Raw genomic sequence first — 57,671 nt, forward strand, 5'->3', positions numbered from 1 at the left:
TTTAATAAGGACGGAAGTTTTATTGAAGAAATCAAACTAGATGTCGCTATAGTTTTGACAGGCAAATTTATTTTTTCAGATAATTTAATCACGTTAACTTATGATGACGAAAAGAACGAAACTTCTATTTTAAAAATCATCAAGATTTCTGATAAGAAAATCGTTTTTAAATATTTATCAATAAACAGAAGTAGTAAAAGAATTATACTTTACAAATCTATCCCATAAAAACTACTTCTTCCCACCCAAAAACTCATACACCACTTTCATTGAAGAATTAAAATATTCTCTAATGACTTCCTCTGGTTTTGGTGGCGGATTAAAATTTCCTTTTTCGTCAAAGTTTTTCATAAAAGGATCGAGTTCTGGATTGAAATCAGGTTTTTCCCATTCGTAGAAAATCGGTTTTGAAAATTGAGGTGTTTTTAAGACTAAAGCTAAAGCTAATCCAACTAAAAATCCTGCTAAATGGCCTTCCCAAGAAATGCCTTCTTTTACATTGGGAAACATGTACCAAACACTTCCGCCATATAAAATTACGATGGTGAATGATAAAGCTACTAATCGGTAATATTTGGTAAAAATACCTTTAAAGAATATAAAACTTACTAAAGCATAGATTAATCCACTGGCACCAATGTGATAACTTGGTCTTCCTAACAACCATGTTCCTAATCCTGAAAAGAGAATTCCTAAAAACAAAACGACAAACGATTGCTCTTTGTAGAAATACCTCAATATTGGCAACAAAACTAATAAAGCAACTGAATTGTTTGCCAAATGCTCAATATCGCCATGTAAAAATGGACTAAATAAAATTCCTTTTAATCCAAAAAATTCTCTTGGATAAATTCCAAAATGTGATAGACTGTTATGAAAATGCATTTCGTACCAAAATACCGACCATAAAGTCAATACAAAAAACAATGGCAATAAAATGACCGTTTTTGTAAATTGAAAAGGATTATCTTGCTGTTTTTCCATAGTGATTTGAATTCAAAGATAAAGCCAAAAAGATAATTATGAAATTATGGCAGACTTATTTGAAACACATAGACACATAAGTTTGACTTTGGGTTAAAAAGGCGTTACACTTGACATAGTTCACAAAGCAAAATCTATATAATTTTAAATTAATGAAATGCCTTTAATTAATAATTTTAGAACCTATGTTTCTATGTGGTAAAAATCTAAAAAAGAATCGCATATTTTTGTAATTTTACGTCATGAATCAACCATTAGCCGAACGCATTCGCCCGCAACAATTATCGGATTATATCAGCCAATTGCATCTAGTTGGACCTGAAGGCTCGTTAACACAACAAATTGCCAAAGGTTTAATTCCAAGTTTGATTTTATGGGGACCACCGGGAACTGGAAAAACTACCTTGGCGCAAATCATGGCGCAAGAAAGCAAGCGTCCATTTTACCAACTGAGTGCGATACATTCAGGGGTTAAAGACATTCGTGAAGTAATTGAAAAAGCGAAACAAAGTAGTGGTTTATTCACCGCAAAAAATCCGATTTTATTTATTGATGAGATTCATCGTTTTTCAAAATCGCAACAAGATTCTTTGTTGGCTGCTGTGGAAAAAGGTTGGGTTACTTTGATTGGTGCTACTACCGAAAACCCGAGTTTTGAAGTCATTCCCGCTTTATTGTCAAGATGTCAGGTATATGTATTAAATGCATTTACTAAAGATGATTTGGAAGCCTTATTACATCGTGCGATGAAAACTGATCTTCAGCTTCAAAATAAAGATATTCAATTAAAAGAAACCGAAGCATTATTAAGACTTTCAGGTGGTGATGGACGAAAATTATTGAATATTTTCGAATTGGTAATTAATGCCACAGAAAGTGATTCTATCGAAATTACGAACGAGAAAGTAATGCAATTGGTGCAAAAAAACACCGTCTTGTATGACAAAACAGGCGAACAACATTATGATATTGTTTCCGCTTTCATCAAATCGATTCGTGGTAGTGACCCAAATGGCGCAGTGTATTGGTTAGCTCGAATGATTGAAGGTGGCGAAGATGTAAAATTTATCGCCAGAAGAATGTTGATTTTAGCTAGTGAAGATATCGGAAATGCAAATCCAACCGCTTTAATTATGGCAAATAATACGTTTCAAGCGGTAACAACCATTGGTTATCCAGAAAGCCGTATTATTTTGAGTCAATGTGCGATATATTTGGCAACTTCAGCGAAAAGCAATGCCAGTTATATGGCTATTGGAAAAGCGCAACAAATGGTAAAACAAACTGGAGACTTACCCGTTCCAATTCATTTGCGAAATGCGCCAACCAAATTAATGAAAGAATTGGGTTACGGAGAAGAATACAAATATTCACACGATTTCCCTAACAACTTTGCTGAACAAGAGTTTTTACCAACTGAAATTTCGGAAACTAAATTCTTTGAACCAGGAGAAAATGCTCGTGAAAAAGAATTACGCCAGTTTTTAAAAAATCGTTGGAAGGATAAGTATGGGTACTAAGAATTAAAACTTAACCTCTATTTTTTCTGAATACACTTTATTTTCAAAATCATATTCAAAAAACCAACCCGTATTTTTTTTAATTAAAACTCCTTTAAAAATATCTTTAGAAGCTATAAAAACGTTTTCTAAGGAAGTACTATGTAAGATTACAACTATATTATTTGTATGATTCACTAAATTATAACCTGTTTCTGTGGCAACGGCACGAAGTTGAGAGACATCAATTATCGTATTTGGTTTTGAAGTTGGAGTTGTAGCAACAATATCATTTATCATAACGGCAGGCTGAGCCGAAGTTCTTTTAATATTTAATTGCCCTTTTAAAGCAGTTAGTGCATTTCTAAACGCTTCGGTATATGCTTTTTGATATTCTTTTTCTCTACTTGTTCCAATATCACTTAATACAACTGATTTGTTATAACAATCTTTAACTTCGATATTTATCTTAGTAACAAAAATAGTATTGTTTTCAATTGCATTTACGTATAATGCTAAACAACGATTTTCAGCTAATTCTTTAGGGAATGAATCGGTATCAAAATACACTTCAAAACCATTACTTTCAAAGAACGCTTTTGTAATCGTATTCAAATTATATTTATTCTCTTCCTTAAAAAAACTAAATTTTTTAGGCAAAATAACATACTTGTAATTTTCTTGAGCAAATGAAAATGAAAACACAAGAAGTAACACTAACAAAACTGATTTCTTCATAACTATAATATATTTTTTAATTCTAATAAATGTTTGACCTGAAAAACAGGATTATCCACTTCAATATTTTGCTCATTGAAAAAGATAGCGTCTATTCCTGCTTCTTGTGCTCCAATGATGTCGGCTTCATAACTATCACCTATCATCAGGCTTTCTTCTTTTGAAGCGTTTGCCAAAGATAAGGCAAAATCGAATATGTTTTTATGTGGTTTTTTAACTCCAGCCATTTCGGAATTGGTAATCGTTTCAAAATAATGATCAATATTGGAATTTTTCATTTTTTTGGTTTGAACCGAGGCAAATCCGTTAGTGATAATATGCAATTGATATTTTGGCTTTAGATAATCTAGTAATTCAATTGCTCCATCAAAAAGATGATTGTATTCAGGTAAATATTTGATGTATTGTTCGGATAAATGATGAATCATTTCATCGGAAACTTCAAATTGTAATGCATCGAAAACGTCTTTTAAACGATAATAACGCAAATCATCATGAGTGATTTGATTTACTTGATACAACTTCCAATAATGTTGGTTTCTTGGAATGTAAATATTTAAAAAATCAGACAAGGCAATATCAAAACCTTGTTGTTTGAAAATGGTATCAAACGCAAATCCTGAATTTTTATCGAAATCCCAAAGGGTATGATCTAAATCGAAAAAGAGATGTTTTTTATATTGGAATGATTTCATTTTTTATTTTTAAAACACTTAGACACAATAGTTTGAGATTGTGCTGGTTTTAATCCGAAATATCGCATCGAAGCTTCGGACGTTTTACTTGAAATAGCTAATATAGAAAATTATCTTTTAGCTACTGATTTCTTAGACTTAGATTGTTTTAGCCCCGATGGGAGCGACACCTTGTATAGCGCACAGCGGTCCTTAGACAAAGCTCAGGATGACGAATCATTAAAAAAGCCCAAACGATTGGGCTTCTAATTATTTACTTTGCGCTACAATTTCGGCGTTTTCGATATGATAAATCCAATCTTCAACATCGGTTTCGTTATATCTAAACGTTCCTTTTAAGGTTACGTAAGTATCGGTTTTTAATTTTGGGGTTGCTCCTTTAAATTTAATACCTGCAATAGTTTCTGGACCTGATTTTCCACAGAAGAAACAAGCAGCAAAAACGTTTTTACTCAAAGCATAACTCTTATTGTCGATTGGCACAATGAATCCACTCATATAAACGGTTTTCTTTTGCATCATTTTTAATTGCATGTTTACTTGAGGAAACTCCACTTCTCCATAAGTAGCGTGTTTTTTGCGAACATATTTTATGTCGCCTAACATTTTCCAAGTTATAGTATCAGATGCTATTGTTGTTTTATTGGTGGTTTTTACAACTGAAGTTGAACGATTTGAAAAACTCATCATCGAAATAAAAACAACTAAAGCCAAACTTAATTTAATATAATTACGCATTTGCTAATGTTTTTGAAATATTTAAATTATATGCTTTCACGGCAGGAATCAATGCTGCAATAAAGCCCACAAATATAGTTAGTAAAAATAAGGTTCCTTCTTTTTCCCAAATAAATTCGTATGGATTGAAACTCATTTTGAAATCTTCTTCGGCTGAGTTGGACAACATACTTAATCCTACTCTTCCCAAAATCGTACCAAAGATAAATCCCACAATACATAAAAGCAAACTTTCAATCATTACGACTTTTAAAAGCTGTAATCTTTTGGCACCGTTGACACGCATTAAGGCAAACTCATTTTCACGTTCTTTCAAGGTATTGTATAACGCTATGAAGATTGAAATTCCTGAAATCAACATGATTCCGTATGCCAAATATTGCAATGCTGAAATTCCAATTCCGAATAAAGAAAACAAACGATTTACTTCGATAGCTGGTGAAGCGACTTGCATTTTGGTATTTTGAGCGATGATTCTAGGCCAAGTTACGATTCCCATTTTATTTCGGAATTTTAGTAAAACCGCTGTTATTTCCATTCCGGGCTCATCTAAAGTCAAATCAGCTTCCTCGTGATGTTCTTCGCCTTCTACATGAACGTGACCTTCTTCGCCATGTGCAGGATTTTCGGCTTCTTCATGTCCACCATGCATTTGCCAAACACTTGGAATCGTACATAGAATTAAATTGTCTACAACTTTTCCTGTTGGTTTTGCAATTCCGACAACTTTATAGGCATAATGTTCATGAACTTCGCCTTCAGCTGCATCACCGTGTGAACCGAAGAACTCATCTCCTATTTTTAAATTTAATTTTTGAGCGATATCACTTCCGATTACGACTTCGAAATTCTTTTCGAAAAGTTTTCCTTCTGAAATCTCAGCTCCATATTTATCTAAATAATCGGGCGTTGTTCCTAAGATTTTATAACCGCGATAATTATCTCCAAACGCTAACGGAATCGCTTTTTGAACAAACGGATGTTGCATCCAAACTTTTGCCGAATCATAACTAATATTTCCTGTTGGAGCATCCACTTGGTAAACCGCTGATAAAATCAATTGTAACGGACTTCCTTGAGCGCCCATTACCAAATCAACTCCATCAATATTGTTTGAAAATTTTTCTTCAAATTGTTTTTCGACCAAAACCAAAGTGGTAATAATTGCGACACTTGAGGTTAGCAAAATAACGCTCAAGATGGTATTTAATGGCTTGAACCATATATTTTTCCATGCTAATTTTGCTATCATATCAAGGTAATTTTATTGATAAATCTTTCTTTAATTCGGTTATCATGCGTAACGATTAGCAAAGCAGCTTTGTATTCTTTTGACAAAGAAGTTAACAATTCAATTACTTTCTCCGCATTTTTGTCATCTAAACTTGATGTGGGTTCGTCTGCCAATAACACTTTTGGTTCGTTCATTAACGCTCGTGCAATCGAAACGCGTTGTTGTTGACCAATACTTAACTGCGAAGGCAATTTAGACGCTTGGTTTTCAATTCCCAATTGCTCTAAAAGTTTCTTTGCTCGTTTGGTATGCTTTTTACCTGTTGCTAACCAACTTGCCATTTCCAAATTTTCCAAAACTGTCAGTGCGCCAATAAAGTGCGATTTTTGGAAAACCACACCAATATGCTTTCCACGAAATTTATCGGTTGCTTTTTCAGAAAGTGAAACAATATTGGTTTTATCGATTTCGATTTCACCTGTTTTTGGTTTTAACAAACCTGCTAAAATATGTAAATACGTAGTTTTTCCTTTTCCAGAATCACCTGTAATCAATAGAGTACTTCCCGCTTCACAATACAAATCGGGCATGTGAAAGAGTTGGTCTTTTGAGTAGGAAAAAGTGATGTTTTTGGTGTTAATCATAGTTCAACGAACATTAATTTTAGTGTTGCAAGATAAGAAATTGGATAGAAAAATTTCTTAAATAAATTTTAATAAAAAACCTTGTGATGAATTATAATCACAAGGCATTTATATTTTAATCTTAAATATTATTCTTCATCATGCGTACACAATCCCACAATCGTATGAAAAGTATCGTGTAAACCGTTTAAAGCTTTAGTAATTTTTTCATCAGAAGCTTTTGATTTTACTAATTTATCCAACGCTTTACTGTCTTTTGCTAATTTATTAACGGCAGCCACAATTTCTTTCTTATTGAATTGAGCTGGAATTTTAGCCATTTTTAAAGCATTTGCTTTTTCAGCCATTTCAGCACTTCTTTCTTTTATAGGCTGTAAATTTCCTTCTTCACTTGGATGGAAAGTTTGCGACATCACTTTGTGAAAGGTTTTGATTTCTGGCCAAGAAGCAAATGTATCTGGTTTTGGCATCGCTGCTTTGTATCTTTTGCTTACTTCTGTCCAGTTAACTACATTCCATAAAGCAGATAAATAATCGCCTCTTTTGTTTTGATATTTTAAATAATAAGCGTGTTCCCAAACGTCGATTCCGAAGATTGGAGTTCCTTTTACTTCTGCAATATCCATTAATGGATTGTCTTGATTTGGAGTTGAAGTTACTACTAATTTTCCTTCTTTAGTAACCACCAACCAAGCCCAACCTGAACCAAAACGACTTGCTCCAGCAGCATTTAATTTTTCTTTTAAAACATCTAAACTTCCAAAAGTTTCATTAATAGCTTTTTCTAAATCAGCCGACATTTTAGTGTTTTTCTCTGGTGTTAAAACCGACCAAAATAATTCGTGATTATAATGTCCGCCACCGTTATTACGAACTGCTGCTGGCATTATAGAAATCTTAGCAAAAATTTCGTTTAAGCTTAATTTTTCATCAGCTGTTCCTGCTAAAGCAGTATTTAAATTTTTAACATAAGCCGCATGATGTTTGCTGTAATGAATTTCCATAGTTTGTGCATCTACAAATGGCTCCAAAGCATTATATGCATAAGGCAATGCTTTTTGTGTAAACTGAGCGGAAGCAGTTATTGTTACTAAAAGTGTTGCAACTAAAAGTTTTATGTTTTTCATGATATTTTAATTTTTGATAAAAATAAGGCTTATCGATTAGATAAAAAATTAAGAATTCTTAAAATTTACATAATTATTGGTTTTAAACGCAAAAAGCGCTGAGATTTTTTGCAAAGTTCACAATGAAATTAATTTTTAGAATTTCTTCAATCTGTGTTCCAAAAAAGCAAAGCGTCTCTGTGGATCTCTTTCAACATAAAGTTATTCAAAAAAACTCAGTGAATCTCTGTGTAAACACTATTCAATGAAAAACTATGTGCCTATGTGTTTTAAAAAATCAAAAAATCCCTTCATCTTGAAAACTCAAATAGCCGTTTTCGGTTATAATAAGATGATCTAAGACTTGGATTTCTAATGTTTGTCCTGCTTCTTTGATTCGTTTGGTGATTTTTAAATCGGCTTCACTGGCAATTAATTTTCCTGAAGGATGATTGTGCGAAAGAATTAAACCTGTTGCATTTTGTTCGAATGCCATTTTGAAGATAATTCGAATATCTACAACTGTTCCTGTGATTCCTCCTTTGGAAAGTTGAGCTTTGTAGATGACTTTATTCGAATTATTGAGATACAACACCCAAAATTCCTCGTGAGGCAACTCACCAATAATGGGTTGCATGATATCGAAAACGGCTTTACTGGATGTGATTTTTTTGAGTTCAATGGCTTCTTCTGCTCTGCGTCTTCTTCCTAATTCTAATGCAGCGGCGATTGAAATGGCTTTAGCTTCTCCAATTCCTTTGAATTGCATGAGTTGGGAAACCGACATTTTTCCTAACGTATTCAGATTATTTTCGGAAGAAGCTAAGATGCGTTGGCACAATTGTACCGCACTCTCATTTCGAGAACCGGAACCAATTAAAATAGCAAGTAATTCGGAATCAGATAAGGTAGATTTACCTTTAAGAAGAAATTTTTCACGTGGGCGATCGTCTTCAGCCCATTGATTGATTGGCGTGTACATGAGTATTTATTTTGGCGTTTATAAGAACAAAAATAATTGAAAAAATCTAAAAAATGAAAAAAATCTAAAGTTTTACCACATAGAAACATAGGTTTACTTTTCATTTAATTAGGCATTTTATTTTAGATAGGTCACAAAGAAGCTACGTGAATCAATTTATTGACTATGAAATTCTTATTTTTCTATGTTTCTATGTGGTTTCAAAAACCTTCAAAATAAATGACTCAAAAATTGCGTTTGAAATAATAAAACACAAAACATGAAACTAATTATTCCCTTACTTCTAATCTGCTTCTCATTTGGATGTAGGAAATCTGAAACTATTGCAGAAAACGTATCTGAATCAAAACCAACAACTCAACCCATAGAAAATCCAACTGATTTTTACGAAAAACTATCTAACGCAGCGCTTTCGATAATTGATCCCGAAGTGGTTTATACACCGGCTTATGTTGCGATAAAATATCCTAATGGTGATGTTCCTGCGAAAACGGGCGTTTGTACGGATGTGGTGATTCGTGCGTATCGAAAATTAGGAATTGATTTGCAAAAAGAAGTTCATGAAGATATGAAAGTGAACTTTTCTTTGTATCCTAATTTAGAAAAATGGGGTTTGAAAACTACAGATAAAAACATCGACCACAGAAGAGTTCCAAATTTAGAAGTTTTCTTTGCTCGAAAAGGAACAACTTTACCGATTACACAAAATCCTAAAGATTACAAAACAGGCGATTTAGTAACTTGGCTTTTAGCGGGCGATGCTATTCCACACATTGGTATTGTAACGCATATCAAATCAAAAAATGGCAACCCAATGATTGTGCATAACGTAGGAAGCGGACAAGTTTTAGAAGATTGTTTATTGAGTTGGAAAATTGTGGGGCATTATAAATATGGCAATTAGACAATTTTCAATGTGCCAATTAAATCTGTAGTAAAATTGACACATTGACCAATTGGCATATTGACTAATTGATTAAATCTTTCACTTCATCAAAATTCAATCCACCGTAATTTCCTGAGCTCATTAGTAATAAAGCAGAATTATCTAAATTTTGGCTGAATAAAAAGTCTTTGAATTCGGCTGGATTGGTATAAATAATCAAATCTTCTCTTTGGAACGATTGTGCGATTTGGTCATAAGTTACTTCTTCCAAACGTTTGATTTTTACGGCATCGGGCGAATAGAAAACAACAGCAACATCGGCTGCGTCTAAAGCGCCTTGGTATTCTTTTAAGAATTCGGCATTTAAACTGCTGTAAGTGTGCAATTCTAAACAAGCGATTAATTTTCTATCTGGATATTGTGCTTTAACGGCTTTAGTAGTAGCTGAAACTTTACTTGGGGAATGCGCAAAATCTTTGTAAGCTACTTTATTAGCACTTTCAGCAATTTTTTCTAATCGTTTTGAAGCACCTTTGAAACTAGCGATGGCTTCGTAAAATTCAGCTTCGTCAACGCCCATACATTGGCAAATCCATTTCGCACCAGCTAAATTACTTAAATTATGCGCTCCAAAAACTTCAATTGGCATTGGACCTTCTGGCGTATCTAATAAAGTTGTTCCATTTTCAACTGAATAGCTTGGTGTTTGATACGCAATTTTTCGGATTGGATTTTCGGTTCCTTCGGCTACTGCTTTTACAGCTTCGTCTTCTTCGTTATAGACTAAAATGCCACCACGCGTAATTTGGTTAGCAAAAATTCTAAATTGTTCTACATAATTATCAAACGTTGGAAATACGTTGATATGATCCCAAGCAATTCCTGATAACAACGCAATATTGGGTTGGTACAAATGGAATTTTGGTCGCAAATCGATTGGAGAAGTCAAATATTCATCGCCTTCTAACACAATAAAATCGTTATCTTCGGTTAAATGCACCATCGTATCGAAACCTTCTAATTGAGCTCCCACCATATAATCCACTTCGATATTGTGATAATGCATTACGTGTAAAATCATCGAAGTAATTGTGGTTTTTCCGTGCGAACCTCCGATTACTACTCGGGTTTTATTTTTTGATTGTTCGTATAAAAATTCGGGATACGAATAAATTTTCAAGCCTAACTCTTGTGCTTTCAACAATTCTGGATTATCCGCTTTTGCGTGCATTCCTAAAATAATCGCTTCGATATCGGTTGTTATTTTTTCTGGAAACCAACCTTCCTCAGCTGGCAACAAACCTTTTCTCTCTAAACGTGATTTGGATGGTTCGAAAATAGCGTCATCGCTACCTGTTACGTGATATCCTTTGTTGTGCAAGGCTAATGCTAAATTGTGCATGGCTGCGCCACCGATGGCTATGAAATGTGTTCTCATTTTTTATGTTGAATTGTTAAACTGTTAATTTGTTAAATCGATTAAACGATTCAACATTTTAACAATTACACTATTTGTTTTCAAATTGTTCTTTTAACTTATTGGCTTTCGCTTTATCTTTTAACTTATTCAAATATAAGTCATATAATTTTTCGAAAGTAGTTTTTGAATTGCCAATTTCGTGTGCTTTTTTATAATGGATTTCGGCTTTTGCATAGCGACTGAAATATACATCGATATACCCTTTTGCCAAATAACCATCTACCTTTGACAGAGCCATCAATTCATCGGCATATTTTTGGGCTTTTTTTTCGCTTCCACCAATGATTCCTGGCAATTCGATATATAACATCACTAATGCCCAACGTGTATCGATATGTTTTACATCTAATTTTGCTGCAGTTAAAAAAGATTCTTCCACTTCATCAATCATTCCTAAAGCCTTGAATTTGTTCGATTCTTTAGCTTTCATTCCCAGTGCACCACCATATTTATACCAATAATTAGCATTTTTAGGATGACTAATTTTTAGTCTTTTATAGTTGGTAATCGCCACATCCCAATCTTTTTGATGTCCAGCAATATCGCCAAGATATTCAATGGTTTTGGTGTGATTCGGTTGTGATTTTAAAAACTCTGAAAATAGTTTTTCTGCCTCGTTGTATTTTTTTTGCGCATACAAATTCTCAGCCTTTTCATAAGTGGATTGCGAAAAGACTGAAAACGAAAAAAATAGGAAAAACAATTGGATAATTTTCATTTTTCAAAAATAGTGAAATGATTTTAGTTAATTTTACTTACAAAATGATTTATATTCGATTTTTTAATAAATGATGAAATATTTTTTACTATTGTTATTTTCTTTACCCTGCTTCTCTCAAGTACTATTTGAAGGCGTCATAAAAGATGCTGCCACTAAAGAAGTTTTGCAAGGAGCATCTATCTATGTCCCAAATTCAACTCGTGGAACTTACAGCGATTTGGAAGGAAAGTTTAGTTTAGTACTTCCAATAACTTCAAAAGAAATTGTAGTAAGTTTTATCGGTTATACCACTATTAAAACTAACATTGATTTATCTGATGGAAAAAATCTCAATAAAACAATCTATTTAAGAGAGATAAAAAATGAGCTAAATGAAGTGATTGTTATCAAACAAAAACGGGATAAGAATTGGGAAAAAATGTTTCAAGTTTTCAAAACTAATTTTATTGGAAACAGTGAAATAGCCATTAATGCTGAAATTTTAAATCCCGAAGATCTAATTCTAAATGAAGAAGAAACACCCGGAAAATACAAACTTACTGCTAATGCAAATAAACCATTACAAATTAAAAATAAAACTACTGGTTACATTATTAGCTATGAATTAATTCAATTCAATCATATTGTAATTGGTCATAGTCAAATTTACACTTTCTACTTAGGATACCCTTTTTTTAAAGACATCACAAAAGAAGAAAAATTAAATCAAAAAAAGATTCAGAAAAAAAGATTGGAAGCTTATTTAGGTTCACCTATGCATTTTATTAGAGCTTTATATAACCAAAATCTAACGGAAGAAGGTTTTAATGTAAGACAATTAATAAAAACACCAAATCCTGATTATCCCAGTGATACTGAATTAGAAAAAATATTAACCGAAGTAAAACAAACGAATGATTATTCACTAATTCGAAAATTACCTCAAAAAGAAATCAATAAATTAGAAACTACTCTTTTGCCAATTTCAAAATTCACAATTGAAGAAAATGAAAAGAAATTAATAAAATTTGACAATTACCTTTATGTTACTTATATTAAAGCAGCTCCAGATGAAAAATATTTAATATATAGCCCAAAAAGCGAAAGCACTTTTCAAGTATCTCAATTAAAAAATGAAGATGAACCGGTTGAATATTTTGCTGATGGAAATTATTACAACCCAGCTAACTTATTCTTTTATGGTTATATGGGTTGGAAAAAAGTAGGCGACATGCTACCTTTTGACTATCAACCATAAAAAAACGACTTGATTTCTCAAGTCGTTTTAATTTTATTGTATTTAGAAATTACTTCACAATTGTCATTTCGTCAACAATGTGTTTAGCTCCTGAGAAATTCTCAATTACCCATAACACGTAACGAATATCTACGTTGATTGTTCTTTGTAATTTTTTGTCAAAGATTACGTCACCAGCCATAGCTTCGATGTTTCCGTCGAATGCTAAACCGATTAATTCACCTTTTCCGTTTAATACTGGAGAACCAGAATTTCCTCCTGTAATATCGTTGTCAGTTAAGAAGTTTACATGTAAAGAACCGTCTTTATCTGCATAACGACCAAAATCTTTTACAGCGTTCATTTGTAATACTCTTTCTGGTAAATCGAATTCTAAATCACCTTTTTTGTATTTTTTAACTTGACCAGCTAATGTAGTATAGTTATTGATTGAAGCATCATTACGTTTGTCTGCTGGTAAAGAACGAACTTTTCCATATGTTAAACGTAAAGTTGAATTAGCATCTGGGTATTGAATTGAAGCAATTTTAGATTCTCTCAAACCTTCCACTAATAAACGGAAAGATGCACCAAAATCATTTTGAGCTTTAATTAAATCTTCACTTCTATAACTGTAATGTGTAAATAAATCATTAGTTAACACATAAAGTGGATCGTTTTTAAGCAATTCTTCAGATGGTAAATCTAAAAATGCTTTTACTTTATCTTTAGAGGTAAATATACTTAAATCAAAAGCAGCATTTACATATTTTGTAAAATCACCATTGTTTTCTTTTGATAATTTCTCAACCATTGGAGCTAGTTTATAACCCGCTTTTTTGGAATATAAATTCAACTGAGCTGCTAAGATATCTTTCTCTGCTGGAATGTGCATTTCTTTATACATTTCATCCACCATTTCTAAGATAGCTGGAGCCATTTGAGCTCTTTTTGTAGCATCAGCTTTAGCATAATTTTCTAATTGTCTTCCTAAACCTCTGCTAACTGTTCCAAAAGCTGAAGTTCTGAACAATTGCATCATATAATTGTCATGACGCGATTTCTCATTCGTCATAGCATAATATTTATTGATTGTAGGAACCACATTTCCGTATTTTGCTTTGTTAGCTGGTTGATTAGCCCATTTGTGGAATTTTGCTTCTTGAGCTGCTTTTGTTTTAGCTGTACCAAATTTTGATAATGCATCTATCATTCCTTGACGATTTTTCCAGTAGTTAGCAACTCCTGCAAATTTTGAAGCATATACAAGGTTTAAAGCATCAGACTGAACCATGTATTTTTTCATGTTATCCATTCCAGTTTTAGAACCTTCAACCCAAGCTGGATATGCAAATTTCACATTTTGTTCAATTCCACCTGCTGGCATCCAACGGTTAGTTCTTCCAGGATAACCTAAAATCATAGCGAAGTCGTTTTCTTTAACTCCACCAATGTTTACTGGTAAATAATGTTTTGGTTTTAATGGAACGTTACTTGGAGAATACTCTGCTGGATTTCCGTTTGCGTCAGCATATACTCTAAACATAGAGAAATCTGCTGTATGGCGTGGCCATTCCCAGTTGTCTGTATCACCACCAAATTTTCCTAAACTTTCTGGTGGAGTTCCCACTAAACGAACATCTTTGTAGTCTTGGTAAACAAAATAGTAATATTCGTTTCCTTGGAAAAACGGACGAACAGAAACCGTATATTTTCCACCTTCGTTATTTTCTTTTTCAATTTTAGCGATTTCAGCATTGATAGCTTTTTCTCTATCTGCTTCGCTCATATTTGGATTTACAACAGATAAGATTCTTTTTGTACAATCATCCATACGCACAAAGAAACGTACATATAAACTTGATGGTTTCAATTCATCTGCTCTGTTTTTTGCCCAAAAACCATTTTTTAAATAATTTTTTTCTGCTGAAGACAATTCTGCAATTGCATCATAGCCACAGTGGTGATTGGTTAAAACTAATCCATCTTTAGAAATTAATTCTGCAGTACATCCACCATTAAATTGCACAATTGCATCTTTTAAACTGTGGTTGTTTATACTGTAAATTTCTTCGGCTGTTAATTGTAAGCCCATTTTTTGCATGTCGCGGTGATTTAAACGTTCAATGAACATTAAAAACCACATTCCCTCGTCTGCTTTTACCGAAGCTGGCACTAGCATGATAGCTGAAACGACAAATAATAATAATTTTTTCATAATAAATATGTGTCTTTTGATTTGTGTGGCGAATATACTTAAAAATACGATTTAGATAAAATTATCACTTTAAAATTGGTTTGGATTGAAACAATTTTAACTTTTTATTATAAAAACTAGATTTAAAAGAAAAAAGCATCTCCAAATTGAAGATGCTTTTTATTACTTTTATATGAATTTATTTTGTTTCTACATTCAACATTTGCCACAATTTGTCTTTCAATTCTTGTAAACCTTGTTGAGCAACAGATGAAATAAACATATAAGGTGTTCCTTTTAATTCTTTATCCAATTGTTTTTTCAATTCTGCTTTTAATTCATCATCTAACATATCGCATTTTGAAATTACAACTAAGCGATCTTTATCCAACATTTCCGGATTGTAACGACGTAATTCATCTAAAAGAATTTCATATTCTTTCTTAATATCATCGGCATCAGCAGGCACTAAAAACAACAAAGTTGAATTACGTTCAATGTGACGCAAAAAGTAATATCCTAATCCTTTTCCTTCTGCAGCACCTTCAATAATTCCAGGGATATCAGCCATAACAAACGATTGAAAATCTCTGTAAGCTACAATTCCTAAATTAGGTTTTAAAGTCGTAAACGGATAATCAGCAATTTTTGGCTTAGCCGAAGTTAAAACAGAAAGTAAAGTTGATTTTCCTGCATTTGGAAAACCTACTAAACCTACATCTGCTAATACTTTTAATTCTAAAGTAACGTCAACTTCTTTTACAGGCATACCTGGTTGCGCATAACGAGGCGTTTGATTAGTAGCGCTTCTAAAATGCCAGTTTCCTAAACCTCCTTTTCCTCCTTCTGCTAAGATTTTTACCTCATCATGCTCTGTAATTTCAAACAAAACATCACCAGTTTCTTGATCTTTTACAACCGTTCCTAATGGAACTTCGATGTATTTATCTTCTCCATCATGTCCGGTACTTCTTGAGCTTCCTCCATCACCTCCGTGACCCGCACGAACGTGTTTCAAGAATTTTAAATGAAATAAAGTCCAAAGATTTTTATTTCCTTTGATATAAACGTGTCCACCGCGACCACCATCTCCACCATCTGGCCCACCTTTTTCAATAAATTTTTCTCTGTGTAAATGCGACGACCCTTTTCCTCCCTTTCCGGAAGAAACATATATTTTTACGTAGTCTACAAAATTACCTTCAGTCATTCTTTCTTTTCTTTAAATTATTCTTGACAAAGACTTATATTAAACCGAATGCCCACTGGACATTCTCCTCTTAATATCAAATCCTCTGTCATCTTTTCTTTTATTCTTTTAAATTGGTAATTAAAACTTTGTCAATTTTAACACCATCCATATCAATAACTTCGAACTCTAGTTTGTTCCAAATTAACTTTTGTCCTTGTTTGGGGATAACTCCTAATTCGGTAACAATTAAACCACTTACAGTCGTAACTTCGTAATCACCAATTAAATCATCCATATCAAAATAAGTTAAGAAATCATGCAAAGAATAATGTCCGTCAACCAACCACGAACCATCTTCTCTTGCCACTAATTTAAACTCATCTTCATAGAAATCTGCTGCATCTCCTACTAAAGCTTCTAAAATATCATTCAATGTGATAATTCCTTGAAAAACTCCGTGTTCATCGGTAACTAATGCGTAATGCACTTTTGTTTTTTTGAAATTTTCTAACGCTTTATAAGCAGAAGTATGCTCAATAAGATATACTGGTTCTTGTGTAATTTTCTTTAAATCGAAATTGCCTTGCTCAAAACTAGCAAACAAATCTTTTAAAGAAACCACTCCTTCTACATCGTCTAAATTGTCCTCACAAACGGGATAAACCGAGTGTAATTCATCTAAAACTTTTGCTTTGATTTCTTCAATTGTATCTTCGTATGACAAATAAATAGTCGATTTTCGATGCGTCATTAACGAATTTACTTTTCTGTCTCCAATATGAAACACGCGCTCTACAATATCTTGTTCAATTTCTTGAACTTCTCCTACCTCTGCCCCTTCTTTGATTATAGCTTTGATTTCTTCTTCTGTAACTTTACCATCGGCTGTTGGTTTTATTTGAAAAATTTTCAATAAAAATTCAGTTGAAGTGGTTAATAACCATATAAAAGGCATTGTTACAGTAGAAACTAATTTCATAGGAACAGCAACTGCTTTTGCAATTCCTTCAGGATAATTTAACCCAATTCTCTTTGGTAATAACTCTCCTAAAACCAAAGAAAAAAATGTTAAAATGACTACTACAATTCCAACAGATATGGATTGTGAATATGGCTTTAACAATTCAAAACTTGAAACAAACACTTTAACATCCGTCGTAATTTTATCTCCAGAATAAATACCAGTTAAAATTCCAATTAAAGTAATTCCGATTTGAACGGTTGACAAAAATTCGTTTGGTGAATTGGCTAAATCTAAAGCTACTTTTGCATTCTTATTTCCTTTTTTTGCTGCCGTTTCCAATCGGTTTTTACGAGCCGAAATCAAAGCGATTTCTGACATTGAAAAAACGCCATTCAAAACAATAAGAAAAAGAATAATTAAAATTTCCATAGTTAAAATTACAAAAAAAGAGCAATATTCCGTTTCAAGAAATCGCTCTTTTCCGTTTGCAAATATCTAAAAAAAAAATGAAAGCCCGAAATTTATCTCTCGGGCCTTATTTTCTTATTGAAATGTATCTAAAACCAAACTTAATCTTTCGGTAACTTCTTCAATAGTTCCAATGCCATCGACTGCATAAAATTTGTGTTGCGCTTTGTAGTAATCCATTAAAGGAGCTGTTTTTTCATTATACTCCTGGTAACGATTTCTAATTTTTTCTTCGTCTTGATCGTCTGCTCTTCCCGAAGTTTTTCCTCGTTCCAATAAACGTTGTACTAAAATTTCATCATTAGCCTCTAAGGCAACTGTAGCTGTAATTTCTTGATTTTTACCTGCTAAAAATTTATCTAAAGCTTCTGCTTGCGCAATTGTTCTTGGAAAACCGTCAAATAAAAAGCCTTTTGCTTGTGGATTTTTCTCTACTTCATCTTGTAACATATTAATAGTTACTTCATCTGGAACTAAATCACCATTATCGATGTAAGATTTAGCCAATTTCCCTAATTCAGTGTCATTCTTCATATTGAATCGAAAAATATCACCTGTAGATAAATGTACTAAATTGTATTTGTGTTTTAAAAAATCGGCTTGTGTTCCTTTTCCGGCACCTGGCTTACCAAATAATACGATATTAATCATTGTTTTTGTTGTGTTTATAAATTTTAGTCTTTATTCTATTTTCTTTATTCTATTTTTCTTTACTCAGACAATTGATATACATCTTTCAAATTTCTTCCTAAACCATCGTAGTCTAAACCATAGCCAACAATAAATTTATTTGGAATTCGAATACCTACGTAATCTAACTTAATGTCTTTTTTGTAAGCTTCAGGTTTTAAAAACAAAGTGGCTATTTTGAAATGTTTTACCTTATGTTGCTTCATAATGGCTTTTAATTCTTCTATTGTATTTCCTGTATCTACAATATCTTCCACAATAATTACAGAACGACCTTCTAAACTTTGGTTCAAACCAATTAGCTCTTTTACTTCGTTTGTGGTTTGCGTTCCTTCATACGAAGCCATTTTTACGAATGAAACTTCGCAATTGTGACTGTATTTTTTCAACAAATCAGCCACGACCATGAAAGCTCCATTCAATACACCAATAAAAACAGGAACATCATCACAAAAATCGTCTTCAATTAGTTTTACCATGTTTTCAATGGCGAAGTTAATTTCCTCTCCCGAGATAAAAACTTCAAATTTCTTATCGTGTAGTTGTATCACTTTGGTTAGATTTAGAAATAAACAACAAATTTAAGAAAGTCAACTGAATAGCTATAAAGTATTTCAACTTTTTTGCAAATTTGATATATTTACCAAATGAAAACTGATTTAGCATCTAAAATTAACCAAACTACTGCTCACAGAAAGAGTCGTGTTTCTTTGAGCAATTATATTATTAGTCATGAAGATTTACTCAACGAATTCGTAGGAATTGCATTTGACATACAAAATGAAAATCATATAAAAGCATTTTGGAGTTTAGAATTAGTTTGTGAGAAAAAATTAAAACTTTTTGTTCCCTTTCTTGATTCCTTTTGCGAAGTTTTACCTAAATTAAAAAATGATTCTGCAATTCGACCAGCCACAAAAATTTGTATGTTTTTAGCGAAAAGTAATCACAGGAAAAACGGCATTTTGCTCACACAAGAACAAGAACACAATTTAATTGAAGCACTAATTGACCGTTTGATTCAAAACGAAAAAGTAGCTGCAAAAGTGTATGCTATGAGAGCACTTTTTGTTTTGGGAAAGAAATATAAGTGGGTTCACGAAGAATTAAAAACCATCATAGAACAAGATTATTCGAATCATTCTGCAGCTTACAAAGGAGCCACTCGAGACCTTTTGAAAAAACTTAATAAATAGTATTTTCTGAATTCTAAATTCTGAATTCTAAATTCTTACTCTTATCTTTGCGCAAACAACAACACTACAAAATGAATTATTTTTCTTCTGATTTTAAATTAGGAATTTTAGGAGGTGGTCAATTAGGGAAAATGCTTTTGACCGAAACTCGAAAATTTGACATCCAAACTTTAGTTTTAGAACCAAGCGAAGAAGCTCCAGCACGATACAGTTGTAATGCATTTTATAAAGGCAGTTTGATGGATTTTGACACCGTTTACCAATTTGGTCAAATGGTCGATTTGTTAACTATCGAAATTGAAAATGTAAATCTAGACGCTTTAGATAAATTGGAAGCAGAAGGATTACCGATTTACCCTTCGCCAAAAACCTTACGTTTGATTCAAAACAAAGGAAAACAAAAAGATTATTACGTTTCAAACGATATTCCCACTTCGACACACCAACGATTTGTTGATTTGAACGATTTGAGAAACGCTTTAGCAAAAGACGAATTAGATTTTCCATTTGTATGGAAATGTGCGCAATTTGGTTACGATGGTAACGGCGTTAAAATTTGTCGCTCGGCATTAGATTTATTAAAATTACCCGATGTGGAATGCATTGCCGAAGAAATGGTACCGTTCAAAAATGAATTAGCGGTAATTGTGGCTCGTTCTGTTTCTGGAGAAGTGAAAACCTATCCAGTAGTAGAAATGGAATTTCATCCCGAAGCCAATCAAGTAGAATACGTAATTTGTCCGGCTCGAATTGATGAAAAAGTAGCACAAAAAGCTACCGAAGTTGCATTAAAAGTTTCTGAGGCATTTCATCACGTAGGATTATTAGCAGTAGAGATGTTCCAAACTGCTGACGATGAAATTTTGGTAAATGAAGTCGCACCAAGACCACATAATTCTGGACATTATTCAATTGAAGCGAGTTATACTTCGCAATTCGAAAATCATTTACGTGCGATTTTAAACTTACCTTTAGGAAATACCGATAGTAAAGTTGCCGGAATTATGGTAAATTTGGTAGGTGAAGAAGGGTATTCTGGACAAGTAGTTTACGAAAACATAGAAAAAATCATGGCCATCGATGGCGTAACTCCACACATATACGGAAAAAGAGAAACAAGACCTTTCCGAAAAATGGGACACGTTACGATTGTGAATGAAAATATGACAGAAGCAAGAAAAGTTGCAGAGGAAGTGAAGAATAGTATTAGAGTAATTAGCAGCCCCCTAACTCCCAAAGGGGGAATTTAAAACCGAATTGAAAATGACAAATAAAATTTTAAATTAATAAAAAATGAATGAATTAGCTAAAAAAGGAAAATATAGAACATTACTTGTTTTTTTAAGTATTTTACTTGTTTCAATTCATACAATATATTTTTACCATTCTGTAAGACCAGAAATCGAAACAAAGAAACTAATCCAACAAATAATAAGATTTTGTCTTACCATAGGCATTTTATATTTTATTTACATTGGTAAAAATTGGGCTAAAAATCTTTCAATAATATTATTTATCCTCGCAACAATTGGGGCAATTTATGGTTTACTAAATTTTGAAACGCCATTAATTATAAAATCTCCATTTATTGTTATGATAATGGTATATTCAATTGCAATTTATCATTTACAATTTTCAAAAAGTTTTAAAGAATTTATTAAATTTCAACAAACAACTAACCAAAAAAACAACCAAAACCCTACTCACCCCTAGTAGGAATTCCCCCTTTGGGGGTTAGGGGGCTAAACATGAGCAAAGTAGCCATCATAATGGGAAGCATTTCGGATATGCCAGTAATGCAAGAAGCCATCGACATATTAAAAGGATTTGATATTGAAACCGAAGTAGATATTGTTTCGGCACACAGAACACCTGAAAAATTATTTGATTTCAGTAAAAAAGCACACGAAAGAGGCATTTCAGTTATTATTGCTGGTGCAGGAGGTGCGGCTCATTTACCTGGAATGGTAGCTTCTATGTCGCCACTTCCTGTAATTGGAGTTCCTGTAAAATCGAGTAATTCTATTGATGGATGGGATTCGGTTTTGTCGATTTTGCAAATGCCTGGCGGCGTTCCTGTGGCAACCGTTGCTTTAAACGGAGCTAAAAATGCTGGAATCTTAGCCGCACAAATTATTGGAAGCTCTGATAAATGTGTTTTAGATAAAATTATCTCTTATAAAGAAGGTTTGAAACAAGCGGTTTTAAAAGCTTCGGAAGGATTGAAATAAAAACAGAAAATCCCGAGTTATTGCTAATTCGGGATTTCTACTCACAATTAAGTGACAACTATAAAAAAATTCTACTCTCTCTCTGATTTGGGGACAAAAAGGATCTTCGATCATCATTTCATCGACAAAATTATACACTTTATCGATAAAAACAAATTTTTATGACACTTTTTTTAAAAAAATTTACAACAAAGTACAATACGGCTCCGTTTAGTAAGATAAATCTTTCAGATTATAAAGAAGCTTTTGAAAAAACCATAGAACTTGCTCGTAATGAAATCGATAGGATTATAAATAATACGGAAATACCAACTTTTGCGAATACAATTGAAGCTTTGGATTTTTCTGGAGAACAACTGGATCGTTTATCGAATATTTTCTTCAATTTGAATTCGGCTGAAACTTGCGATGAAATGCAAAAAATTGCACAAGAAGTTTCTCCTTTACTTACAGCATTTAGTAACGATATTGCTTTGAACGAAGACTTATTCAAACGCGTAAAAGCAGTTTATGATCAAAAAGACACTTTGAATTTAACAACTGAACAAGCGACTTTATTAGATAAAAAATTCAAAGGTTTTTCTAGAAATGGAGCTTTACTAAACGAAGAAGACAAATTAAAACTACGCGAAATTGATACCGAATTAGCCAAACTAAAACTGACTTTCGGAGAAAATGTTTTGGCAGAAACCAATAACTATCAATTGCATATTACCAACGAAGCTGATTTAAAAGGTTTACCTGATGGCGCTAAAGAAATGGCTGCGAGTTTGGCAAAATCTAAGAATTTAGAAGGTTGGGTTTTCACTTTAGATTTCCCGAGTTATTTACCTTTCGTTACCTATGTTGAAAATCGTGAACTACGTAAAGAAATTACTATTGCTGCAGGAAAAAAAGCATTTCAAAATAACGAATTCGACAATAAAGAAAACGTAAAACGAATTGTAGAATTGCGTCATAAACGCGCTAATTTATTAGGTTATCAATCGCATTCACATTTTGTTTTAGAAGAACGAATGGCGCAAAATCCAGAAAAAGTACAATCGTTTTTGAATGATTTGTTGGAAAAAGCAAAACCAGCGGCTCAAAAAGAATTTGCTGAATTAACTGCTTTCGCCAAAGAATTAGACGGAATTGACCAATTAGAAAAATGGGATGGCGCTTATTATTCGGAAAAATTGAAACAAAAACTATTTAGTTTGGATGATGAGTTATTGAAACCCTATTTCAAATTGGAAAATGTATTGAATGGTGCTTTCACTATCGCTGAAAAATTATTTGGAATCACATTCAAAGAAGTTTTTGATATTGACAAATACCACGAAGATGTACAAACTTTTGAAGTGCTAGATTTTGAAGGACAATTAGTAGCTGTTTTCTATTCGGATTTCTTCCCAAGAAAAGGAAAACGAAACGGTGCTTGGATGACATCCTACAAACCACAATATATTAAGGACGGAATCAACGAACGACCACATGTTTCTATCGTGTGTAATTTCACACCGCCAACCGAAACGAAACCATCGTTATTGACTTTCAACGAAGTAACAACATTGTTTCACGAATTTGGGCACGCTTTACACGGCATATTAGCGAATACAACGTATCCAAGTTTATCAGGAACTTCGGTATATTGGGATTTTGTGGAATTACCCAGTCAAGTGATGGAAAACTGGTGTTACGAACCCGAAGCATTGGCATTATTTGCCAAACATTACGAAACGGGTGAAATTATTCCACAGCAATATGTAGAAAAAATCAAAGAAAGCTCAAGTTTCTTAGAAGGAATGGCAACGTTAAGACAATTAAGTTTCGGAATTTTAGACATGGCTTATCATGGAAAATCGCAATCTATTGACGATGTAAAAGCCTTTGAAAAACAAGCAATGGAAATCGCATCTTTATATCCAGATGTGGAAGAAAACTGTATGAGTACTTCGTTTTCGCATATTTTCCAAGGAGGATATTCTTCTGGATATTACAGCTACAAATGGGCTGAAGTTTTAGATGCCGATGCATTTGCATATTTCCAAGAAAAAGGAATTTTCAATAAAGAAGTCGCAACCAAATTCAAAGACAACGTACTTTCAAAAGGCGGCACCGAATTACCAATGGAATTGTATAAAAAATTCAGAGGACAGGAACCAAAAGTAGAGGCGTTGTTGAAGAGAGCTGGGCTTTTGTAAAATATCAAACCTGACAGGTTTTCAAAACCTGTCAGGTTTAATCACTTTAAAAACTCTCTAAAATTATCCTTATTCACCACCAAAAAACTTGGGTTGTAAGCATCTGAAAAAGATTTTGGTAATTTTACTTTTTTAGTGGTTGCCCATTTGAATTCAAAAGCACTAATTTTATCTGCATTGATTTCGATATAATCAATTTCTTGTTGGGTTGTGGTTCTCCAAAAATATGATTTTGCTATACTTTGTGTATAAGATAATTGCTTCAATCGTTCAGAAACTAAAAAATTTTCCCACAATGCACCTTTATCCTGTCTAAATTCAAAAGCATTAAAATTACCAATTAACATATTCAGCACACCATTATCATAAAAGTATATTTTTTTATTTGCTTTAATTTCGTTTCGAATATTCTTTGAAAAACTTGTCAAACGGAAAATCACAAAGCTTTTTTCTAACAAATCGATATAATTATTTACAGTGTTTTTATCAACTCCAACCAACTGAGCAATTTCGTTGTAGCTAACTTCACTTCCCACTTGCATAGCAAGAGCACGTAATATTTTCTCCAAAACTTCAGATTTTCTTATACCTGCCAAAGCTAAAATATCTTTGTACAAATAACTCGAAACCAAGTTTTTCAAAATTTCATATTCAGCACCAAAATTATTAATTACATCTGGATACATTCCGTACAGTAATCGAATTTCAAGTTGTTGTTGGGCTTTCATGTAACCCACACTATTTTCAAATTCCTTCCATGAAACGGGAAACATATGAAACTCGAACTTTCTCCCTGTTAATGGTTCTTGCGTAACGTTATTAATATCTAAAGAAGAAGATCCACTAACAACAACTTGCACATCTTTTATTTGATCTACTATAATTTTCAACTTCAAACCAATATTTGGAATACGTTGTACCTCATCAATAAAAATATATTTATAATTACCAATAATACTTTTCAAAATTTCTGTATTAGCATTCGCTAAAGTTTCAGCAACAGTATTATCATCTCCATCCAAAAACAAATACTCTTTATCTTTTAAAATGGAATTAATTAAAGTTGTTTTTCCTACTTGTCTTGGACCAATTAACACAATAACTTTTCCTTTATGTAATTTTGCTTCCAAATTAGCAGTTAAATCTCTAAAAATCATACCTTAAATTTTAAACAAAATTATATATTTTATTTCTATTCACCAAATTTATATATTTTTCAGTGATTGTATTCACCAAATTTATACATTTTTTAGTGATTATATTCACCAATATTAACTTTTTTACAATTTAGAAAACAAACTTTCATTTTTTTTTGAAACTTTAAAAACTTTTACTTAACTTTGTCCTATCAAAATGAAATAACCATCAAAATGGAATTCAAAGAAGCAAAAAATAAATTCCTACAAACCTGGGGAGCTTTAGGTTCTCAATGGGGCATTAACAAAACCATGGCACAGATACATGCGTTGTTGATCGTTTCGCACGAACCTGTTTCTATGGAAGACATTATGGAAGAATTACAAATTTCGCGCGGTAATGCTTCTATGAATTTAAGAGCGTTGATGGATTGGGGCATCGTTTATAAAGAATACAAAGCAGGCGAAAGACGTGAATTTTTCACCGCAGAAAAAGATTTAGACGAATTAGCCGTAAAAATTTCGAGAGAAAGAAGCAAACGCGAAATCAAACCCGCTTTAAAAGTTTTAAAAGAAGTTTCTACAATAAAATCTGATGGAACCGAAGCGGAAAAACATTTCGTAGATCAAACCACAAAATTGTACGACTTCGTATTAAAAGCGGATAACGTTTTGGATAAAATCACAGAATACAAAGACAATTGGTTAGCAAAATTGGTTGTTAAAATCATGAAATAAAAAAATTTAATTAAAACTTTCAATTTTTTCTGAAAGTTTAAAAATGATAGATAATATGAGAATAATAAAAGCACTCAACACAATAGCTATTGGAACACCAATAATTCTAGCTTCAATTGGTTATTTCACTAATGACCTATCAGGAAACTACTATGGATTTGCTCTGTTTTCAACAATACTTACTGGTTTTATACAACTAATATTAGGAATAATACTCCTTTTTAAATTCAAAGAAAACATTCATTACAAAATATATTTTATAGTTGTCATACTATTCTTTTCTCTTTGGATTTGGAGTCCAACAATAGGTAAAGTAGACTATTTTACTTATACATTGATTTATATCCCACCAATATTAGCCATCTATTTATCAGTATTAATCTATAAAACTCCAAACAAATGAACCTCAACATCATCGCCTATCTCATCTATTTCAGCATCACAGGGATTATCATTGTGAAGGTTGGAAGAATTTGCTACAACAATGGAAACATATTCGTTTCACAATTGATTCCAAATCATAAAGACTTGTGTCATAAAATAAATCAATTGCTTTTGGTGGGATATTATCTCTTAAATATTGGTTATTGTGCGATGACGATAATTTCTTGGGAACAAATTGAAAATATAAAACAACTCATTGAAGTGATTACCTCAAAATCGGCTTTTATTATTATTGCGATTGCCGTGATGCATTACATCAATATTATCTTATTAACGAATTACATCAAAAAATTAATTTAAACACTCGTATTATGGAAACTACAAAAATTTTAATCGGTTATGCAATTTATCTTCCCATTGCTTTATTTTTAACCTACTATGTTTCAAAAACGCTTTTTAAAAACAGTAAAATTTATATGTTGGATATTTTTAAAGGTCGAGATGAAATTGCAAACGCCACCAACAAACTATTCGAAACCGGATTTTATTTATTGAATTTAGGTTTTGCACTTATGATATTAGAAATGAATATGTATGATGATAGTTATCAAGTGCTAATTGAAAAACTGAGTTATAAAATTGGTGGATTTTCAATTTATTTAGGTATTATGCTGTTCTTAAACTTATATTTCTTCTTTAGAGGAAAACGAAAAGCAAGTCAAGCACAAGTAGAACAACGAATTGTGATTAATGGATAAATTCACAATCCTGACAGGTTTTAAAAACCTGTCAGGATTAACACCAACCACCACAAAATAGGAACGCTTTCTAACCAAAATGATGCGTAATATCTCGAACGGTTTTCATTCGCAAAAAATAGAAAAACAGCAATCGTTACACAAACCAAAAGTTTGAAAAAGAATGGTAAAAAGTGATGATTATAAGTATAGAAAAACTCTAAAAGTAGCAACAAAAACAATAATAGATAACCAAGTTTTTTCGTCAACTCCACTCCTATTTTCTGCGGAACGGTTTGTAAATGAATGTCGTCATTTTTTACATCTACAATATCAAACACTAAAACAATAGAAAACACCAACAAAAATCGTTGAAAAGCCATCAAAAGCACATCTATAGAAAACGGAATTTCAGCTTCTAACAAAGGTAAAATCACAGTTACTCCTACCCAAGTAATTCCAACAATGTAAATTTTTACACCTTTCCAGTTTCGGGCGTTTTGTTTGTTTGGAAAAAAAGGTAATGTGTATAAAAGTGTTAGTCCAAAAAAAATGAAAGCATTTAGTTTTGTTGCCCAACTCAATTGCAAGAAAAAACAAAAACAAGACAACAACGAAATAAAACTCAAAAAAACGATTGCTTTGAGTTCTTTTTTGATTTCGGTTTTGTTTAACCTTGCTATGGCATCATACTTCACAAAATTATAGCCGACTACTGTTCCAAAAAAAGCAAAGAAAGCTACCGAAAAATCGTCTTGAACACCGAAGAAATATTGCGTCATGGATACCAATGCAAATGCTGATAACGCCACATGTAAACTGCTATTGATATAAAAATCGAGAATATTCTTTAAAACCGCCATTCAACAAAATTAATTAATCTGTTAATAAGACTTGAAATTAGTTGATAAAATCACAAAATTTCACATTTTAAAAACAAAAAATTACAAGATTAATAATTACTTTTGTTGTCCAAAACAACACATAATAACACACATACACATTTTTAATAAATGAGAACAGATGCATTCGCTTTGAGACATTTAGGGCCACGTGAAAGTGACTTAAATCACATGTTAAAAACTATTGGCGTAGATACTTTAGACCAATTAATTTATGAAACTATTCCAGATGATATTCGTTTAAAAAACGACTTAAATTTAGAAGCTCCAATGTCGGAATATGAGTATTTAACTCACATTCAAGAATTAGGAAAGAAAAATAAAGTATTCAAATCATATATAGGTTTAGGGTACCACCCTACCATTTTACCTGCGGTTATTCAAAGAAATATTTTTGAAAATCCGGGATGGTATACCGCCTATACGCCTTACCAAGCTGAAATTGCACAAGGTCGTTTAGAAGCGATTTTGAATTTCCAAACTACGGTTATCGAATTAACAGGGATGGAAATCGCAAATGCATCTTTATTAGACGAAGGAACTGCTGCTGCAGAAGCAATGGCATTACTTTTTGATGTAAGAACTCGAGATCAAAAGAAAAACAACGTAAACAAATTCTTCGTTTCGGAAGAAATTTTACCACAAACCTTATCGGTTTTACAAACACGTTCAACTCCATTAAATATTGAATTAGTGGTTGGAAATCACGAAAATTTTGATTTCTCAACTGAATTCTTTGGTGCTATTCTACAATATCCAGGAAAATATGGTCAAGTTTACGACTATACTGGATTTATCGCAAAAGCTGCAGAAAACGAAATCAAAGTAGCAGTTGCTGCTGATATTTTATCGTTAGCTAAATTAACACCACCAGGTGAAATGGGTGCTTCAGTAGTAGTTGGAACAACTCAACGTTTTGGTATTCCAATGGGTTACGGTGGACCACACGCTGGATATTTCGCAACTAAAGAAGAATTCAAACGTTCGATGCCGGGAAGAATCATCGGTGTTTCTATCGATGCCAACGGAAACCGTGCGTTACGTATGGCTTTAGGAACTCGTGAGCAACATATCAAACGTGAAAAAGCAACTTCAAACATCTGTACAGCTCAAGTTTTACTAGCAGTTATGGCGGGAATGTATGCAGTGTATCACGGCCCAAAAGGTTTACAATATATTGCTGACAAAGTACACGCTTCTGCGGTTACCACAGCTGACGCTTTGAATAAATTAGGAGTTTACCAAACCAATACAGCTTTCTTCGATACAATTTTAGTAAAAGCTGATGCCGCTAAAGTAAAAGCGATAGCTGAAAAACACGAAGTAAACTTCTTCTATCCAGATAGTGAATCGATTTCAATTTCATTCAATGAAACAACTTCAATTGCAGACATCAATCAAATCATTGCGATTTTCGCAGAAGCAACTGGAAAAGAGTACGTTCCTGTAAAAATCCTTTTACCTTCGGGTAGAATTGAAGGTTTGGAAAGAACTTCAACTTTCTTACAATACGATGTTTTCAACAACCATCATTCAGAATCGCAATTGATGCGTTACATCAAAAAATTAGAGCGTAAAGATTTATCGTTAAATCATTCTATGATTTCGTTAGGTTCTTGTACCATGAAATTAAATGCAGCTGCTGAAATGCTGCCTTTATCAATGGCAAATTGGAACAGCATCCACCCTTTTGCTCCTGTTGAACAAGCAGAAGGTTATCAAATTATGCTGAAAAAATTAGAGCATCAATTGAATGTCGTAACTGGTTTCCAAGGAACTACATTACAACCTAATTCAGGTGCACAAGGAGAATACGCTGGTTTGATGGCTATTCGCGCTTACCATCAATCAAGAGGTGATCACCATAGAAATGTATGTTTGATTCCGGCTTCTGCTCATGGAACAAATCCCGCTTCTGCTGCTATGGCAGGTATGGAAATCATCGTTACTAAAACCATGGAAAATGGAAATATCGATGTAGAAGATTTAAGAGCAAAAGCTATCCAACACAAAGATAATTTATCTGCTTTAATGGTTACTTATCCATCAACTCACGGAGTTTTTGAAAGTGCTATTATTGAAATTACCAATATCATTCACGAAAATGGCGGTTTAGTTTATATGGATGGTGCAAACATGAATGCACAAGTGGGACTAACAAATCCTGCTACTATTGGCGCTGATGTTTGTCACTTAAACTTACACAAAACTTTCGCCATTCCTCACGGTGGTGGCGGACCTGGTGTTGGGCCAATTTGTGTGAACGATAAATTAGTTCCTTTCTTACCAACTAATCCAATTATTCCAACAGGAGGAAGCCAAGCTATTACAGCTATTTCATCGGCACCTTATGGATCGGCTTTAGTTTGTTTAATCTCTTACGGTTACATCACGATGATGGGCGCTGAAGGATTAACAAATGCTACTAAATATGCTATCTTAAATGCAAATTACATGAAAGCCCGATTAGAAACCCACTATCCAATTTTATATTCTGGAGAAATGGGAAGAGCGGCTCACGAAATGATTTTAGATTGTAGAGCTTTTGAAGAAAAAGGAATCAAAGTAACCGATATCGCAAAACGTTTAATGGATTACGGTTTCCATGCACCAACAGTTTCTTTCCCAGTAGCAGGAACTTTAATGGTGGAACCAACCGAATCAGAAGATTTAGCAGAATTAGATCGTTTTTGTGATGCAATGATTTCAATACGTAAAGAGATTGAAGCTTCAACAAAAGATGATGCTAATAATATTTTAAGAAATGCACCACATACTTTAACAATGGTTACAGCTAACGATTGGAATTTCCCATACACAAGAGAACAAGCAGCATTTGCATTAGATTATATTGCAGAGAATAAATTCTGGCCAACTGTTCGTCGAATTGATGAAGCGTATGGCGATAGAAATTTAGTTTGTTCTTGTGCGCCAATTGAAGCTTATATGTAAACTTTGGTTTAAAGTTTCAGGTTTAAAGTTTAAAAGTTCAAGATTAGTTTTTAATCTTGAACTTTTTTTACAACTTGAAACTTGAAACCTTTAACTTGAAACTATTCCCAAAATGAACGACATTGAAAATAGAAGAGACATTCTACTCATCATGAGAAAGTTTTACGATAAACTTTTAGCCGATGATTCTATTAATTTTTTCTTTACCAAAGTAACTACCGTTGATCAACATTTGGAAGCCCATTTTGAGATTTTAGCGACTTTTTGGGAACAATCACTATTTTTAAAAGGGGGTTATTTCAACAATATGTTTTCCATTCATAAAGAAGTTCACGACAAGCAGCCGTTCAAAAAAGAACACTTTGATACTTGGTTAAGCCATTTTAATTCGACAATTGACGAACACTTTCAAGGAAAATATGCCGATCAAATGAAAACTCAAGCCTTGAGTATGGCTACTATTATGCAGATAAAATTCAATTAAAGAGTATTAATTTTAGAATTTCATTTTTTTAATCCAATTTTCCTACGATATTCATAAAAATATTAAAAACCAATAAGTTATCAAATCATTAACAAGCAATATTTTGTAAATTAGATTTACCAAAAAAACAATAGAATGAATATCAAAATAACAGGTTCAGGAAGCTATATTCCTACCGAAGTAGTTTCCAATATCGATTTTGCTCAACATACTTTTTTAAATGATGATGGAACCCCATTTCCTCACCCAAATGATGTGGTTGCTCAAAAATTTTTAGAAATTACAGGAATTCAGGAACGTCGTTATGTAAAGGAAGATTTATGCACTTCTGATATTGCTTTAATTGCTGCTGAAAAAGCAATTGAAGATGCTAAAATTGATAGAGAAACTATTGATTACATTATCATGGCTCACAATTTTGGGGATGTAAAAAAAGGAGCTATTCAATCCGATATTTTACCAAGTTTAGCCACCAGAGTTAAACACGGTCTAAAAATCAAAAATCCAAAATGTGTTGCTTATGATATTCTTTTTGGTTGCCCTGGTTGGGTAGAAGGTGTTATTCAAGCTTACGCCTTTATCAAAGCTGGAATGGCAAAAAAATGCTTAGTTATTGGTGCCGAAACTTTATCAAGAGTAGTAGATTTACACGATAGAGATTCTATGATTTATTCCGATGGTGCTGGTGCTACAATTGTAGAAGCAACGGATGATGAAGGAGGAATTTTAGCACATGAAACCGCTACTTTCACTTATGATGAAGCGTATTATTTGTTTTTTGGCAATTCTTTCAATAAAGATCACGACCCTGATGTGCGTTATATTAAAATGCATGGAAGAAAAATCTATGAATTTGCATTGAGTAATGTTCCTAAAGCCATGGCTTCGTGTTTAGAAAAAAGTGGCGTTCCTATTGAAAAAGTCAAAAAAGTATTGATTCACCAAGCTAATGAAAAAATGGACGAAGCAATAATTCAAAGATTTTACCGAAACTACAAACAAACCCCACCAGAAGGAATTATGCCAATGAGCATTCATAAATTGGGAAACTCTAGTGTTGCAACAGTTCCTACACTTTTCGACTTAATGATGAAAGGCGAATTAGAAAATCAAGAACTTAAGAAAGGAGATGTTATCATTTTTGCATCCGTTGGTTCTGGAATGAACATTAATGCAATTGTATATCAAATGTAATTTTTCTAGTTTGTTGTTTGTTGTTAATGGTTAATAGTTAATTTTGCAAAACCACAAACTATAATCAGTAAACTATAAACCGTAAGAATGTACGAAAAAACATATCCGAGTAAACGATTCAATATCACTTTAGATTTTCTAAAAAAACATATTAAAACTTCTGAAACCATTTTTGATTTAGGAGTTCCAAATCCTTTTTCAAAAATTATGATTGATAATGGGTACACTGTTATCAATACAAAAGGAGAAGACATTGATGACGATCAATCGGCACTACAAACTGAGAACTACGATGTATTTACAGGATTTGAAATTTTCGAACATTTACTTAACCCTTATACTGTTTTACAAAACGTAAAATCGGATAAAATTTTAATTTCGATTCCATTACGTTTATGGTTTTCTGCTGCATATAGAAGTAAAACCGATATGTGGGATAGACATTATCACGAATTTGAGGATTGGCAATTGGATTGGCTACTTGAAAAAGCTGGTTTTAAAATTATAGACAGAGTTAAGTTTACGCATCCAGTTAAGAAATTAGGTTTTAGACCATTGTTGAGATGGTTTACTCCTAGATATTATTTGGTTTATGCCGAAAGAGTGAAAAGTGACAAGTAAAAAGTGATAAGTCAAATGAAATATTACGTTATCATTCCAGCTTACAACGAAGAAGTTTTTATGAGCTTAACTTTGCAATCTTTAGTAGAACAAACCGTTTTACCAACAAAAATTGTAGTGGTGAATGATAATTCTACTGATAAAACTCCAGAAATTGTTTCTGAATTTGCTTCCAAACACCCATTTATCACTTTAGTGAATAAAAAATCGGATGCTATTCATTTACCTGGAAGTAAAGTGATTCAAGCATTCCATGAAGGAGAAAAACACATCGACGACAATTACGATATCATTGTAAAAGTAGATGCTGATTTGATTTTTCCAAAAAACTACTTTGAAACCATCATCAAACATTTTCAATCAGACGATAAAATTGGAATGGTTGGTGGATTTTGTTACATCGAAAAAAACGGCAATTGGATTTTAGAGAATTTAACCGATAAAGATCATATTCGCGGTGCCTTAAAAGCGTATAGAAAAGAAACCTTCAAACAAATCGGCGGACTAAAACCTCAAATGGGTTGGGATACCGTTGACGAATTACTTTCTAAATTTTACAATTGGAAAGTGGTAACTGATGAAAGTTTACACGTAAAACATCTAAAACCTACAGGCGCTAGCTACAACCAAGCTGCAAGATTCAAACAAGGAGAAGCGTTTTACACTTTAGGTTATGGTTTTTTTATCACAGCCGTTGCTTCTTTAAAATTAGCGATGCGAAAAGGAAAACCTTTATTGTTCTTGGATTATATCAAAGGTTTTTGGAAAGCAATGAGAGAAAACAAAACTATGTTGGTTACACCTGAGCAAGCTAAATTTGTTAGAAAATATCGTTGGCAGAAGATGAAAGAGAAATTGTTTTAATCTTTTCCATAAAAATATAGTATTTTTACTGCTCACTAGAAACTGAATACTGAACAATTTAAAAATGATGCTCATTCGCTACTTATCGCAAATAGGAAAATACTTCATCATGTTGAAAGAAATTTTCAACAAGCCTACTAAATGGTCGGTAATGAAACAATTAATCCTTAAAGAAGTCGATGATTTAATTATAGACTCACTAGGAATCGTTTCCTTTATTTCCTTCTTCGTGGGTGGTGTTGTAGCCATACAAACAGCATTAAACTTAACAAATCCGTTAATTCCTAAATATTTAATTGGTTTTGCCACAAGACAATCGGTGGTTTTAGAATTTGCCCCAACATTCATTTCCATCATTATGGCCGGAAAAATGGGGTCTTTCATTACATCAAGTATCGGAACCATGCGTGTTACAGAACAAATTGATGCGTTAGAAGTTATGGGAGTAAACTCATTAAACTATTTGATTTTTCCTAAAATTATTGCCTTGCTTTTATATCCTTTTGTAATTGGATTGAGCATGTTTTTAGGAGTTTTTGGTGGTTGGATGGCAGCCGTTTATGGTGGATTTACTACAAGTTTCGAATTCACAACTGGTCTTCAAACCGAGTTTATTCCGTTTCATATCACATATGCTTTTATAAAAACTATTGTTTTTGCTTTATTACTAGCAACCATTCCCTCTTTTCATGGCTATTACATGAAAGGTGGAGCATTAGAGGTTGGTAAAGCTAGTACCGTTTCTTTCGTTTGGACTTCTGTAGTTATCATATTGATGAACTTTATATTAACTCAACTACTTTTAAGCTAATGATTGAAGTAAAAAATATCGTAAAAAAGTTTGGCGAACAAACGGTTTTAAAAGGCGTTTCTACTCGATTTGAAGCTGGTATGACCAATTTAATCATTGGACAAAGTGGTTCTGGAAAGACCGTTTTCTTAAAATCATTATTAGGAATTCACACACCTGATAGTGGTACAATTTCTTTTGACGGCAGAATTTATTCAGAACTTTCTAATGATGAAAGGCGTGAATTAAGAACTGAAATTGGAATGGTATTTCAAGGAAGTGCACTTTTTGACAGTATGACAGTTGAGGAAAATGTTGGCTTCCCATTAAAAATGTTCACTAATAAATCGGCAAAAGAAATCAAAGAACGTGTTGATTTTGTAATTGATAGGGTTCACTTAGTAAATGCACATCAAAAACGACCTTCTGAAATTTCGGGTGGAATGCAAAAACGTGTGGCAATTGCTAGAGCGATTGTAAATAATCCGAAATATCTATTTTGTGATGAACCGAATTCGGGCTTAGACCCAAAAACAGCTATTGTAATAGATAATTTGATTCAAGAAATTACTCAAGAATACAACATTACCACTGTGATAAATACGCACGATATGAACTCAGTAATGGAAATTGGAGAAAAAATTGTATTCTTAAAAAACGGTTTATTAGAATGGGAAGGAACCAACAAAGAAATATTCAAAACCGATAACGAAGCGGTTACCGATTTTGTATATTCTTCTGAATTATTCAAACGTGTTCGAAAAATGTATTTGGAAGATGATGTTAAATAGTATTATTGAATTTTAGATACTATTTGCTTAATGTCTTGCTCTTTATTTTTTGGATAAATTAATAAGACATCGTCTTTATCTACAATGATGTAATCTGTTAATCCATCAATTACAACTAGTTTTTTACCTTCTGTTCTGATGATGTTATTGGTTGCATTTTCTAGATAAACAGAAGCATTCACTACGGCATTTTCTTGTTCGTCTTTTGGTAATTTATCATATAACGAACCCCAAGTTCCTAAATCGTTCCAATCGAAAGTTGCTGGTAAAACATAAACATTTTGTGCTTTTTCCAAAATAGCATAATCGACCGAAATATTCTGCGCTAAAGGATAATTATCTTTTATGAAAGCTTCTTCTTTTGGTGTATTTAAAACTTCATAACCATTCATAAAATGGTCATACATCACTGGCTGAAATTCTTCAAACGCTTTTAAAACCGATTTTGCACTCCAAACGAAAATTCCAGCATTCCAAAGGAAATTTCGACTTTGAATGAACTTTCTAGCCGTTGCATAATCAGGTTTTTCTCTGAATTGCTTCACTTTTTTTATAGGACGAGAATCTAATTTATCGAATTCGATATAACCATAACCTGTGTTGGCAAATGTAGGTAAAATCCCCAATGTCATTAAGTTTTCATCGCGCTCACAAAAATCAAAAGCATACTGAAGGTTAGAACAAAACTGTACCTCATCTTCAATCCAATGATCAGAAGGCGCCACCACCATAACTGCATCTGGATTTTGTTTTTTAATTTTTAAAGAAGCATATAAAATACAAGGCGCAGTATTTCGCATAGCAGGTTCTAAAACAATTTGTTCTTGTTGAATCATTGGCAATTGTTCTAAAACGATATCATTGTAACCCTCGTTTGTAAGAATCAAAATATTCTCTTTAGGAATAATTTGAGACAAACGGGTAAAAGTTTTTTGAATTAAAGTTTCACCGGTTCCTAACATATCGTGAAATTGTTTAGGAAACTCGGTTGTACTGACTGGCCAAAATCGAGAACCAACTCCGCCTGCCATTATAATTGCATAATAATTTTTGTTCATTTTATACTTTTTTTGCTGCTAAAATTTATTTGGCAACAATTCTACTTCTGCATTAGGTTGAAACAAATATAAGCGTCCAGAACTTATTTCTAAACATTCATATCGCTTTACTCGTAATGCAATTTTCTTAAAAATTTTCCCATTGTGAATTCTAAAATGACTTCCCATTGGAATTTCAAAGATATAATTTTTATCCGTTTCTTTTTGGTCAAATAGTTTTAAAGCGATAGCTAATTTTGCATCAGTATCACTACTCGCTTTTGGATTTCTAAAATGTTTGGCAAGCAATGGTAATAATTGATTTGGAAATATTTCTGGACGAATAAATGGCACCATCAAACGTTGAAATGTTAGTTTCCATTCGTCACCATGTGGTTTTATATGGCGACCGTATTTTTCAAAAGCAACCAAATGCGCAATTTCATGAATTAATGTAATTAAAAAGCGGTATTTATTCAAACTTGCATTTACCGTAATCAAATGATAACCTTGCGCATCTTTTCGATAATCGCCATGACGTGTTTGACGTTCATTAACAATTTTAAGATGCACATGATTGGCTTTGATTAACTCAAAACAATGATGAACCGCATGTTCAGGTAAGTATTTTTTTAATACGTCGCTCAATTTTAAGGCGTTGAAGATGAAACTTGCAATACTTTTCCGTTGTAATATTTATTTCCGGTTAAGGCAAAATTAAAAATATAATCTGCCATTTCTTTTGCTGAAAGTGGCGCTTCGTAACCTGGAAAGGCTTCTTGTAACATTTCGGTATTAACCGCTCCAAGTGCTAAAACATTGAAGGCGATTCCTTGTTCTTTATATTCTTCTGCTAATAATTCGGATAAGGTAATTACCGCACCTTTGCTTGAGGAATAAGCAGTTAAACCTGCGAATTTCATACTTCCTTGAATGCCTCCCATAGAACTTATTGTTACCACATGACTTCCTTTTTCCATGAATGGTATACAGATTTTTGTTAATTCAGCAACCGCAAAAACATTGACTTTGTAGATATTTTGAAATTCTTCTGAAGTAATTTGCGTGAATGGTTTATGTAATAAACTTCCTGCGTTATGAATTAAAACGTCTATTTTTTTCCATGTATGATTAAGAAAATTTTCCACTTGAAGTAATTCTTCTGGATTTGAAATATCAATTGACAAACACGAAATATTCGGATTTTCGATTAACTCTTTTGGTGTTTTTCTTGAAATTGCTAGTACTTGATGTCCCGCATTGGCAAATTGTAAGGCTAACTCGTAACCTATTCCGCGAGAAGTTCCAGTGATGATGATATTTTTACTTTTCATTTAATTTAATTTCTTTTTTAGGCGCATTAATCATTTTTTCTAAAACTGGAATTGTTTTCGAAATTACAGTGGTCATGTGTTTTGTATCCATTAATTCAAACTCATCATCAGGTTGGTGATAGAATTGGAAATTTTCAAAATCAAAAGTCGAAACCGTTTGTGCTGGAACATTAAATTCAGTGAAAAACGGATAATTGTCCGAAGCTCTGAACAACATATATTTGGTTTCAATTGGTAAATAACCCACTAACTTTTCTCTTGCATATTCGTTCATTGTCGTCGCCATGTTGGATTTTCCGAAACCTGTAAGATAGAAATCCATTCCTTTGTCTTTCATTGGCACTCCTATCATTTCAAAATTGAACATGAAATACAAATCCATTTTTTGGCTTTTTAATTTCGCAGCCAAATGTTTTGAACCTAAAAGTCCTTTTTCTTCTGCAGAGAAGAATACAAAAAGTACACTTCGCTTATTATTTTTGAATTTAGCGAAATATTTAGCTACTTCAGTAACCGCTGTGGTTCCTGTTGCGTTGTCGTTTGCACCATTTACAATTACATCGCCATTTACTCCATTTTGCAACATGCCAATATGATCATAATGCGCTCCGATTACCACAAACTCATTTTTTAATTTTTTATCCGTTCCTTCGATATAGCCTACAATATTAAACGCAGGTTTGTCAAAATTTGATAATGTATCACGATAAGTTTTAAAATACGGTTTGATTCCGTTTTCTTTTAATAGATTTTCTAAATAAACCGCAGCCTTTTCGATTCCTTCACTACCCGAATCTCTTCCTTCTAGTTCATCAGAAGTCAAATAAGACAAAGTTTTAATAACGTTTTGTTCTGAAACTTGGTAATTGACTTTAGAAATATTTTTCGAAGTAACATTGGTTTGTGCATGTAATGACAATCCAACGAAAGAAATGAGGAATACGATTTTTTTCATAGTTTTTAGTTTTAAGTAAAAATAAAAAAATCCCGAGTAAATCGGGATTTTGTATGATAAATTTAACATTTATTAAGCTAACATTGTAACTGGATTTTCCATAAACGCTTTGAACGTTTGTAGGAATTGAGCTCCAGTTGCTCCGTCCACTGTTCTGTGATCGCAAGCTAACGTTACAGTCATTGTGTTTCCAACTACAATTTGACCATTTTTAACAACTGGTTTTTCAATAATTGCACCAACAGATAAAATAGCTGAATTTGGTTGATTGATAATTGACGTAAACGATTGAATTCCGAACATTCCTAAGTTAGAAATTGTGAATGTACTTCCCTCCATTTCCGTTGGTTGAATTTTTTTAGATTTTGCTTTTCCAGCTAAGTCTTTTACGTTAGCACCAATTTGAGTTAAGCTCATTTGGTCTGTAAATTTCAATACTGGAACCATTAAACCGTCTTCAACAGCAACAGCAACACCAACATTCACGTGGTGATTGATTACCATTGCATCATCTCTCCATTGTGAATTTACTTGTGGATGCTTTTTCAATGCCATCGCACTTGCTTTGATTACCATATCGTTGAAAGAAACTTTCGTATCTGGTAACCCGTTAATCATATTTCTTGAAGCAATTGCATTGTCCATATCTAACTCGATTGTTAAATAATAATGCGGTGCAGTAAATTTAGATTCTGATAATCGTCTCGCAATGGTTTTACGCATTTGCGAATTTTTGATTTCTTCTTGGAATACTTCTCCTGCAGGCACAAATGGTTTCACTGCAGCAACTGTATTTGTAGCTTCTGCAACAGCTTGAGATGGACTTGCAACTGCAGATGGTGAGAAATTCTCCACATCTGATTTTACAATTCTTCCATTTTCACCTGAACCTTTTACTTGAGACAAGTTGATTCCTTTATCTTGAGCAATTTTTTTAGCTAATGGAGAAGCAAATATTCTTGAATTATCGGTTGACTGTTGTTTGTTTTCAGTTACTTCCGTATGGGCTGAAGTGGTTGTTTCTGCTTTTGGTTCCGAAGCTTCGGAATCAGCAACAGCTCCCACTTTATAATTAGCAGCAATTTCTGAAACATCAGTTCCTGCTGGTCCTAAAATGGCTAAGATTGTATCTACTGGAGCAGAATCACCTTCTTGCACTCCGATATATAATAGAGTTCCTGCATTGAAAGATTCAAATTCCATCGTAGCTTTATCTGTTTCGATTTCAGCTAAAATATCCCCTTCTTTTACAGTATCTCCAACTTTCTTTAACCAAGTTGCAACTGTTCCTGTTGTCATAGTGTCTGACAAACGAGGCATCGTAACTACTTTTACACCAGCTGGTATCTCGACTGCACTCGATGTGACAGATTTAGTTTCTTCAACAACTTTTTCTTCTTTAGTTTCAGTCGCTGTTCCACCACTTAATAAAGCAGAAATATCTTCCCCTTCTTTTCCAATGATAGCTAATAAAGAATCCACTGGAGCCGATTGTCCTTCTTGAATTCCGATATGTAATAATACACCGTCATGAAATGATTCAAACTCCATTGTAGCTTTATCCGTTTCAATTTCGGCTAAAATATCACCTGTTTTGATTGTATCACCCACTTTTTTCAACCAAGTTGCTACAACTCCTTCGGTCATCGTATCACTCAAACGGGGCATTGTTATAATTTGTGCCATAGTTCTTATAATTTATGTGGAATGAAAGGATAATTTTCTTGTTCGTACACTACATCATATAACTGTTGTGCTTCTGGGAATGGAGATTCTTCAGCGAATTTCTCACATTCAGTTACTAAATCAGCTACTCTTTGATCGATTACTTCGATTTCAGCTTCTGTAGCATAACCGTTTTCTTTGATAATATCTAAAACTTGAGTAATTGGGTCAATTTTTTTGTATTCCTCCACTTCCTCTTTAGTTCTGTATAATTGTGCATCAGACATTGAGTGTCCTCTGTAACGGTACGTTTTCATTTCTAAGAATGTTGGACCATCTCCACGACGAGCTCTTTCCATTGCTTCGTGCATTGCTTCAGCCACTTTTACTGGATTCATTCCATCTACTGGTCCACAAGGCATTTCGTATCCTAAACCAAGTTTCCAAATATCAGTGTGATTTGCTGTTCTCTCAACAGAAGTCCCCATAGCATATCCATTATTTTCGCAAATGAAAACTACTGGTAATTTCCAATTCATAGCCATATTGAAAGCTTCATGTAAAGAACCTTGACGTGCAGCACCATCACCAAAATAGGTTAAAGTAACACCACCAGTTTCAAAGTATTTATCAGCAAAAGCAATACCAGCACCCACTGGAATTTGCGCACCAACGATACCATGTCCTCCATAAAACCCATGTTCTTTAGAGAAAATATGCATCGATCCACCCATACCTTTTGAAGTACCTGTAACTTTTCCGTATAATTCTGCCATAACTTTTCTTGGATCTACACCCATTCCAATTGGCTGAACGTGATTACGGTAAGCAGTAATCATTTTATCTTTAGATAAGTCCATTGCATGTAAAGCTCCTGCTAAAACAGCTTCTTGCCCGTTATATAAATGCAAAAATCCTCTAACTTTTTGTTGGATATAAACAGCAGCAAGTTTATCTTCAAACTTTCTCCAAAATAGCATATCCTCATACCATTTTAGGTAAACTTCTCTTGTAATTGGTTTCATTTTTAGTTTGTTTTTAATACAATTGAACTGCAAACAATATGTTACAATCATTCACAATTTTACGAACAGCAAAAATACTACATAGAACCTGATTGAAAAAATTAAATTCTACGATTTTTGTAATTTTTATAACAAAATCGATAAAAAAAGTTACGAAATCGTTATAGATGATTCTTATCAAAAACTAAAGGCAAGATATTTTTTAAAGAATCAGACTTATAAATATCACCCTTTGCTCCCATAAAGAAAATTGTAATTGGCGAATCCTGTTTAAACTCGTATTCTGCAATTGCTTGCCTACAACTTCCACATGGAGGAATTGGCTCTTCCAAATCTCTATCTTGAGGCGAAGCCGTTATAAACATTTTCACAATTTTTGCATTTGGATAAGTAGCGCCAGCATAATAAATTGCCACACGTTCTGCACATAAACCAGACGGATAAGCGGCATTTTCTTGATTAGAGCCTTGAACCACTATTTCGTTATCTAAAAGAAGAGCGGCTCCCACTGTGAATTTTGAATATGGCGCATATGCTTTACTTCTCGCTTCTATTGCTTGCGCCATCAAATCTTGTTCTTCTTGAGACAATTCGTGTTTTGAAAGTACTGAAATAGTCGTGTTTATTGAAATTTGCTTCATATGTAAGGAAAAAAAATCCAAATTCTAAAATAAGAATTTGGATTGTTTATTAATTTATTTTTTGTTTAAAGTTCATCGTATTTATCACCGAAATTGAAAGTAAGTGAGAAACGCAAAGTGTTTTCCAATGGGTTTTTAACCGTTGATGTAGAAAACAAATAAGAAACATCGATTTTAACAATGTTATATTTGAAACCAGCTCCTAACGTAAAATACTTTCTTGCTCCTTTTAATTCATTTTCATTAAAATAACCCATTCGTAAAGCAAATGAATCTTGATACCAATACTCTGCTCCTAAAGCCCATGTAAACTCTTTCAACTCTTCTGAAAAACCATCTGGCGCATCTCCAAAAGATTGAAAAATTCCTTTAGCCCAAGGAATTGCTCTGTATTTAGTATCTGCTAAAGCATAATCTGAATTATCAACATCACCATCTCCATCTTCATCTCCAACTTTTGAAGGTGTTGGCACCATAAGTTTAGTAACCTCAGCAGTTACTCCAATTTTATTATACTCATCAAAAATAAAATCAAAACCGCCTCCTAATCTCATATTGGCCGGCATGAAATTATCATTTAAATCATCATTATCATAACTAATTTTTGGTCCCATATTTTGAAAATTGAAACCTGCTCTCCATCTACCATTGAAGTCATCATAAGCGATTTCTTCTGATTGGTAATATCCAGCAATATCGACTGCAAAAGTTGTTGCAGCACTCGCATCAGTATTCGCATCAGCAATTTTTAAAGCAGAGCGCACAAAGCGTCCACCTACTGCCATAGAAAAACGCTCACTTAATTTTAACGAATAAGCTCCATCAAGAGCAAATTCATTTGGATTAACAACTCGAGGAATCTCATTAGGATCTCCTGTTTCTCTTAATTCAATATCACCTAATCCGAAAAAGCGAAATGATCCAGAAAAAGCACTTCGCTCATTAATTTTATTATAATAAGTTAATTGACCCAAAGAAATATCGTTTGCTATACTTGTTAAATATGGCGTATAACTAACAGAAAAACCTTGCTTATCTAATGAAAAAGCATATTTAGCTGGATTGTATTGTTGTGAAAAAGCATCTGCAGAGGTTGCCACACCCATATCTGCCATACCAGCAGAACGTGCATCAGCCGCGATAAGCAAAAAGGGAACTCCGGTTGTTATAACTCGTTCTTGTGCTTTTGCGTATTGACTACTTATTAAGAGGGTTAACAATAAGGCAATTTTTTTCATTTTTTTCATTACTATTAATTGGACAAATATACTATTTTATTATAGGATAACAAGTTTCTCGTATTTTTCTGCCGACTTACCTGTTGTAGTTGATCTAACTTTTAGCTTATAGACATAGACTCCTTTACCAATCTTATCTCCAAAATCATCTCTACCATCCCATGTTATATCTCTGCATAAAAAACCATCAGTTGTAACTTGTTGATTTATGGTTTTTACTAGTTTTCCAGAAACTGTCAAAATTTGGACTTGAACATCTAAAGGCTCAAAAGGCATATTGTGATTGAACCAAAATTCGGTGTAACTTACAAATGGATTAGGATAATTCAGAACTCTCTCTATTCGCAATCCATCATCTGAACAAACGGCATTAAATTGAATTTCGGCAGTTACTAAATTATTATATACATCCCAAGCTTTAAAAAGAATTGTATGAAGCCCGGGAGACAGATTACGAAATGGAAATCTTACTTTTCCTCTTGTATAGTCGTCATTTTCTGTTTCATAATACTCGTTTAAAATATACGGATTAGTTTCATCTCCATCTAAAATTGCTACAATATCATGTCCAATTCCACTTGCCGTATTGATTCCGTTCTCATCATTTAAAATTGCTAATAAGTAAGGTGAACAGTTTGTAATCCCTCCTGATGTAAATCCTTCATCATTCATATACAACCGAACTGTTGGCGGATTAGTATCACTAGGAGCATTTACGTTAACCCCACCTATTTGGATTGCTCTACTAAATCCTGTTTGATTATCTAAATTTGGCGTATTACGTTTTGAATAAAAACTTATTTTACCATTTCCAACTGGAACTCTAATATCTTGAGGAACAACAAAGCTAAATTCAAACTGACCATTAATCACAGATGCATTTCCTCTAAAAACTGTTTCTCCTAACGTTACAAAATTCATTGTTATAAGTCCATTTGAATCTGTTACACCATCGTTACCCAAGGTTCTTCTATTGATATCTTTATCAAAAATTTGAACTGCTAAATCACCATTATAATTTGAAATTATAGCATCATTTTCATCCCAAACCTCTCCTGAAATTTTAACCAGACTTAATGCTTGCATTACTGGCAATGATTGATTTACTGGAACATCATTCACTTTTGTTAAAACAACTTTAGGACGTGGTATAGCCAATTTAAGCGCAGGATCCCCAATAAAAGAAACTACTCTCCTGTTATCTGAAGATGTTGCTACTTTTGTTAAACGCAAAGCTTCTGCAATACTTGGATACTCATTTAAACCGTAAGCATATAAATCTTGGCTAAATCTGTAGTTCATTGTTGTTCCGGTTGTAACACCAATTTGTCTTGTTGTTGCAATTAAAGCAATAGCTCCTCCATTTTTATTCCAATACATATATTCGCCACCCGTAAAACGGTTTGGATCATCAAAACGTGTAAACTCACAAGTTATTGTGATAAATAGTGGAAATCTGTAACGATTGCTTAAATTTTGAGCATCTAACTTTTCAAAAAGCCTTTCTCTTGCTAAAAACTCCTCATTACCATGTCCAAAATAATTAAATACTAATGCGCCTTGTTCTAAAGCATCAAGAAAATCTCTTTTCGCCTCTGGATAACGTTCACCCCCTGCTGCCACTTGCTGAATGTAAGCATCAGTATGAATTTTTTTCACATTTACAAATGGTCGCTGATTAACTAAAATATCAGCCATCGAATTCAAATCAAATTGAAGTTGGGCGTCTGTATTGTTATCAGCATCATCAGAATAAATAACATAATTATTTCGCCATCTTCCATATGATTTTTCATCATGATATTCAATTACTTTATCTACCATTTCTTTGGCTTGCCCGATTGTTGAAACTAACATTCTACCCACTGCAACATCAATTCCATCAAAACTAGTAGTCATTTGTCCTTCTCCGCTATCCATTAAACCAAAAAAGTCATCTGACATAAATGACGAATACAGTGACATATTCGAAATATTATTAACATCAGAAGCTAAAGGATTAAACCCATGAAAAATAGGAACTATGTTTGTATTGTTAAATACTCTGTTTTTGTAGTCATAAGAAGCATCACCAAAAAGATTAACATATTTCACTCTTTTATCAGGAGCAGAAGCGTTCCAATACACGTATTTAATTAAATTTCGAATAGCAGCCACATCTTGCTTTCCTGAGGAGAATTCTTGGTAAATTTTATCTAACGTAACAACTCGAACACTCAAACCGGAATTATTTCTGTGAAAATCAGCTAAACGTTCAGCCTGAGTTAATAAAAACTGAGGTGTAATTATTAAATAATCAATGTCTTGAAAATTTCCTTGATTGTTGTTAAAGATAGTTCCTTTAATATTTTGATTTTGAACCGCACTATTTCCTTCTCTCAAAGGAACAAACGTATCAGCCAAATCAAGAGCTACATATTTTTTTTGAGTTCCTAAACTGACTTTAAATGAAAAAGTAGCTCCTGATGTATTGTCATATTTGAGAACATTAGATAAATCTGTTACATCCCAAACCTGAGAAATATTTGATGCCGTGGTTATAGAATACTGTCCTATTCCAACATTCGTTAATTGTTCATTATTAAAAAATGAAAACTGTTTGCCATAACCAATCAAATTTCGTTTGGAAGAAATTCTAATAAAATCTAAATACCCATTTGAACTTGGTACCCCACCATTGTTATATGTTAGTTTAACACTTAGTGCGTTTGAAGAAAGAGAAACATTTCTGTTAATTGCAGATTCATAACCTTCAACACCACTAAAAGCAACTAATGCTGGAAAATTTATAGTTCCTACATCTTGATTATTTACCTTACAAACAAATGATGAATTTCCAAAAGATTTAGATGCAGTATTAATGTAAACATTAACTGGAACAGAAGTATCTAAATTAGGAATAGTAAAATCGAAAGTTTGTTCATTGGTCACATTAAATTGCTCACCAAACCATCGTCTACCTACTTTTCCAACATTTACTAAATCTTTTTCATAATACATAACATCTTCAAACTTAGAAAAATTAAAAGTTGGAGTACCCGATGGCTCTGACGCAGACTGAATTCGTTTCCCTGCTCCACCAGAAGATGTAACATAATAATAAGACTTATCTGCAAATAAATTTACACTTGTTAAACTTTCAGCATTCCAAGTGTCAACACCTTCTGCATAAAATAAGATATAATCGTTATTGTCAAAAACTCCATCTTCTTCACCTGTAAATTGAATAGCATTTTCAACCAAATCATCCGAATAAGGTAATGAGTTATTTAAAGGCAACATTCTTCCTCCATTACCATAAATTTTAATATTTCTCGGATCAACATTAACGTTTAAGCCCAAACTTTGCAGGAAAGATTTAGAAATTTTATAAATTCCAGATTTTTCCACATAAAAACGATACCAATTTCCAGTTGCCAAAACAGAATTAGAAATCGATTGAACTACATTTGGATTTTGAAATCGGTTGGTTTGATTATTTTGAAAAGAATAATTAAATGAAACTACTTTTTTATAAACATTACCTTCTTTAACTATAGGACTTACAATTAAAATTCCTTTATATTCATCTCGCGCACGAACAACTTCTAAAGATGACTGAAACTTATTTGGAATTAAAGACTTATTCAAATCATATAGTTCTGATTCTGAAATATTCTGGTACAAAATATTAGAAACGATAAGACTAGAAGGATTTGTATTAGGAGTAACGGCAACTAATTTTCTATACTGAATTTTCTTCAGAGGAATATCAATATTATAGAACTCTAAATCAAATTGTGGTACTTTAATTGTGTTTTCACCAATATTATAATCCACATTTGAATTCCAATTAATTGAAACTTTCTCCGTTTCTTGCGCAATGGCAAACTTAAAACAAAATAAAAGTAAAAATAAGGTAGTCTTTTTCATTAGCTATAAAACGTAGTTAAGTCCTATATATTACAAAGAGAAAAAAAATATTTATTTTATTCTAATTTTTTACAATAAAACTTACTTCAAAACGTTGTAAGAGAAAGGATTTTAACACAACGTTAATTTTTTTTTACAAATTTTTAAAAACATGTTGCATTTTAATTCATAATTATTATCTTGCGACACTAAATTTATTACCTACTAAAGTATGAAAATTAAGAAAATTATGGCATTAAAAGTGTTAGTAGTATTAGCACTGGCATTAGGTTTTACTGGATGTAGCAAAAAAGGAAGCACAAAAGGTGGTTCTACAGCTACAGGATGGAAAATCAATGACAAAAAAGGTGGATTCCAGTTTAACGACAAGTTTAAACAGCAAGAAACACCTCCAGGGATGATTTCTATCGAAGGTGGTACTTTTACTATGGGTAAAGTACAGGATGATGTTATGCATGATTGGAACAACTCTCCAAGTCAACAACACGTGCAGTCTTTCTTTATGGATGAAACTGAGGTTACAAATAAAATGTATTCAGAATATTTATTTTGGGTAAAAACAGTTTTTCCTCCAACTGAAGAAAATTATAAGCACATATATAATGGTGCAATTCCAGACACTTTAGTTTGGAGAAATCGTTTAGGTTATAACGAAACAATGACTAACAACTACTTAAGACATCCTGCTTATGCAGATTATCCTGTAGTTGGAGTTAACTGGATTCAAGCTGTTGAATTCAGTAAATGGAGAACTGACCGTGTAAATGAAAACATTTTAGAACGTGAAGGTTACCTTAAGAAAGATAACAAAATTAAATTAGGATCTGACGTAACTGCTGAAAACTCATTTAGTACAGAAACTTATATCAATACTCCATCTAAAACTTTTGGTGGTAATGAAGAAGTTGTATTGAAAAAAGAAATGGGTAAAGGAAGAAGACAAGCAGCTGATACAGCTAAAAACGTATATGCTCAAAGAAGTTCTGGTTTAATCTTACCAGAATACAGACTTCCAACAGAAGCTGAATGGGAATATGCTGCAACTGCTTTAGTTGGAAACAGAGAATACAACATTTACAAAGGACAAAAGAAATACCCTTGGAGTGGTCAATATACTCGTTCTTCAAAAAGACAATACAGAGGAGACCAATTAGCTAACTTCAAACAAGGTAAAGGAGACTACGGAGGAATTGCAGGATGGTCTGATGATGGAGCTGATATTACTAATAAAGTAAAAAGTTATGCGCCAAATGATTTCGGATTATACGATATGGCAGGTAACGTAGCAGAATGGGTACAAGACGTTTATAGACCAATGGTTGATGATGAAGCAAATGACTTCAACTACTTCAGAGGTAACGTTTATACAAAAAACAAAATTGGTGAAGATGGAGTTGTTGAATTAGTAACTTCTGACAACATTAAATATGATACTTTAAGCAATGGTAGAATTATGGCTAGAAATTTCCCTGGTCAAATTGCTCAAGTTCCAGTTGACGAAAATGAAACATATTTAAGAACTCAATTCTCAACTTCTGACAACAGAAATTATAGAGATGGTGACAGACAATCAACTCGTTTTTACAAATTTGGAGGTTCTGAGGAAGGAAATGCAGATGAAAAAAGAATGTACGAATCACCTAAGCATTCAATAACTGCTGATAGCTTAGGAAAAATGAACAAAAAATTTGACACTTCTGACAAGAGAACAACATTAGTAGATGATAATGTTAGAGTTTACAAAGGAGGTTCATGGAGAGATAGAGCTTATTGGTTAGACCCGGCATCTAGAAGATTCTTCCCTCAAGATATGGCTACTGACTACATTGGATTCAGATGTGCAATGTCTAAAGTAGGACCTAAGTCTAATAAAAAGACTCCTAGAGGAAATCCTAAAAAATAATTTTCATACAAAATACTTAAAAAAGCCCTTTCGATTGAAAGGGCTTTTTTTTATCTTCGTTTCCACTTAAAAAATCACTTATATGACATCAATAGCTCAATTGCATTCTCTGTTTTTAAAATGCTCAGGTGTTTCAACAGATACCCGAAAAATTGAAACCAACTGTTTGTTTGTAGCACTGAAAGGAGAAAATTTTGACGCCAATACTTTTACAAAAGAAGCTTTAGTGAAGGGAGCAAAATATGTTGTTATTGATAACCCAGACTTTTACATTGACGATAGAACCCTTTTAGTTAAAGATTCACTCATTGCTTTACAAGAATTAGCGAAATTTCATAGAGCTTATTTAGGATTACCAATTATTGCGTTAACAGGAAGTAATGGAAAAACAACAACAAAAGAATTAATTCATGCTGTTCTTTCAAAAAAATATAACACACTAGCAACAATTGGCAATTTAAATAACCACATTGGGGTTCCACTAACTATTTTACGATTTACAAATGAAACAGAAATTGGAATTGTAGAAATGGGTGCCAATCATCAAAAAGAAATTGAATTCTTATGTCAAATTGCACTTCCCGACTATGGTTATATTACAAATTTTGGCAAAGCACACTTGGAAGGATTTGGCGGAGTTGAAGGAGTTATTAAAGGGAAAAGCGAAATGTATGACTACTTAAGAAATAACAAAAAAACTGTTTTTGTAAATCTAGATGATGATATTCAACGTGAGAAATCATCTTCTATTAATCATTATAGTTTTGCTTTAAACAATCTACATGCTGATGTAAAAATTTCAAAAATCGAAGCTAATCCCATGGTTACGATTACGTTTAATAATCAAATCATACGCTCGCATTTAATAGGAATTTACAATGCCAACAATATCAACGCCGCAATTACTATTGGTCATTATTTTAAAATTTCGGATGATTTAATTAAAGAAGCCATTGAAAACTACATACCAGAAAACAATCGTTCACAATTGATACAAAAGAATGGGAATGAGATAATACTCGATGCTTATAATGCTAATCCTAGTAGTATGACAGCTGCTATTGGGAATTTTATTCAACTGGAAAACAAAAATAAAATTGCCATTCTGGGTGACATGTTTGAATTGGGCGAAGAAAGCTTACTTGAGCATAAAAAAATCATTGAATTACTAGAAAACGAAACTAAAATAATTACTTATTTCATAGGGAAAGACTTCTTTAAAAATCAGATTCAAGCTTCACATTTAAACTTCTTTGAAAGCTTTGAGACTTTTTCAGATTATTTAAAATTAAATCTTCCTAACAATAGCTTAATTTTAATAAAAGGGTCTAGAGGAATGGCGTTAGAAAGAACATTAACACTTATATAAACAAAAAAAGAGCTACTAATTAGTAGCTCTTTACTTTTAAAAAAAAGATTTAGTAATTAGAAGAAATTATTTTTTTAATTATTGTTTCTTTATTGGTTACTAATTTCAAAATAAACAATTCACCTCTTCCATGATTAAAATTGATATCGATTCTCATTTCTTTACCAAAATATGCATTAGTATCTTTAAATTCATAAACTAAAGCACCTTTAACATCAAAAATTTGAATTTCCACATTAGTATCGTAGTCAAACATATAATTCAATCCGATAAAATCTTTAAATGGATTGGGATAATTTGTAATAGTAGCTGTTGTTACTTCTTTTAGCTCTACTCCTTTTCCCGCTACATCTACTGGAATTCCTACTTGAACTCTACATTTGTCAAATCCTCTATTAATTGCATCTACAGCAGCATTTACATTTGAATGTGAAAGTCCAGAAATATTTTCACCTCCAAGTGCTTTATTAGCTAGAATAAACAAATTACCAACATTAGCACCTCCATTTAATCCTAAATAATCTATTACACTTTGTGGTATGTTGAAAACTTGTATAGTCTCCATATTAGGAATATTAGAACCACATTCAACTGTTGCAGCTGTTGCAAAACTTGAATCAAGACCGAAAGAAGCTAACGAAGGATCTATCTGCATATTGAAGAACAATGTCATGGTTTGACTAAGTAAATTATTATTAATGGCACCTTTTTTAGAACCCGAAGCTGTTAAAGGATCATTATCAGACCAAGTTGAAAATTGTTGATAGGTTGCAAAACCTATTAATCCTCTTGGAGTTCCTCCACCGGGTAACATTTTATAAATATTATTATCTTTAGCTTTAACAGCACCCGTTACATCAGATAGTTTTAATTGGAAATAATTCCCTGTACTTGTGCTACCAAAGTTATACAAACCACCCACTTGATTTAGAGCATTAATCATCATTACTTGAGAATTAACGACTCCATCATTTGGCGTACAGCCTACACCGTTGTAATTACCATAGAATCCTTGAGTATAAGTACAATGACCATCATCACAAGGAATGGTTAAAATTGTAATTTCACAAGTTGTTGAACAACCATTTTCATCAGTTATCGTTACAGAATGCAAGCCTCCGCTTAATCCTGAAGCTGTAGCTGTAGTTTCATTGTTATCCCACAAATAGGTGTATTCTCCTGTACCTCCAGTAACATTAACAGTTGCAGATCCATTTAATCCACCTGCACATTGTTCATCACTATTTTTTTCTATCGAACAGTTCAATGCATCAGGCTCACTTATTAGTATAGGCTCATTATTATTACAAGGGTCTCCATTTGAAGCATCTGTAACAGAATAACTATAAGAACCCGCAGGTAAATTATCAAACACCACATTAATAGCTCCAGTATTTAATGGACCCGCTAAACGGTATGGATCAGCGTCTGGAGCTTTATACAAAATAACATTATAAGGAGGAGTACCACCTTGTGCAACAACTGTGATACTTCCTGTACTAGCACCATTACATAAAACAGGCGTCATAGTATTTTCACAACCTATAGTACAATTATAAGACAAGGCAAATGTAGCGGAACAAGAAGAAACACATCCGTTTGCGTTTCGAACTGTCCAAGTTACTTGCACAGATGTTTCGATAACACCTGGAACCCCCAATATAGGATTTAAAGGCGCATTACCAGCAGGTGGTTGTGCATTATCAGGCTCATAATTATACGCAATATCAATTATTTCAAAATCTGGATTTAAAGTTGCAAAAGAGCCAAACCAAGCATTGAAACTTGAATTAGTTGTAGATTGAGCAGAACTTGCTGCTACACCGCATTGCACCAAATTATCCATAGCATTATTAGGACATATTATTGCGGGAAGAGCATTAACCGTTAAAATTCCTGAATCTTCTCCACTACATGCAGTATTATTATTATCATCAATTACCACTACTTTGTAAACGCCTCCATTATCACTAATAGTTAGAGCTGGAGTAGTATAACTATTACTAGTTGCTCCAGTTATCAAATCATTGTTTAAATACCATTGATAAGAATATCCCGAAACTAATGCAGTAGTAAAAGTCGCTGTAGCTCCTACACAAGCTTCTTCATCATCAACTGAAGGAGTTGGATTATCAATTACCATTAAATTAACCGTACAAGGATTATCTGTGGGAACACCATTTTTATCAGATACTATTACAGAATATGTTCCAGCTATACCTACGGTTATTGAAGCAGTTGTAGCTGAAAATCCATTAGGCCCTGACCAAACAAAAGTATATGGCGCACCTCCAGAGCCACCAATTCCTGATGCTGTAAAAGTCGCTGTACTACCAGCACAAATTTGTGTAGATGAAGATAAAATTGAGCATGTTGGTGGAACAATTACTGAACTTGAAGCCATTTGTTGATCCTGACTTCCTAAAGTTACACAATTATTAAGTGGCGAACACACATTTTGAATGTGAAAGTGGTAAGGAGAACCACTAATTGTTGAAGCACCATTTCCTGTACCCCATCCTTCACATGAAACCGTAAGTTCAGCAGCTATATGACATCCTAAAACCAACAGAGTTTTGGTTGATGTTGGAGTAAATGTCACCGTACAATAAGTCTGTTGCGTACTACTAGCATCTTCATTTCCCCATATATAAGTAATGTTAGAAACGGTTCCATTATAAATCCAAATAGAATTTTTGTCAGGAAAAGCAGCATCAGCATTCTGCTGACATGCCATTTTTAGAGCAGTTTCATTATAATAACCTGCAGGTACACCCCCTGTATTACTTGCATTAGGTATAGGAAATACAAACGTTGATTTTATTGGATTATAACCCGTTAGTCCATCTAAAGGGCTAACAATTTCTTCAATTCTATTGGGTCCAGTAAAGAAATCAAAGGCATGCTGACCATTACTACCCTGAGTAATGTTAATATTAAATGTAACTGATGCGGGTTGACCTGCTGTTAGACCATCTAACTCAATTCGAGTTGGGATGGATTGACCTTCAGTAAAATGCGAATTACTTCCTTGAGCATTTCCATTTGCCCAAATAACTGGACTTGCTGGTGCGGAGGCGGGTCCATTTTTCCCCCATTGAGAATTATTTGTGTTAGATTGACCAAAAGAAGAAATCTGACTAAATGCTAACAATAAAAATGCAAAATAAAAGATTCCATTTTTATTGTTTGCTGCTACATTGAATTTAGATTCTTGAGAACAAGAAGCAAAGTACCCATCTAATAACACCCTTTTTAAATGCTGAGTATAGCTAATAAAAAATCGGGTATTTTCACGATAAAATAAGATAATTTTTTTCATAATAATACGGTTTTTAATACCATATCATTAGTAAGTCGAGATAGAAAGAGCTTTGAAAAATTGTTGAAAATTTTCAATCATAAATTGAAATTTTAAAAAATTAAATTCAAAAAAGTAGAAAAGATAATTATTAATTGATTTTTGTAGGGGGAAACTCTTGCATATTGCAATACAATTAATCAATTGAACCGTCAATCAAATTTATTTGAGGATACAAATTAAGTATTACATACATCTTGTAAATCATTTTAACTTAAAAGATTCCTCAATTAATTTTATTGAAACAAATTTAGCTTTATTTTGATAAAAATTTTAAAAAAATTGAACTGTTTTTCAAACTTTAACTTTTTAACAAACGATTAACAATCAATGATTTACATTTAAAAAAATATAAAAAAGACAAACACTTTTGTAAAGAAAATAACTTCATAGATGTAATAATAAAAAATCCGTTCATCTACATTTTTATTTTAAAATTAAAACGCAAAAAACTCATTTTTTTATTTCCCTCTTTTTTTTATAGTTTGTGAGAAATACTTTTCCTACGAAAAATAAAAATTTAAAAACACTGATTATCAAATAGTTATTTATTTTCTTAAAGAATCGCTGTAAAATTTTAGCTTATATCTTACAAACAATGCAAAAACAGTGTATTTCATCGATTTTATTGTTAATTTCGTCGATTAAATATTTTTAAATACTTAGTTTTGAGCCAGTTAACAAAATGAAAATGACGATGAAAAAATTAATCTCTACTCCTCTACTTTTAGTAACAATTACTTTTGGATTTGCACAAAGCAAAAATGATTTATGGAAAAAAAGTAACCTAAAAGAAAATTTTGAAAGAACAAATCCTTCTTTCAACTTACCTAAAAAAAATGTGTTTGAATTAAATGTAAATACAATGAAAAATATGCTAGCAAAATCTCCTAAAAAAGAGATTTTCGAAACTTCATCTAGCATAATTATTACATTACCAAATGAAGATGGTAAAATGGAAGGATTTAAAGTATATGAAAACTCTATAATGGATCCAAAATTAGCCGCTAAATATCCAGAAATAAAATCATACGTAGCAGTTGGTATAGAAAACCCATATGCAAGAGCTTATTTCAGTTTTTCTCCTTTAGGTTTTAAATCGATGACATTGTATCCAGATAAATCTGCCGTTTTTATTGAACCAATATCAAATCAATCTAACATATATACTGTTTATAAAAAATCAGACAAAGAAGAAAATTTAGAGAAATTTGAATGTAATTTTATCGATAAGGCTGTTATTACTTTTGGTCCAACTACAAATACAACTTTAAGAGGTGCAGATGATGGCAAATTAAGAACTTTTCGATTAGCTTTATCATGTACAGGTGAATATGCTGCTTATTTTGGTGGTACTAAAGCTGGAGCTTTAGCAGCAATGAATAACACTATGACTAGAATCAATGGAATTTTTGAGAAAGATTTTGGAGTCAAATTAATACTTATAGCTAATAATGATGCTGTTATTTATACAAATGCTTCAACTGATCCTTTTTCGGATATGACTAATTATCCAAATTGGACTCTTGAAAATCAATCAAATTTAACAGCAGTAATTGGTGAAGCAAATTATGATATTGGGCACTTATTAGGAGTTGGTGTAACCAATAGTGGCGATGCTGGATGCAGAGGTTGTATTTGCAATGATAACTCAAAAGGAAGGGCCTATACAAGTGCATCTTCAAGCAATTATCAAGGAGATACTTTTGATCTTGATTATGTGGCTCATGAAATGGGACATCAATTAGGAGCAAATCATACTTTTACTCACGCTAATGAAGGAACAATTTCACAATTAGAACCTGGGAGTGGTTCAACTATAATGAGTTATTCTGGACGTACTAGTAAAGATATTGAATTTGATTCTGATGCATACTTCCATGCTATTAGTATCCAACAAATTACCGATAATATCAAAACCAAAACATGTCCTATTTTAATTTCAACTGGCAATTCAGTTCCTGTAGTAAATGCTGGAAAGGACTTTACCATCCCTAAAGGAACCCCTTTTATGTTAACTGGATCGGCTACCGATGGTAATACTTCAGATGTATTAACCTATTGCTGGGAAGAAATGGATTTAGGAACTTCAACTACTTCTGTACCAAATTCAACAGCAACATCAGGGCCTCTTTTTAGATCTTTTTCTCCATCAATTTCACCTGTAAGATATTTTCCTTCTATGAATTCTATTTTAACAGGAGCAACGACTACAGCAGGTAGAGAAATTATCTCAGAAGCATTACCAAGTGTTTCAAGAACTCTAAATTTTAGATTAACAGTAAGAGATAACAGAATTGGTGGTGGAGCAAATAATACAGATGATATGATTGTAACCGTAGATGGAGCTTGTGGCCCATTTACTGTTGACACTCAAAACACAGCTACATCTTACGCAGTAGGAAGTACACAAGTTGTAAATTGGAGTGTAGCTGGTACAAATGCAAATAGTGTAAATTGTGCTAATGTAGATATCTTATTATCTACCGATGGAGGAAAAACATTTCCTATTGTTTTACTTTCAGGAACTCCTAACGATGGCTCACAAAATATTACAATACCAAATATCCCAGGAACAACCAACAGAATTATGGTAAAAGGAAGTAATCACATCTTTTTTGACGTTAACAATGTGAACTTTACCATTACAGGATTAATAACAGCTGATACATCGGCTCCAACTACTTCAATACTTTCTGTTTCAGGAACTACTACTTCAAGCACTAATTTATCTTGGACTTTAGCTACAGATAATATAGGAGTTACGGGTTATGAAGTATATCAAAATGGAATTTTAAGAACAACGACTACCACTACATCTATAGTTGTAAATGGTTTATCGGCATCAACAACTTATAATTTTTATATAAAAGCAAAAGATGCTGCTGGAAACACTTCAAATTCAAGTAATATTGTAAGTACAACGACTCTTGCCTTAGCTGATACATCGGCTCCAACTGCTTCAATACTTTCTGTTTCAGGAACTACTACTTCAAGTACTAATTTATCTTGGACTTCAGCTACAGACAATATAGGAGTAACAGGTTATGAAGTATATCAAAATGGAATTTTAAGAACAACGACTACCACTACATCTATAGTTGTAAATGGTTTATCGGCATCAACAACTTATAATTTCTATATAAAAGCAAAAGATGCTGCCGGAAATACTTCAAATTCAAGTAATATTGTAAGTACAACAACATTAGCAATTACTTTAGCTGCAACTACAGAATATTGTAATTCTATGGGTGCTACAACGAAAGAATATATAAATAAAGTTCAAGTGGGCACAATTAACAATACCTCTGGAAACAACAATGGATATGGAAATTACACTGCGCTTTCAACAAACTTATCAACAGGCACATCAACCACACTTACAATTACACCTGCTTGGATTGGAACTTCAAGAGCCGAATCATATAATGTTTGGATTGATTTTAATAAAAATGGAACTTTTGAATCAACAGAATTAGTATTTACAAAATCGAAAGCGAAAACTGCCACTGTAAGTGGAATTATAGAAATTCCTTCAACTGCACTAACAGGTACAACTAGAATGAGAATTTCAATGAAATACAATGCCTT

Annotated in this window: 48 protein-coding genes and 1 pseudogene (2 of these 49 cut by a window edge); 22 read left to right on the forward strand and 27 right to left on the reverse strand. The window is 32.8% G+C overall.

The window, feature by feature from the left end:
- On the forward strand, nt 1-228 hold the 3' portion of the coding sequence (locus V7P59_RS03420) for a hypothetical protein (RefSeq protein WP_333808768.1). The gene continues 135 nt to the left of window position 1, outside the view; the window shows 228 of its 363 coding nt (coding positions 136-363); its start codon lies beyond the left edge, outside the window; the stop codon is at nt 226-228.
- A 3-nt stretch (nt 229-231) separates the two neighbouring features.
- On the opposite strand, the gene V7P59_RS03425 is transcribed toward V7P59_RS03420, so the two are convergent.
- Nucleotides 232-984, reverse strand: coding sequence for a rhomboid family intramembrane serine protease (locus V7P59_RS03425; RefSeq protein WP_333808769.1), 753 nt, complete (start codon nt 982-984; stop codon nt 232-234).
- A gap of 242 nt (nt 985-1,226) precedes the next feature.
- Here V7P59_RS03425 and V7P59_RS03430 point away from each other — a divergent pair, with 242 nt between their 5' ends.
- Complete coding sequence (locus V7P59_RS03430) at nt 1,227-2,504, forward strand: replication-associated recombination protein A (RefSeq protein WP_333808770.1); 1,278 nt, start codon at nt 1,227-1,229, stop codon at nt 2,502-2,504.
- A gap of 3 nt (nt 2,505-2,507) precedes the next feature.
- Here V7P59_RS03430 and V7P59_RS03435 read toward each other — a convergent pair whose 3' ends face one another.
- The 7 genes and pseudogenes from V7P59_RS03435 to radC all read right to left on the reverse strand — a co-directional run bounded on the left by V7P59_RS03435 (nt 2,508) and on the right by radC (nt 8,620).
- Nucleotides 2,508-3,221: a hypothetical protein gene (locus V7P59_RS03435; protein WP_333808771.1), complete on the reverse strand. Its 714-nt coding sequence runs from the start codon at nt 3,219-3,221 to the stop codon at nt 2,508-2,510.
- Nucleotides 3,222-3,223: 2 nt separating this feature from the next.
- The gene (locus tag V7P59_RS03440) at nt 3,224-3,916 is read right to left on the reverse strand and encodes a YjjG family noncanonical pyrimidine nucleotidase (protein ID WP_333808772.1); all 693 of its coding nucleotides are present in this window, start codon (nt 3,914-3,916) and stop codon (nt 3,224-3,226) included.
- A 249-nt stretch (nt 3,917-4,165) separates the two neighbouring features.
- Entirely contained in the window at nt 4,166-4,654 is a 489-nt protein-coding gene (locus tag V7P59_RS03445; protein WP_333808773.1) for a hypothetical protein, read from the reverse strand.
- Complete coding sequence (locus tag V7P59_RS03450; RefSeq protein ID WP_333808774.1) at nt 4,647-5,906, reverse strand: ABC transporter permease; 1,260 nt, start codon at nt 5,904-5,906, stop codon at nt 4,647-4,649. The genes V7P59_RS03445 and V7P59_RS03450 overlap by 8 nt, the downstream gene beginning before the upstream one ends.
- A complete protein-coding gene (locus V7P59_RS03455; RefSeq protein ID WP_333808775.1) occupies nt 5,903-6,532 on the reverse strand; it encodes an ABC transporter ATP-binding protein in 630 nt (209 codons plus the stop codon). Before V7P59_RS03455 ends, V7P59_RS03450 begins: the two co-directional genes overlap by 4 nt.
- A gap of 467 nt (nt 6,533-6,999) precedes the next feature.
- Nucleotides 7,000-7,659, reverse strand: a pseudogene (locus V7P59_RS03460) (superoxide dismutase); the annotation flags it as partial.
- Nucleotides 7,660-7,936: 277 nt separating this feature from the next.
- On the reverse strand, nt 7,937-8,620 hold the full coding sequence (radC, locus tag V7P59_RS03465) for a RadC family protein (protein ID WP_333808776.1): 684 nt from the start codon (nt 8,618-8,620) through the stop codon (nt 7,937-7,939).
- 259 nt (nt 8,621-8,879) lie between these two features.
- Between radC and V7P59_RS03470 the strand changes: the two genes are divergently transcribed.
- Nucleotides 8,880-9,524 carry a DUF1287 domain-containing protein gene (locus V7P59_RS03470; RefSeq protein WP_333808777.1) on the forward strand — a complete coding sequence of 215 codons (645 nt, stop codon included), beginning with the start codon at nt 8,880-8,882 and terminating at the stop codon, nt 9,522-9,524.
- A 64-nt stretch (nt 9,525-9,588) separates the two neighbouring features.
- Here V7P59_RS03470 and V7P59_RS03475 read toward each other — a convergent pair whose 3' ends face one another.
- A complete protein-coding gene (locus V7P59_RS03475; RefSeq protein WP_333808778.1) occupies nt 9,589-10,944 on the reverse strand; it encodes a UDP-N-acetylmuramate--L-alanine ligase in 1,356 nt (451 codons plus the stop codon).
- Between the two features lie 70 nt (nt 10,945-11,014).
- Complete coding sequence (locus V7P59_RS03480) at nt 11,015-11,704, reverse strand: tetratricopeptide repeat protein (RefSeq protein ID WP_333808779.1); 690 nt, start codon at nt 11,702-11,704, stop codon at nt 11,015-11,017.
- Nucleotides 11,705-11,774: 70 nt separating this feature from the next.
- Here V7P59_RS03480 and V7P59_RS03485 point away from each other — a divergent pair, with 70 nt between their 5' ends.
- Nucleotides 11,775-12,944, forward strand: coding sequence for a carboxypeptidase-like regulatory domain-containing protein (locus V7P59_RS03485; RefSeq protein WP_333808780.1), 1,170 nt, complete (start codon nt 11,775-11,777; stop codon nt 12,942-12,944).
- Between the two features lie 49 nt (nt 12,945-12,993).
- On the opposite strand, the gene V7P59_RS03490 is transcribed toward V7P59_RS03485, so the two are convergent.
- From V7P59_RS03490 to hpt, 5 genes are all read right to left on the reverse strand, one after another.
- The gene (locus V7P59_RS03490) at nt 12,994-15,141 is read right to left on the reverse strand and encodes a S46 family peptidase (protein WP_333808781.1); all 2,148 of its coding nucleotides are present in this window, start codon (nt 15,139-15,141) and stop codon (nt 12,994-12,996) included.
- A gap of 178 nt (nt 15,142-15,319) precedes the next feature.
- Nucleotides 15,320-16,330 (reverse strand): GTPase ObgE, encoded by a 1,011-nt coding sequence (gene obgE, locus V7P59_RS03495; RefSeq protein ID WP_333808782.1) that lies wholly within the window; start codon nt 16,328-16,330, stop codon nt 15,320-15,322.
- Nucleotides 16,331-16,430: 100 nt separating this feature from the next.
- Complete coding sequence (locus V7P59_RS03500; protein WP_442902412.1) at nt 16,431-17,654, reverse strand: hemolysin family protein; 1,224 nt, start codon at nt 17,652-17,654, stop codon at nt 16,431-16,433.
- 165 nt (nt 17,655-17,819) lie between these two features.
- Entirely contained in the window at nt 17,820-18,395 is a 576-nt protein-coding gene (locus V7P59_RS03505; RefSeq protein ID WP_194095255.1) for an adenylate kinase, read from the reverse strand.
- A 59-nt stretch (nt 18,396-18,454) separates the two neighbouring features.
- Nucleotides 18,455-18,985: a hypoxanthine phosphoribosyltransferase gene (gene hpt, locus V7P59_RS03510; protein WP_333808784.1), complete on the reverse strand. Its 531-nt coding sequence runs from the start codon at nt 18,983-18,985 to the stop codon at nt 18,455-18,457.
- 96 nt (nt 18,986-19,081) lie between these two features.
- Here hpt and V7P59_RS03515 point away from each other — a divergent pair, with 96 nt between their 5' ends.
- The 5 genes from V7P59_RS03515 (at nt 19,082) to V7P59_RS03535 (ending at nt 24,047) form a co-directional block, all read left to right on the forward strand.
- Nucleotides 19,082-19,630: a hypothetical protein gene (locus tag V7P59_RS03515; protein ID WP_333808785.1), complete on the forward strand. Its 549-nt coding sequence runs from the start codon at nt 19,082-19,084 to the stop codon at nt 19,628-19,630.
- A 71-nt stretch (nt 19,631-19,701) separates the two neighbouring features.
- Nucleotides 19,702-20,880 carry a 5-(carboxyamino)imidazole ribonucleotide synthase gene (locus V7P59_RS03520; protein ID WP_333808786.1) on the forward strand — a complete coding sequence of 393 codons (1,179 nt, stop codon included), beginning with the start codon at nt 19,702-19,704 and terminating at the stop codon, nt 20,878-20,880.
- A gap of 43 nt (nt 20,881-20,923) precedes the next feature.
- Entirely contained in the window at nt 20,924-21,343 is a 420-nt protein-coding gene (locus V7P59_RS03525; RefSeq protein ID WP_333808787.1) for a hypothetical protein, read from the forward strand.
- Between the two features lie 35 nt (nt 21,344-21,378).
- A complete protein-coding gene (gene purE, locus V7P59_RS03530) occupies nt 21,379-21,861 on the forward strand; it encodes a 5-(carboxyamino)imidazole ribonucleotide mutase (RefSeq protein ID WP_333808788.1) in 483 nt (160 codons plus the stop codon).
- A gap of 161 nt (nt 21,862-22,022) precedes the next feature.
- The gene (locus V7P59_RS03535; RefSeq protein ID WP_333808789.1) at nt 22,023-24,047 is read left to right on the forward strand and encodes a M3 family metallopeptidase; all 2,025 of its coding nucleotides are present in this window, start codon (nt 22,023-22,025) and stop codon (nt 24,045-24,047) included.
- A 41-nt stretch (nt 24,048-24,088) separates the two neighbouring features.
- On the opposite strand, the gene V7P59_RS03540 is transcribed toward V7P59_RS03535, so the two are convergent.
- Nucleotides 24,089-25,204, reverse strand: a complete 1,116-nt coding sequence (locus V7P59_RS03540; RefSeq protein WP_333808790.1) for an ATP-binding protein — start codon at nt 25,202-25,204, stop codon at nt 24,089-24,091.
- Nucleotides 25,205-25,417: 213 nt separating this feature from the next.
- On the opposite strand from V7P59_RS03540, the gene V7P59_RS03545 reads away from it, so the two are divergent.
- The 3 genes from V7P59_RS03545 to V7P59_RS03555 all read left to right on the forward strand — a co-directional run bounded on the left by V7P59_RS03545 (nt 25,418) and on the right by V7P59_RS03555 (nt 27,063).
- Complete coding sequence (locus tag V7P59_RS03545) at nt 25,418-25,921, forward strand: GbsR/MarR family transcriptional regulator (RefSeq protein WP_333808791.1); 504 nt, start codon at nt 25,418-25,420, stop codon at nt 25,919-25,921.
- 399 nt (nt 25,922-26,320) lie between these two features.
- Nucleotides 26,321-26,665 carry a hypothetical protein gene (locus V7P59_RS03550; RefSeq protein WP_194095269.1) on the forward strand — a complete coding sequence of 115 codons (345 nt, stop codon included), beginning with the start codon at nt 26,321-26,323 and terminating at the stop codon, nt 26,663-26,665.
- Between the two features lie 11 nt (nt 26,666-26,676).
- A complete protein-coding gene (locus V7P59_RS03555; protein ID WP_194095271.1) occupies nt 26,677-27,063 on the forward strand; it encodes a hypothetical protein in 387 nt (128 codons plus the stop codon).
- 20 nt (nt 27,064-27,083) lie between these two features.
- Here the strand turns inward: V7P59_RS03555 and V7P59_RS03560 are convergent, their stop codons facing one another.
- A complete protein-coding gene (locus tag V7P59_RS03560; RefSeq protein WP_333808792.1) occupies nt 27,084-27,905 on the reverse strand; it encodes a hypothetical protein in 822 nt (273 codons plus the stop codon).
- A gap of 150 nt (nt 27,906-28,055) precedes the next feature.
- On the opposite strand from V7P59_RS03560, the gene gcvP reads away from it, so the two are divergent.
- From gcvP to V7P59_RS03595, 7 genes are all read left to right on the forward strand, one after another.
- A complete protein-coding gene (gcvP, locus tag V7P59_RS03565; protein ID WP_333808793.1) occupies nt 28,056-30,896 on the forward strand; it encodes an aminomethyl-transferring glycine dehydrogenase in 2,841 nt (946 codons plus the stop codon).
- A 112-nt stretch (nt 30,897-31,008) separates the two neighbouring features.
- Complete coding sequence (locus V7P59_RS03570; protein ID WP_333808794.1) at nt 31,009-31,380, forward strand: group III truncated hemoglobin; 372 nt, start codon at nt 31,009-31,011, stop codon at nt 31,378-31,380.
- 135 nt (nt 31,381-31,515) lie between these two features.
- Complete coding sequence (locus V7P59_RS03575) at nt 31,516-32,574, forward strand: 3-oxoacyl-ACP synthase III family protein (RefSeq protein ID WP_333808795.1); 1,059 nt, start codon at nt 31,516-31,518, stop codon at nt 32,572-32,574.
- Between the two features lie 87 nt (nt 32,575-32,661).
- Nucleotides 32,662-33,195, forward strand: coding sequence for a methyltransferase (locus tag V7P59_RS03580; RefSeq protein WP_333808796.1), 534 nt, complete (start codon nt 32,662-32,664; stop codon nt 33,193-33,195).
- 15 nt (nt 33,196-33,210) lie between these two features.
- On the forward strand, nt 33,211-34,059 hold the full coding sequence (locus V7P59_RS03585; RefSeq protein ID WP_333808797.1) for a glycosyltransferase: 849 nt from the start codon (nt 33,211-33,213) through the stop codon (nt 34,057-34,059).
- Nucleotides 34,060-34,123: 64 nt separating this feature from the next.
- The gene (locus V7P59_RS03590; protein WP_333808798.1) at nt 34,124-34,870 is read left to right on the forward strand and encodes an MlaE family ABC transporter permease; all 747 of its coding nucleotides are present in this window, start codon (nt 34,124-34,126) and stop codon (nt 34,868-34,870) included.
- Nucleotides 34,870-35,640, forward strand: coding sequence for an ABC transporter ATP-binding protein (locus tag V7P59_RS03595; RefSeq protein WP_333808799.1), 771 nt, complete (start codon nt 34,870-34,872; stop codon nt 35,638-35,640). Before V7P59_RS03590 ends, V7P59_RS03595 begins: the two co-directional genes overlap by 1 nt.
- A gap of 2 nt (nt 35,641-35,642) precedes the next feature.
- Here V7P59_RS03595 and V7P59_RS03600 read toward each other — a convergent pair whose 3' ends face one another.
- The 9 genes from V7P59_RS03600 to porU all read right to left on the reverse strand — a co-directional run bounded on the left by V7P59_RS03600 (nt 35,643) and on the right by porU (nt 47,447).
- On the reverse strand, nt 35,643-36,698 hold the full coding sequence (locus V7P59_RS03600) for a mannose-1-phosphate guanylyltransferase (protein WP_333808800.1): 1,056 nt from the start codon (nt 36,696-36,698) through the stop codon (nt 35,643-35,645).
- Between the two features lie 18 nt (nt 36,699-36,716).
- A complete protein-coding gene (locus tag V7P59_RS03605; RefSeq protein ID WP_333808801.1) occupies nt 36,717-37,325 on the reverse strand; it encodes a SprT-like domain-containing protein in 609 nt (202 codons plus the stop codon).
- Between the two features lie 2 nt (nt 37,326-37,327).
- Nucleotides 37,328-38,011 carry an SDR family NAD(P)-dependent oxidoreductase gene (locus tag V7P59_RS03610; protein ID WP_333808802.1) on the reverse strand — a complete coding sequence of 228 codons (684 nt, stop codon included), beginning with the start codon at nt 38,009-38,011 and terminating at the stop codon, nt 37,328-37,330.
- The gene (locus V7P59_RS03615; RefSeq protein WP_333808803.1) at nt 38,001-38,966 is read right to left on the reverse strand and encodes a M20/M25/M40 family metallo-hydrolase; all 966 of its coding nucleotides are present in this window, start codon (nt 38,964-38,966) and stop codon (nt 38,001-38,003) included. The genes V7P59_RS03610 and V7P59_RS03615 overlap by 11 nt, the downstream gene beginning before the upstream one ends.
- A 72-nt stretch (nt 38,967-39,038) precedes the next feature.
- The gene (locus V7P59_RS03620) at nt 39,039-40,652 is read right to left on the reverse strand and encodes a pyruvate dehydrogenase complex dihydrolipoamide acetyltransferase (protein ID WP_333808804.1); all 1,614 of its coding nucleotides are present in this window, start codon (nt 40,650-40,652) and stop codon (nt 39,039-39,041) included.
- Between the two features lie 5 nt (nt 40,653-40,657).
- Entirely contained in the window at nt 40,658-41,656 is a 999-nt protein-coding gene (pdhA, locus tag V7P59_RS03625) for a pyruvate dehydrogenase (acetyl-transferring) E1 component subunit alpha (RefSeq protein ID WP_333808805.1), read from the reverse strand.
- Nucleotides 41,657-41,817: 161 nt separating this feature from the next.
- A complete protein-coding gene (locus V7P59_RS03630; RefSeq protein WP_333808806.1) occupies nt 41,818-42,297 on the reverse strand; it encodes a cytidine deaminase in 480 nt (159 codons plus the stop codon).
- A 65-nt stretch (nt 42,298-42,362) separates the two neighbouring features.
- Nucleotides 42,363-43,535: a type IX secretion system outer membrane channel protein PorV gene (gene porV / locus V7P59_RS03635; protein ID WP_333808807.1), complete on the reverse strand. Its 1,173-nt coding sequence runs from the start codon at nt 43,533-43,535 to the stop codon at nt 42,363-42,365.
- Between the two features lie 39 nt (nt 43,536-43,574).
- Nucleotides 43,575-47,447 carry a type IX secretion system sortase PorU gene (gene porU / locus V7P59_RS03640; protein ID WP_333808808.1) on the reverse strand — a complete coding sequence of 1,291 codons (3,873 nt, stop codon included), beginning with the start codon at nt 47,445-47,447 and terminating at the stop codon, nt 43,575-43,577.
- Between the two features lie 211 nt (nt 47,448-47,658).
- Here porU and gldJ point away from each other — a divergent pair, with 211 nt between their 5' ends.
- Together gldJ and V7P59_RS03650 are read left to right on the forward strand one after the other, a co-directional pair.
- Nucleotides 47,659-49,350 (forward strand): gliding motility lipoprotein GldJ, encoded by a 1,692-nt coding sequence (gene gldJ, locus V7P59_RS03645; protein WP_333808809.1) that lies wholly within the window; start codon nt 47,659-47,661, stop codon nt 49,348-49,350.
- A gap of 82 nt (nt 49,351-49,432) precedes the next feature.
- The gene (locus tag V7P59_RS03650) at nt 49,433-50,719 is read left to right on the forward strand and encodes a UDP-N-acetylmuramoyl-tripeptide--D-alanyl-D-alanine ligase (protein ID WP_333808810.1); all 1,287 of its coding nucleotides are present in this window, start codon (nt 49,433-49,435) and stop codon (nt 50,717-50,719) included.
- Between the two features lie 49 nt (nt 50,720-50,768).
- On the opposite strand, the gene V7P59_RS03655 is transcribed toward V7P59_RS03650, so the two are convergent.
- Nucleotides 50,769-54,041: a T9SS type A sorting domain-containing protein gene (locus tag V7P59_RS03655; protein ID WP_333808811.1), complete on the reverse strand. Its 3,273-nt coding sequence runs from the start codon at nt 54,039-54,041 to the stop codon at nt 50,769-50,771.
- A 736-nt stretch (nt 54,042-54,777) separates the two neighbouring features.
- On the opposite strand from V7P59_RS03655, the gene V7P59_RS03660 reads away from it, so the two are divergent.
- Nucleotides 54,778-57,671, forward strand: the 5' portion of a protein-coding gene (locus V7P59_RS03660; protein WP_333808812.1) for a reprolysin-like metallopeptidase. Its footprint extends 358 nt past the window's final position; 2,894 of the gene's 3,252 nt are visible here — the first part of the coding sequence; the start codon lies at nt 54,778-54,780; its stop codon lies beyond the right edge, outside the window.

This window comes from Flavobacterium sp., assembly GCF_036782315.1.
In the GTDB taxonomy this organism is placed as follows: Bacteria; Bacteroidota; Bacteroidia; order Flavobacteriales; family Flavobacteriaceae; genus Flavobacterium.

What these genes read in the sequence shown, in the direction of transcription:
- V7P59_RS03425 (WP_333808769.1), bottom strand. Translation starts at nt 984, where the DNA reads ATGGAAAAACAGCAAGATAATCCTTTTCAATTTACAAAAACGGTCATT.
- V7P59_RS03430 (WP_333808770.1), top strand. Translation starts at nt 1,227, where the DNA reads ATGAATCAACCATTAGCCGAACGCATTCGCCCGCAACAATTATCGGAT.
- V7P59_RS03435 (WP_333808771.1), bottom strand. Translation starts at nt 3,221, where the DNA reads ATGAAGAAATCAGTTTTGTTAGTGTTACTTCTTGTGTTTTCATTTTCA.
- V7P59_RS03440 (WP_333808772.1), bottom strand. Translation starts at nt 3,916, where the DNA reads ATGAAATCATTCCAATATAAAAAACATCTCTTTTTCGATTTAGATCAT.
- V7P59_RS03445 (WP_333808773.1), bottom strand. Translation starts at nt 4,654, where the DNA reads ATGCGTAATTATATTAAATTAAGTTTGGCTTTAGTTGTTTTTATTTCG.
- V7P59_RS03450 (WP_333808774.1), bottom strand. Translation starts at nt 5,906, where the DNA reads ATGATAGCAAAATTAGCATGGAAAAATATATGGTTCAAGCCATTAAAT.
- V7P59_RS03455 (WP_333808775.1), bottom strand. Translation starts at nt 6,532, where the DNA reads ATGATTAACACCAAAAACATCACTTTTTCCTACTCAAAAGACCAACTC.
- radC (WP_333808776.1), bottom strand. Translation starts at nt 8,620, where the DNA reads ATGTACACGCCAATCAATCAATGGGCTGAAGACGATCGCCCACGTGAA.
- V7P59_RS03470 (WP_333808777.1), top strand. Translation starts at nt 8,880, where the DNA reads ATGAAACTAATTATTCCCTTACTTCTAATCTGCTTCTCATTTGGATGT.
- V7P59_RS03475 (WP_333808778.1), bottom strand. Translation starts at nt 10,944, where the DNA reads ATGAGAACACATTTCATAGCCATCGGTGGCGCAGCCATGCACAATTTA.
- V7P59_RS03480 (WP_333808779.1), bottom strand. Translation starts at nt 11,704, where the DNA reads ATGAAAATTATCCAATTGTTTTTCCTATTTTTTTCGTTTTCAGTCTTT.
- V7P59_RS03485 (WP_333808780.1), top strand. Translation starts at nt 11,775, where the DNA reads ATGATGAAATATTTTTTACTATTGTTATTTTCTTTACCCTGCTTCTCT.
- V7P59_RS03490 (WP_333808781.1), bottom strand. Translation starts at nt 15,141, where the DNA reads ATGAAAAAATTATTATTATTTGTCGTTTCAGCTATCATGCTAGTGCCA.
- obgE (WP_333808782.1), bottom strand. Translation starts at nt 16,330, where the DNA reads ATGACTGAAGGTAATTTTGTAGACTACGTAAAAATATATGTTTCTTCC.
- V7P59_RS03500 (WP_442902412.1), bottom strand. Translation starts at nt 17,654, where the DNA reads ATGTCAGAAATCGCTTTGATTTCGGCTCGTAAAAACCGATTGGAAACG.
- V7P59_RS03505 (WP_194095255.1), bottom strand. Translation starts at nt 18,395, where the DNA reads ATGATTAATATCGTATTATTTGGTAAGCCAGGTGCCGGAAAAGGAACA.
- V7P59_RS03515 (WP_333808785.1), top strand. Translation starts at nt 19,082, where the DNA reads ATGAAAACTGATTTAGCATCTAAAATTAACCAAACTACTGCTCACAGA.
- V7P59_RS03520 (WP_333808786.1), top strand. Translation starts at nt 19,702, where the DNA reads ATGAATTATTTTTCTTCTGATTTTAAATTAGGAATTTTAGGAGGTGGT.
- V7P59_RS03525 (WP_333808787.1), top strand. Translation starts at nt 20,924, where the DNA reads ATGAATGAATTAGCTAAAAAAGGAAAATATAGAACATTACTTGTTTTT.
- purE (WP_333808788.1), top strand. Translation starts at nt 21,379, where the DNA reads ATGAGCAAAGTAGCCATCATAATGGGAAGCATTTCGGATATGCCAGTA.
- V7P59_RS03535 (WP_333808789.1), top strand. Translation starts at nt 22,023, where the DNA reads ATGACACTTTTTTTAAAAAAATTTACAACAAAGTACAATACGGCTCCG.
- V7P59_RS03540 (WP_333808790.1), bottom strand. Translation starts at nt 25,204, where the DNA reads ATGATTTTTAGAGATTTAACTGCTAATTTGGAAGCAAAATTACATAAA.
- V7P59_RS03545 (WP_333808791.1), top strand. Translation starts at nt 25,418, where the DNA reads ATGGAATTCAAAGAAGCAAAAAATAAATTCCTACAAACCTGGGGAGCT.
- V7P59_RS03550 (WP_194095269.1), top strand. Translation starts at nt 26,321, where the DNA reads ATGAACCTCAACATCATCGCCTATCTCATCTATTTCAGCATCACAGGG.
- V7P59_RS03555 (WP_194095271.1), top strand. Translation starts at nt 26,677, where the DNA reads ATGGAAACTACAAAAATTTTAATCGGTTATGCAATTTATCTTCCCATT.
- V7P59_RS03560 (WP_333808792.1), bottom strand. Translation starts at nt 27,905, where the DNA reads ATGGCGGTTTTAAAGAATATTCTCGATTTTTATATCAATAGCAGTTTA.
- gcvP (WP_333808793.1), top strand. Translation starts at nt 28,056, where the DNA reads ATGAGAACAGATGCATTCGCTTTGAGACATTTAGGGCCACGTGAAAGT.
- V7P59_RS03570 (WP_333808794.1), top strand. Translation starts at nt 31,009, where the DNA reads ATGAACGACATTGAAAATAGAAGAGACATTCTACTCATCATGAGAAAG.
- V7P59_RS03575 (WP_333808795.1), top strand. Translation starts at nt 31,516, where the DNA reads ATGAATATCAAAATAACAGGTTCAGGAAGCTATATTCCTACCGAAGTA.
- V7P59_RS03580 (WP_333808796.1), top strand. Translation starts at nt 32,662, where the DNA reads ATGTACGAAAAAACATATCCGAGTAAACGATTCAATATCACTTTAGAT.
- V7P59_RS03585 (WP_333808797.1), top strand. Translation starts at nt 33,211, where the DNA reads ATGAAATATTACGTTATCATTCCAGCTTACAACGAAGAAGTTTTTATG.
- V7P59_RS03590 (WP_333808798.1), top strand. Translation starts at nt 34,124, where the DNA reads ATGATGCTCATTCGCTACTTATCGCAAATAGGAAAATACTTCATCATG.
- V7P59_RS03595 (WP_333808799.1), top strand. Translation starts at nt 34,870, where the DNA reads ATGATTGAAGTAAAAAATATCGTAAAAAAGTTTGGCGAACAAACGGTT.
- V7P59_RS03600 (WP_333808800.1), bottom strand. Translation starts at nt 36,698, where the DNA reads ATGAACAAAAATTATTATGCAATTATAATGGCAGGCGGAGTTGGTTCT.
- V7P59_RS03610 (WP_333808802.1), bottom strand. Translation starts at nt 38,011, where the DNA reads ATGAAAAGTAAAAATATCATCATCACTGGAACTTCTCGCGGAATAGGT.
- V7P59_RS03615 (WP_333808803.1), bottom strand. Translation starts at nt 38,966, where the DNA reads ATGAAAAAAATCGTATTCCTCATTTCTTTCGTTGGATTGTCATTACAT.
- V7P59_RS03620 (WP_333808804.1), bottom strand. Translation starts at nt 40,652, where the DNA reads ATGGCACAAATTATAACAATGCCCCGTTTGAGTGATACGATGACCGAA.
- pdhA (WP_333808805.1), bottom strand. Translation starts at nt 41,656, where the DNA reads ATGAAACCAATTACAAGAGAAGTTTACCTAAAATGGTATGAGGATATG.
- V7P59_RS03630 (WP_333808806.1), bottom strand. Translation starts at nt 42,297, where the DNA reads ATGAAGCAAATTTCAATAAACACGACTATTTCAGTACTTTCAAAACAC.
- porV (WP_333808807.1), bottom strand. Translation starts at nt 43,535, where the DNA reads ATGAAAAAAATTGCCTTATTGTTAACCCTCTTAATAAGTAGTCAATAC.
- porU (WP_333808808.1), bottom strand. Translation starts at nt 47,447, where the DNA reads ATGAAAAAGACTACCTTATTTTTACTTTTATTTTGTTTTAAGTTTGCC.
- gldJ (WP_333808809.1), top strand. Translation starts at nt 47,659, where the DNA reads ATGAAAATTAAGAAAATTATGGCATTAAAAGTGTTAGTAGTATTAGCA.
- V7P59_RS03650 (WP_333808810.1), top strand. Translation starts at nt 49,433, where the DNA reads ATGACATCAATAGCTCAATTGCATTCTCTGTTTTTAAAATGCTCAGGT.
- V7P59_RS03655 (WP_333808811.1), bottom strand. Translation starts at nt 54,041, where the DNA reads ATGAAAAAAATTATCTTATTTTATCGTGAAAATACCCGATTTTTTATT.